Origin of the sequence: Roseateles rivi, assembly GCF_043555845.1 — a bacterium.
In the GTDB taxonomy this organism is placed as follows: domain Bacteria; phylum Pseudomonadota; class Gammaproteobacteria; order Burkholderiales; family Burkholderiaceae_C; genus Roseateles; species Roseateles rivi.
Genome location: NZ_JBIGHZ010000006.1, coordinates 1 through 57,671, shown reverse-complemented (window position 1 = coordinate 57,671; position 57,671 = coordinate 1). Strand labels below are relative to the sequence as shown.

Annotated in this window: 45 protein-coding genes, 2 tRNA genes and 1 pseudogene (1 of these 48 running past the window's edge); 19 read left to right on the top strand and 29 right to left on the bottom strand. The window is 64.4% G+C overall.

Annotated features, from left to right (window positions below; translation table 11 throughout):
• From ACG0Z6_RS15350 to ACG0Z6_RS15340, 3 genes are all read left to right on the top strand, one after another.
• On the top strand, positions 1-2,821 hold the 3' portion of the coding sequence (locus tag ACG0Z6_RS15350) for a hypothetical protein (protein WP_394462977.1). 6,197 nt of this gene lie to the left of the window's left edge; 2,821 of the gene's 9,018 nt are visible here — the last part of the coding sequence; its start codon lies beyond the left edge, outside the window; its stop codon occupies positions 2,819-2,821.
• Between the two features lie 74 nt (positions 2,822-2,895).
• Positions 2,896-7,278, top strand: coding sequence for a hypothetical protein (locus tag ACG0Z6_RS15345; RefSeq protein WP_394462975.1), 4,383 nt, complete (start codon positions 2,896-2,898; stop codon positions 7,276-7,278).
• 90 nt (positions 7,279-7,368) lie between these two features.
• Positions 7,369-8,532, top strand: coding sequence for a glycosyltransferase family 4 protein (locus ACG0Z6_RS15340; RefSeq protein ID WP_394462973.1), 1,164 nt, complete (start codon positions 7,369-7,371; stop codon positions 8,530-8,532).
• On the opposite strand, the gene ACG0Z6_RS15335 is transcribed toward ACG0Z6_RS15340, so the two are convergent.
• A complete protein-coding gene (locus ACG0Z6_RS15335) occupies positions 8,521-9,441 on the bottom strand; it encodes a LysR family transcriptional regulator (RefSeq protein ID WP_394462971.1) in 921 nt (306 codons plus the stop codon). The two genes, ACG0Z6_RS15340 and ACG0Z6_RS15335, sit on opposite strands and share 12 nt — an antisense overlap.
• Positions 9,442-9,563: 122 nt before the next feature.
• Here ACG0Z6_RS15335 and ACG0Z6_RS15330 point away from each other — a divergent pair, with 122 nt between their 5' ends.
• Together ACG0Z6_RS15330 and ACG0Z6_RS15325 are read left to right on the top strand one after the other, a co-directional pair.
• Positions 9,564-10,100, top strand: coding sequence for a cytochrome b (locus ACG0Z6_RS15330; RefSeq protein ID WP_394462969.1), 537 nt, complete (start codon positions 9,564-9,566; stop codon positions 10,098-10,100).
• 46 nt (positions 10,101-10,146) lie between these two features.
• Complete coding sequence (locus ACG0Z6_RS15325; protein ID WP_394462967.1) at positions 10,147-11,085, top strand: NADP-dependent oxidoreductase; 939 nt, start codon at positions 10,147-10,149, stop codon at positions 11,083-11,085.
• Positions 11,086-11,276: 191 nt separating this feature from the next.
• Here ACG0Z6_RS15325 and ACG0Z6_RS15320 read toward each other — a convergent pair.
• From ACG0Z6_RS15320 to ACG0Z6_RS15300, 5 genes are all read right to left on the bottom strand, one after another.
• Positions 11,277-11,353, bottom strand: a tRNA-Arg gene (locus tag ACG0Z6_RS15320).
• Between the two features lie 91 nt (positions 11,354-11,444).
• Positions 11,445-13,427 (bottom strand): OPT family oligopeptide transporter, encoded by a 1,983-nt coding sequence (locus ACG0Z6_RS15315; protein ID WP_394462965.1) that lies wholly within the window; start codon positions 13,425-13,427, stop codon positions 11,445-11,447.
• A gap of 240 nt (positions 13,428-13,667) precedes the next feature.
• Positions 13,668-13,744 (bottom strand) — tRNA-Pro (locus ACG0Z6_RS15310).
• A 26-nt stretch (positions 13,745-13,770) separates the two neighbouring features.
• Positions 13,771-17,163 (bottom strand): UvrD-helicase domain-containing protein, encoded by a 3,393-nt coding sequence (locus tag ACG0Z6_RS15305; protein WP_394462963.1) that lies wholly within the window; start codon positions 17,161-17,163, stop codon positions 13,771-13,773.
• 44 nt (positions 17,164-17,207) lie between these two features.
• Positions 17,208-19,922, bottom strand: a complete 2,715-nt coding sequence (locus tag ACG0Z6_RS15300) for a PD-(D/E)XK nuclease family protein (protein ID WP_394462961.1) — start codon at positions 19,920-19,922, stop codon at positions 17,208-17,210.
• A 205-nt stretch (positions 19,923-20,127) separates the two neighbouring features.
• On the opposite strand from ACG0Z6_RS15300, the gene trxA reads away from it, so the two are divergent.
• The 4 genes from trxA to ACG0Z6_RS15280 all read left to right on the top strand — a co-directional run bounded on the left by trxA (position 20,128) and on the right by ACG0Z6_RS15280 (position 24,163).
• Complete coding sequence (gene trxA, locus ACG0Z6_RS15295) at positions 20,128-20,457, top strand: thioredoxin TrxA (RefSeq protein ID WP_394462959.1); 330 nt, start codon at positions 20,128-20,130, stop codon at positions 20,455-20,457.
• Between the two features lie 225 nt (positions 20,458-20,682).
• Complete coding sequence (gene rho, locus ACG0Z6_RS15290) at positions 20,683-21,945, top strand: transcription termination factor Rho (RefSeq protein WP_394462957.1); 1,263 nt, start codon at positions 20,683-20,685, stop codon at positions 21,943-21,945.
• A 133-nt stretch (positions 21,946-22,078) separates the two neighbouring features.
• Positions 22,079-22,339, top strand: a complete 261-nt coding sequence (locus ACG0Z6_RS15285) for a type B 50S ribosomal protein L31 (protein ID WP_394462955.1) — start codon at positions 22,079-22,081, stop codon at positions 22,337-22,339.
• A 138-nt stretch (positions 22,340-22,477) separates the two neighbouring features.
• The gene (locus tag ACG0Z6_RS15280) at positions 22,478-24,163 is read left to right on the top strand and encodes a hypothetical protein (protein ID WP_394462953.1); all 1,686 of its coding nucleotides are present in this window, start codon (positions 22,478-22,480) and stop codon (positions 24,161-24,163) included.
• A 7-nt stretch (positions 24,164-24,170) separates the two neighbouring features.
• Here ACG0Z6_RS15280 and phoR read toward each other — a convergent pair whose 3' ends face one another.
• The 11 genes from phoR to ACG0Z6_RS15225 all read right to left on the bottom strand — a co-directional run bounded on the left by phoR (position 24,171) and on the right by ACG0Z6_RS15225 (position 36,351).
• Positions 24,171-25,505 carry a phosphate regulon sensor histidine kinase PhoR gene (gene phoR, locus ACG0Z6_RS15275; protein ID WP_394462951.1) on the bottom strand — a complete coding sequence of 445 codons (1,335 nt, stop codon included), beginning with the start codon at positions 25,503-25,505 and terminating at the stop codon, positions 24,171-24,173.
• A gap of 60 nt (positions 25,506-25,565) precedes the next feature.
• Complete coding sequence (gene phoB, locus ACG0Z6_RS15270) at positions 25,566-26,267, bottom strand: phosphate regulon transcriptional regulator PhoB (RefSeq protein ID WP_394462949.1); 702 nt, start codon at positions 26,265-26,267, stop codon at positions 25,566-25,568.
• A 17-nt stretch (positions 26,268-26,284) separates the two neighbouring features.
• Positions 26,285-26,992: a phosphate signaling complex protein PhoU gene (gene phoU / locus ACG0Z6_RS15265; RefSeq protein ID WP_394462947.1), complete on the bottom strand. Its 708-nt coding sequence runs from the start codon at positions 26,990-26,992 to the stop codon at positions 26,285-26,287.
• A gap of 122 nt (positions 26,993-27,114) precedes the next feature.
• Positions 27,115-27,900 carry a phosphate ABC transporter ATP-binding protein PstB gene (gene pstB / locus ACG0Z6_RS15260; protein ID WP_394462945.1) on the bottom strand — a complete coding sequence of 262 codons (786 nt, stop codon included), beginning with the start codon at positions 27,898-27,900 and terminating at the stop codon, positions 27,115-27,117.
• A gap of 15 nt (positions 27,901-27,915) precedes the next feature.
• Positions 27,916-28,785 carry a phosphate ABC transporter permease PstA gene (pstA, locus tag ACG0Z6_RS15255; RefSeq protein ID WP_394462943.1) on the bottom strand — a complete coding sequence of 290 codons (870 nt, stop codon included), beginning with the start codon at positions 28,783-28,785 and terminating at the stop codon, positions 27,916-27,918.
• Positions 28,782-29,795 (bottom strand): phosphate ABC transporter permease PstC, encoded by a 1,014-nt coding sequence (gene pstC, locus ACG0Z6_RS15250; protein ID WP_394462941.1) that lies wholly within the window; start codon positions 29,793-29,795, stop codon positions 28,782-28,784. The genes pstA and pstC overlap by 4 nt, the downstream gene beginning before the upstream one ends.
• Positions 29,796-29,908: 113 nt before the next feature.
• A complete protein-coding gene (gene pstS / locus ACG0Z6_RS15245; protein ID WP_394462939.1) occupies positions 29,909-30,949 on the bottom strand; it encodes a phosphate ABC transporter substrate-binding protein PstS in 1,041 nt (346 codons plus the stop codon).
• Between the two features lie 288 nt (positions 30,950-31,237).
• Positions 31,238-32,569, bottom strand: a complete 1,332-nt coding sequence (gene glmM / locus ACG0Z6_RS15240; RefSeq protein WP_394462937.1) for a phosphoglucosamine mutase — start codon at positions 32,567-32,569, stop codon at positions 31,238-31,240.
• A gap of 71 nt (positions 32,570-32,640) precedes the next feature.
• On the bottom strand, positions 32,641-33,432 hold the full coding sequence (folP, locus tag ACG0Z6_RS15235) for a dihydropteroate synthase (RefSeq protein ID WP_394463388.1): 792 nt from the start codon (positions 33,430-33,432) through the stop codon (positions 32,641-32,643).
• A 150-nt stretch (positions 33,433-33,582) separates the two neighbouring features.
• Complete coding sequence (gene ftsH, locus ACG0Z6_RS15230) at positions 33,583-35,490, bottom strand: ATP-dependent zinc metalloprotease FtsH (protein WP_394462935.1); 1,908 nt, start codon at positions 35,488-35,490, stop codon at positions 33,583-33,585.
• A gap of 186 nt (positions 35,491-35,676) precedes the next feature.
• The gene (locus ACG0Z6_RS15225) at positions 35,677-36,351 is read right to left on the bottom strand and encodes an RlmE family RNA methyltransferase (RefSeq protein WP_394462933.1); all 675 of its coding nucleotides are present in this window, start codon (positions 36,349-36,351) and stop codon (positions 35,677-35,679) included.
• Between the two features lie 18 nt (positions 36,352-36,369).
• Between ACG0Z6_RS15225 and ACG0Z6_RS15220 the strand changes: the two genes are divergently transcribed.
• Positions 36,370-36,849, top strand: coding sequence for a YhbY family RNA-binding protein (locus ACG0Z6_RS15220; RefSeq protein ID WP_394462931.1), 480 nt, complete (start codon positions 36,370-36,372; stop codon positions 36,847-36,849).
• A 12-nt stretch (positions 36,850-36,861) separates the two neighbouring features.
• Here the strand turns inward: ACG0Z6_RS15220 and ACG0Z6_RS15215 are convergent, their stop codons facing one another.
• From ACG0Z6_RS15215 to carA, 4 genes are all read right to left on the bottom strand, one after another.
• On the bottom strand, positions 36,862-37,344 hold the full coding sequence (locus tag ACG0Z6_RS15215) for a DUF4149 domain-containing protein (RefSeq protein WP_394462929.1): 483 nt from the start codon (positions 37,342-37,344) through the stop codon (positions 36,862-36,864).
• A 13-nt stretch (positions 37,345-37,357) separates the two neighbouring features.
• The gene (gene greA, locus ACG0Z6_RS15210) at positions 37,358-37,834 is read right to left on the bottom strand and encodes a transcription elongation factor GreA (protein ID WP_394462927.1); all 477 of its coding nucleotides are present in this window, start codon (positions 37,832-37,834) and stop codon (positions 37,358-37,360) included.
• Between the two features lie 125 nt (positions 37,835-37,959).
• Positions 37,960-41,226 carry a carbamoyl-phosphate synthase large subunit gene (carB, locus tag ACG0Z6_RS15205; protein ID WP_394462924.1) on the bottom strand — a complete coding sequence of 1,089 codons (3,267 nt, stop codon included), beginning with the start codon at positions 41,224-41,226 and terminating at the stop codon, positions 37,960-37,962.
• 54 nt (positions 41,227-41,280) lie between these two features.
• A complete protein-coding gene (gene carA, locus ACG0Z6_RS15200) occupies positions 41,281-42,441 on the bottom strand; it encodes a glutamine-hydrolyzing carbamoyl-phosphate synthase small subunit (RefSeq protein WP_394462922.1) in 1,161 nt (386 codons plus the stop codon).
• A gap of 487 nt (positions 42,442-42,928) precedes the next feature.
• Between carA and ACG0Z6_RS15195 the strand changes: the two genes are divergently transcribed.
• A complete protein-coding gene (locus ACG0Z6_RS15195) occupies positions 42,929-43,624 on the top strand; it encodes a Bax inhibitor-1/YccA family protein (RefSeq protein ID WP_394462920.1) in 696 nt (231 codons plus the stop codon).
• 73 nt (positions 43,625-43,697) lie between these two features.
• Here ACG0Z6_RS15195 and ACG0Z6_RS15190 read toward each other — a convergent pair whose 3' ends face one another.
• Together ACG0Z6_RS15190 and pmbA are read right to left on the bottom strand one after the other, a co-directional pair.
• On the bottom strand, positions 43,698-44,780 hold the full coding sequence (locus ACG0Z6_RS15190; RefSeq protein WP_394462918.1) for a TRAP transporter substrate-binding protein: 1,083 nt from the start codon (positions 44,778-44,780) through the stop codon (positions 43,698-43,700).
• A 241-nt stretch (positions 44,781-45,021) separates the two neighbouring features.
• Entirely contained in the window at positions 45,022-46,389 is a 1,368-nt protein-coding gene (pmbA, locus tag ACG0Z6_RS15185; protein ID WP_394462916.1) for a metalloprotease PmbA, read from the bottom strand.
• Between the two features lie 104 nt (positions 46,390-46,493).
• Between pmbA and yjgA the strand changes: the two genes are divergently transcribed.
• Both yjgA and mog read left to right on the top strand, forming a co-directional pair.
• Positions 46,494-47,072: a ribosome biogenesis factor YjgA gene (yjgA, locus tag ACG0Z6_RS15180; protein ID WP_394462914.1), complete on the top strand. Its 579-nt coding sequence runs from the start codon at positions 46,494-46,496 to the stop codon at positions 47,070-47,072.
• Entirely contained in the window at positions 47,065-47,667 is a 603-nt protein-coding gene (gene mog, locus ACG0Z6_RS15175; protein ID WP_394462912.1) for a molybdopterin adenylyltransferase, read from the top strand. The genes yjgA and mog overlap by 8 nt, the downstream gene beginning before the upstream one ends.
• A 5-nt stretch (positions 47,668-47,672) precedes the next feature.
• Here mog and cysE read toward each other — a convergent pair whose 3' ends face one another.
• Both cysE and ACG0Z6_RS15165 read right to left on the bottom strand, forming a co-directional pair.
• Positions 47,673-48,440, bottom strand: a complete 768-nt coding sequence (gene cysE, locus ACG0Z6_RS15170) for a serine O-acetyltransferase (protein WP_394463387.1) — start codon at positions 48,438-48,440, stop codon at positions 47,673-47,675.
• A 99-nt stretch (positions 48,441-48,539) separates the two neighbouring features.
• A complete protein-coding gene (locus tag ACG0Z6_RS15165) occupies positions 48,540-49,316 on the bottom strand; it encodes an RNA methyltransferase (protein ID WP_394462910.1) in 777 nt (258 codons plus the stop codon).
• A gap of 167 nt (positions 49,317-49,483) precedes the next feature.
• On the opposite strand from ACG0Z6_RS15165, the gene ACG0Z6_RS15160 reads away from it, so the two are divergent.
• On the top strand, positions 49,484-50,440 hold the full coding sequence (locus tag ACG0Z6_RS15160) for an inositol monophosphatase family protein (RefSeq protein ID WP_394462908.1): 957 nt from the start codon (positions 49,484-49,486) through the stop codon (positions 50,438-50,440).
• 33 nt (positions 50,441-50,473) lie between these two features.
• Here the strand turns inward: ACG0Z6_RS15160 and ACG0Z6_RS15155 are convergent, their stop codons facing one another.
• Positions 50,474-51,382: a LysR family transcriptional regulator gene (locus ACG0Z6_RS15155; protein ID WP_394462906.1), complete on the bottom strand. Its 909-nt coding sequence runs from the start codon at positions 51,380-51,382 to the stop codon at positions 50,474-50,476.
• Positions 51,383-51,440: 58 nt separating this feature from the next.
• Positions 51,441-51,704 (bottom strand): hypothetical protein, encoded by a 264-nt coding sequence (locus tag ACG0Z6_RS15150; RefSeq protein WP_394462904.1) that lies wholly within the window; start codon positions 51,702-51,704, stop codon positions 51,441-51,443.
• On the opposite strand from ACG0Z6_RS15150, the gene ACG0Z6_RS15145 reads away from it, so the two are divergent.
• Together ACG0Z6_RS15145 and ACG0Z6_RS15140 are read left to right on the top strand one after the other, a co-directional pair.
• On the top strand, positions 51,685-52,527 hold the full coding sequence (locus tag ACG0Z6_RS15145) for a pirin family protein (protein WP_394462902.1): 843 nt from the start codon (positions 51,685-51,687) through the stop codon (positions 52,525-52,527). The two genes, ACG0Z6_RS15150 and ACG0Z6_RS15145, sit on opposite strands and share 20 nt — an antisense overlap.
• 156 nt (positions 52,528-52,683) lie before the next feature.
• Positions 52,684-53,265 (top strand): rhomboid family intramembrane serine protease, encoded by a 582-nt coding sequence (locus ACG0Z6_RS15140; protein ID WP_394462900.1) that lies wholly within the window; start codon positions 52,684-52,686, stop codon positions 53,263-53,265.
• A 12-nt stretch (positions 53,266-53,277) separates the two neighbouring features.
• On the opposite strand, the gene ACG0Z6_RS15135 is transcribed toward ACG0Z6_RS15140, so the two are convergent.
• Complete coding sequence (locus tag ACG0Z6_RS15135; protein ID WP_394462898.1) at positions 53,278-54,198, bottom strand: NAD-dependent epimerase/dehydratase family protein; 921 nt, start codon at positions 54,196-54,198, stop codon at positions 53,278-53,280.
• 121 nt (positions 54,199-54,319) lie between these two features.
• Here ACG0Z6_RS15135 and ACG0Z6_RS15130 point away from each other — a divergent pair, with 121 nt between their 5' ends.
• The 3 genes from ACG0Z6_RS15130 (at position 54,320) to ACG0Z6_RS15120 (ending at position 57,424) form a co-directional block, all read left to right on the top strand.
• Complete coding sequence (locus ACG0Z6_RS15130; RefSeq protein WP_394462896.1) at positions 54,320-55,357, top strand: CDP-6-deoxy-delta-3,4-glucoseen reductase; 1,038 nt, start codon at positions 54,320-54,322, stop codon at positions 55,355-55,357.
• A 12-nt stretch (positions 55,358-55,369) separates the two neighbouring features.
• Positions 55,370-56,125 (top strand): 2OG-Fe dioxygenase family protein, encoded by a 756-nt coding sequence (locus ACG0Z6_RS15125; protein WP_394462894.1) that lies wholly within the window; start codon positions 55,370-55,372, stop codon positions 56,123-56,125.
• 189 nt (positions 56,126-56,314) lie between these two features.
• Positions 56,315-57,424, top strand: coding sequence for a Leu/Phe/Val dehydrogenase (locus ACG0Z6_RS15120; protein WP_394462892.1), 1,110 nt, complete (start codon positions 56,315-56,317; stop codon positions 57,422-57,424).
• A gap of 123 nt (positions 57,425-57,547) precedes the next feature.
• Here ACG0Z6_RS15120 and ACG0Z6_RS15115 read toward each other — a convergent pair.
• Positions 57,548-57,671: pseudogene (locus tag ACG0Z6_RS15115) on the bottom strand (ABC transporter ATP-binding protein); the annotation flags it as partial.

Here is a 57,671-nt window from a genome sequence, read left to right as displayed (position 1 = left end):
GGCGCAGATTTCTCACCTCAGCTCGGACGACCTCAACGCCCTGACCAGCGCACAAATCCGCGCGCTGACCACCTCGCAGCTCGCTGCCCTGACCTCCGCTCAAGCCGCAGGCATGGCCAGCGACGATGTTGCAGCCCTGAGCACGGTCCAAGTGCGTGCCCTCAGCTCTGTGCAGCTGGGTGAATTCAGCACCGAATCCATCCAGGCGCTGAGCTCGGCGCAAGTGGCCGCACTCAACTCCACCCAGGTGGTGGGCTTGAGCACCGCTCAGATTGCAGCGCTGGATTCGGGTGACGTCACGGCGCTGACCACCGCGTCCCTGCGGGCCTTGGGTACCGCCCAGATCGAGGCCTTGGATACCGCACAAGTGCAAGCCCTGAGCACGGCCCAGATCGCGAACTTGAGCACAGCCCAGGTGCAAGCGCTGGGTAGCGAGGACTTCGCAGTCCTGAGCTCCACCCAACTGCGTGCCCTGTCCACGGCGCAAGTACAGGTGCTGAGTTCTGAACAACTCGACGCGCTGGACTCTGACCAGATCGGTGCATTGACCACCGCGCAAGTCGCCGCGCTGACCACCACGCAGCTGAGAAACCTCAGCAGCGAGGATCTCAATGCTCTGGGCAGCACGCAGCTGCGCGCCATCAGCTCCAGCAACTTTGCGGCACTGACCACAGAGCAAATCAGCACCCTGGCCAGCGACGATGTGCCCTACCTCACCAGCGCACAGGTGCAAGCACTGAGCTCGGCACAAATCGCTGCGCTCAGCACAGAAAACGTGCAAGTGCTGACCACCGCGCAAGTGGCCGCACTGGGCTCGGCACAGGCACGAGGTCTGAGCACGGAGCAAATGGCGGCACTGGAAACCGCTGATCTGCGAGCCCTGTCCACGGCCACGCTGCGCAGCCTCAGCTCGGCCCAGATCGATGCACTGAACTCTGATCAGATCGGTGCCCTCACCACCGCACAGGTGGCGGCCCTAGGCACCGCTCAGATTCGCGACCTGGCCAGCGAGGACCTCAACGCCTTCACCAGTGCGCAAATCCGCGCTCTCAGCTCCACGCAACTGGATGCCCTGAGCACGGAGCAGATGTCCACCTTGACCAGCGACGACCTCTCCGCGCTGAGCACGCTGCAGCTGCAGTCCTTGAGCTCGACCCAACTGGGTGCGCTGGCCACGGACGTGCTGCCAGAGCTGAGTTCGACACAGTTCGCAGCGCTGAGTTCGACACAGCTGCAAGGCTTGACCACCGACCAGATGGCGGCCATGGAGACGACGGACCTGCGTGGGCTGAGCACCGCGGCACTGCGTGGTCTGAATTCCGGGCAGCTCGAATCGCTGAACTCCGACCAGATCGCGGCCTTCACCACGGCACAAGTGGCGTCTTTGTCCACGCTGCAAATCAACCAGCTCACCAGCGAGGACGTGCAGGCGCTCACCAGCAGCCAGGTCATGGCCCTGACTTCTGCGCAGCTCCAAGCGCTTACCACCGAGCATGTGGCGGCGCTGGACACGGTGGACCTGGCCCACATCAGCTCGGCCAACCTGGCTGCGTTCGGGTCGAACGATCTGGCCGCCATGAGTTCCGATCAAATCGGCTCACTCACGGCAGGTCAGTGGTCAGCCCTGAGCGCCACGCAGGTGGTGGGCATTGACAGCGAGGACATCGCCAGCATCAGCACCGCTGGGCTGCGCGCACTGACCACGGCCGCCTTTGCCGCGCTGACCACCTCGCAGCTGGAGGCGCTGGACACCAGCCAGATGACAGCCCTGACCACCGCACAACTGCGCGCGCTGGATACCCAGCATGTGCAGGCCCTGGAGTCGGCCGACGTCGCGGCACTGGCGTCCACGCAAATCGCGGGCTTCAGCTCCACGCAGCTGGGGGCGTTCAGCACAGACCAGATCACGGCGCTGAACACCGACCACATCAAGGCGCTGACCTCCATCCAGATCGACGGTTTGAGCACGGCACAAATTGCCGCCTTCACCACCGATCAAGTGTCTGGCTTTGAGACGCAGGACTTGGCCAGCATGTCCATGGATCAAGTCCTGGCCTTCTCCTCAGAACAGATCGCCGGCATGAGCAACGCCCAGCGCGACGCGCTCTTCCTGGCCACACCGCTGGTGCTGGATTTGGACGGCAACGGCATCCAGACGCTGTCGGCCAGCGAAGGCGTGAACTTCGACATCAACGCCACGGGCAACACCTCGCAGCGTTGGGGTTGGGTGGGCGGCAACGACGGCCTGCTGGCGCTGGACATCAACGGTGACGGCCAGATCAACAGCGGCGCCGAGCTATTCGGGGCGGGCACCACCTTGGCCAATGGTCAAAAGGGTGCTGACGGCTTCACCGCACTGGCCCAGCTCGACAGCAACCACGACGGCGTGATGAACGCCAAGGACGAGCAATTCAGCAAGCTGCAAGTCTGGGTGGATGCTGACCACGACGGCGTGACCGATGCAGGTGAACTCAAAGGCCTGGTGGACCTGGGCATCGTGGAGCTCAACCTCAATGCCACACGTGGCAGCGATGTGAACAACGGCAACGTGCTGGGCCTCAACGCCAGCTACACCAGTGCCGACGGCAGCCAGCATCAGGTGAGCGATGTGTGGTTCGCCAAAGACACCGGCCAGGCCGCAGCGCCCAAGTTGGACGAGGTGTTGACCGCGCCAGACAAACAGCTGCTGCCACCCTTGCCACCGCAGGCTGTGGCGGAAGCGGCGGAAAACGCCACCGCTCAGCCCGCTCATCACGGCCTAGCTGGTTTGCTCAAGCCCCGACAGGAGGATGACCTGCAAGCACCGCCGCCCCTGATTTGATCGGGCCCTAAGGGCGGGGTGACGGCCCACAAGGCCGCCACCCCGCTTGCTTGTTTGTTGAACCACGCCAAGGCATGGCCATCGTCGTCACCCAGCTCACCCCAGCGGAAATTGCGCTGCTCAGCACGGCTCAGTTGGCGGGACTCAAACCCGCCGACTGGGCCCTGTTCACGCCTGAGCAAATGGCAGCGCTCACGCCGCGGCAAATTGCACCGCTCAGTGCCGTCACGCTGGCGAGCATGTCCGCAGGGCCGCTTTGGGCACTGGAGGCGGAAGACGTACGCGCCATCAACACCACGGCGCTACGCTCCATCACACCGCACACGCTGGCGGGCCTGTCGCCCGAGCACATCGCAGCGCTGAGCACCGAGCAGGTCAGCGCCTTCACGCTGGACCGGCTGCGGCGCTTCAGCACCGACCAATTCAGCGCGCTCACCAGCGAGCAAGTCGGCGCCCTGAGCTCGCTGCAGATTCGCGGTCTGTCCAGCGTCAACATGCCGCTGCTGAGCACGGAGGAAGTGGCAGCCATCAACCCTGCTGCGCTGCGCGCCTTGAGCTCCGGGCAGGTGGCCAACCTCAGCTCCGAGCAATTTGCCGCGCTCAGTACCTCGCAGCTGGGCCAGCTGCGCCTGAACCAAACCAGCGGTGTGGGCAGCGCCCAGCTCGCCGCCCTCAGCACAGAGGCCCTGCAGGCCTTGGACACCGCGGCACTGCGGGGCATCTCCACCGCCACCATGCGTGGCCTCACCGATGCCACCGTGCAAGGCTTCTCCACCACCCAGGTGGCGGCCTTGGGCAGCTTCCAATTGGTGGCCATGGGCTCGGCCGGCATGGCGGCCATGACCTCCGAGCAAATCCAGGCACTGGGCAGCTTGCAGATCAAGGCCTTGAGCACACAGCAAATGGCCGTGCTGCTGCCTGAAGATTTGCAGGGCTTGGGCACTGCACAGCTGCGCAACATCAGCTCCCAACAGCTTGGCGCACTGAGCAGCGACGCCCTGCAAGCCCTGAGCACAGCCCAGGTGGCGGTGCTGAATTCGCGCCAGCTCGGGGGCCTCAGCAGCGCGCAAATTCAGGCCATCTCCACCGACGAGCTGATGGTGCTGAACTCGCGCGCCGTGGCGGGGCTGCGGCCCGATGTGCTGGCCAATTTCAGCAGCGAACAGCTCAGCGTCATCAATAGCGCGCAGATGCGCTCGCTCACCAGCGCGCAAATTCGCGCTTTGGACAGCGATGACCTGGCCGCCTTCAGCACCACACAGCTCAGCGCCCTGCGCTCGGAGCATCTGCGCGCCCTCAGCACCGCGCAAATCGGCTCCCTGCAAAGCGAGGACATCGCCGCCCTGGATTCGCTGGCCCTGCGCGGGCTCAGCTCGGCACAGCTGGCCGCGTTTTCCACTGAACAAATCAACGCACTGAGCAGCGTGCAGTTGGCGGGCCTGAGTTCCCAGCAGCTGCGTGGCCTGAGCGTGGACGGGCTGCTGGCGCTGCGGCCCGACGCCGTGGTGTCGCTGTCCACGCGCGCCATCACGGGGCTGAGCACAACCCAGTTGCAGGCTCTCAGCAGCGACCAGGTGGCGGGCTTCAGCACCTCGCAGATACGCGCCCTCACCACCGCGCAGCTGCATGCGCTTGAACAAGAAGACTTGGTGGCGCTCAACACCGCGCAGGTGCGCGCGCTCAGTCCGCTGCAGATTCGGGCACTGAGCACCGACCAAATCAACACGCTGGAGACCGATGACTTTGCGGCCCTGCACACAGCCACCTTTCGTGCTCTGAGCTCTGAACAGCTGCGTGCGCTGGATGCCCAGCACATGGCTGCGCTGTCCACCCAGCAAGCGGCGGTGATGAGCACGGGGCAGATCGTCTTGCTCAGCACTGATCAGCTCGGCGCCTTGCGCCAGGACACGCTGCAGGCCATTCACACAGCGGCCATCAGAGCCCTCACCAGCGACCAGCTCCAAGCCATGGGTGCCCAGCAGCTGGCCACGCTGCGCCCCGAGCAATGGGCCTACCTCAGCACCCAGCAGATTGCCAGTCTCAGCGCTGATGTTTTCAACCAACTCAGCTCGCAGCAACTCAGCGCGCTGAACTCCAACCAGCTCGCCGCCATCTCCTCGGCAGAAGTGGGTGCGCTGCTGCCCGATTTGTTTGCCCACTTCAGCCCCCGCGAGCTCTCGGTGTGGAGCCCGCAAAAGATGAGCCTGCTGCAGCCCGACCAGCTGCGTGCATTGAGCAGCGCGCAGCTGGGCATGCTCACCACTGCACAGCTGCAAGCGCTCTCGGCGGCACAAATTTCGGGCCTCAACCCCGATGCCATGCCCGTGCTCTCGGGGCGCTCGCTGCGCAGCCTGCGCACCGAGCAACTCATGGGCCTGGACACCAGCCAGGTGCAGGCACTCACCACCCAGCAGATGCAGGCCCTCAGCAGCCAGCAACTGGCAGCGCTGAGCGAGGAGCAGCTGCACGCCCTGAACACCAGCCAAGCCCGCGCGCTGCACTCCACGCAAATCGGCTTGCTCAGCCAGGATCAGGTTCGCGCCTTCGATTCGGAAGACCTGCTGGCCATGAGCAGCCAAACGCTGCGCGCCTTCAACGCCCAGCAACTCGCGGCCCTCAGCCAGGGCACGCTGGCGCTGCTGGGTACGGTGCAAATTGCAGCGCTGGACTCCGCGCAAATGCGGGACCTGAGCACCGACCATCTCGCCGCGCTCAGCAGCGAGCAGCTGCGCGTGCTCAGCACCGCGGCGCTGCGTGGCCTCAGCAGCGAGCAGTTCGAGGCCATGGGGGTGGACCAAATTGCGGTGCTTTCGCCGCGCCAAATCGCGGCCTTGCGCTCCGACCAAATCGCCACGCTCAGCACCGATGAAGTGCTGGCCCTGAGCACCGCGCAAATTGCGCAACTCACCCCACTGCAGGTCTCAGCACTGAGCGCCGCACAATTCGCTGCGATTGAGCCGGACGACATCAGCGCACTCTCCACCAAGGCCATGCCGGGGCTCAGCACCGATCACATCCGCGCCCTGACGCTGGACCAGTTGACCGCACTCACCCCAGCACAAATTGCAGCGCTGGGCTTGGCGCAGGCCAGGGCCATGGATGTGGGGCAAATTGCGGCGCTGGAACCGCACCAAGTGGCAGCGTTGAACAATGTGCACATGCTGGCTTGGAGCAGCACACAGTTTGCGGCGCTGGAGGCGGTGGACATCCCTGCGCTGCCGAGCTGGCTGCTGCGCCTGGTCTCGCCCGGTGCGCTCAGCGCGCTCAGCAGCGACCAAGTGCAGATGTTCACCACGGCCCAGCTCGCCCAGCTGGGCAGCGCCCAGTGGCAAGAACTCAGCAGCGAAGACATTGCCGCGCTGAGCTCGCGCAGCATAGGCAGCCTCAGCAGCCAGGCCTTCAGCCTGCTGCGCAGCGATCAAATCGCCTCGCTCAACGCCGAACACATCGACGCCTTGAGCCCCACCACGCTGCGTGCGCTCAGCACTCAGGCTCTGGCCGCACTCAACACCGATGCGGTGCACTCGCTCAACGCCGCGCAGCTGCGCCAGATCAGCAGCGCGCAGCTGCAGGCCCTGAGCACCGACGCCATTGCCGCGCTGTCCAGCGCCGCCCTGCCCGCGCTGGACAGCCAGCAAATCCGAGCGCTGAGCACCGAGCAAATCCACGCCTTCGGCGCCACCCAGGTGGCGGGCCTGGAAACGCAAGACCTGCTGGCGCTCAGCAGCCATCAGGTGCGCGCCTTCAGCTCCGAGGCCATGCAGGCCATGAGCGGCGCGCAGCTCGACGCCCTCTTCCTTGCCACGCCCATCGTGCTCAACCTCGATGGGCAGGGGCTGCGCACCCTGGCCGCTGCACAGGGCGTGGCCTTTGACTTGAACGGCACTGGCCACACCCAGCAGTGGGGCTGGGTGGCCCAGGGCAATGCCCTGCTGGCGCGCGACCTCAACGGCAACGGCCAGATTGACAACGGCAGCGAGCTCTTTGGCAGCGGCACACGCCTGGCCAATGGCCTGCGCGCCACCGACGGCTATGCCGCCATGGCCGCGCTGGACAGCAATGGCGACCACCAGCTCAGTGGCGCCGACAGCGCCTTTGCTGAACTGCGCCTGTGGCAGGACGCCAACGCCAACGGCCACACCGAAGCGGGTGAACTCAAAACCCTGGCCGAGCTGGGCATCGTCAGCATGGATTTGCTGGCCAAGCCCAGCGACGCCGTGGACGCGGGCAATGTGCTGGGCCTGATCTCCAGCTACCAAACCGCCGACGGCGCCACGCACCAGATGGGCGATGTCTGGTTCGCCCAGCACCGCCCCGAGGCGGTTCAGCCGCCGTCGCCATCCGCCCCGCCCCAGCCGCAACAACAGCCACCGCCCGAGCCCGCCGCGCCCGCGCACCTGGCCCTGCTGCGCCCCCACGGGGACGACGAACACCCGCTGCCACCGCTGTTGCTCTAGGCGTGCGCGTGCGCCCAAGCCGCAGATATGCGGCTGCGCAAGGGGCTTTTTCGGGCATCCCCCGCAGGCGCTCTGCCCACAATCGCAGGCATGAAAACGCTTTGCATTGAAGGCTGGCGCGGGGTCAATCACTCCATCGCCATGGTCAACCAGAACCAGATCCTGGAGATGGTGAAGTACCCGCAGTGGCACATCAGCCACCGCGACGCGCCCTACTTCATGCCGCACTGGAGCCGCGACACCCTGGGTGCCGGTTTTGCCCCGCACGAGGCCGCCATCATCGACGGCCTGCCCCCGCCCCCTGAAGCTGAGGCCGTGGACGTGTGCCTGCGCATCGCCTCGCCGCTGCGCGCCAGCAGCCCAGGTACGGCGCGGCGCACCGTGACCTTTGCCGTCACCGAGTTCGGCCTCTCCGACAAAAGCTTTGACCCGCCGGGCATGAATCCGCGCCTGCTCACGCAGGGCGACGACTGGGTGCTCACCCCCACGCAGTGGTCCAAAGCCCGCCTGGTGGACTGCGGTTTTGACGAGCAGCGCGTGCGCGTGGTGCCCCACGGCTACAAGACCGACACCTTTTTCCCCTTGAGCGAGGGCGAACGCCAGGCCGCACGGGCCGCGCTCGGGCTGGCGCCGCACGAGGTGGTGTTCACCAACGTGGGCGTGGCCACCTGGAACAAGGGGCTGGACCTGCTGATCCTGGCCTTTGCCGAGCTGCGCATGCGCGGCGTGCCCGCGCGACTCATCCTCAAAGACCACAAAGGCCTCTACGGCCTGGGCGTGGAGCAAACCTTTGCCGAGCTGGCCCAAGTGGCGCCGCAAGTGGTGTCCGACACCGTGCGCGAGGGCATCAGCGTGCTCTCCAGCAGCCTGAACCTGGGCCAGCTGCGCTCGCTTTATGCGCTGAGCGACGCCTACGTCTCACCCTACCGCGCCGAAGGCTTCAACCTGCCCGTGCTCGAAGCCATGGGCTGCGGCACCTGGTGCATCGTCAGCGGCGGCGGCGCCACCGACGACTTCACCCCGCCCGCACTCAGCTACCGGCTGCGCAGCCGCCCCGGCACGCACGAGGACCAGCCCCAGGTGCAAGGCCAGTTCGTGGTGCCCGATTTCGAAGACCTGGTGCACGCCATGACGCAGGTGGCGCTGCGCAAGCTGCCCACGCCCGAGCAGCGCCAGGCCGCACGCACCTCGCTGGCCGAGCACTACAGCTGGGCCGCCGTCACGCGCCAGCTCATGGAGCATCTAAGCCTTTAGCACAACCCCGCTCGGCGGGGCCAGCCGCGCCACCAAGTAGTCCAGCACCGCGCGCACGCTGGCCGGTTGCAGGCGCGAGGCCATCACCGCGTGCATGGGCAGGCGCGGCGCACTCCAGGTGGGCAGCACCGGCACCAGCCGGCCCTGGGCCAGGGGTTCCTGCACCAGCCCGGGGTCCAACATGGCCACACCCATGCCGCGCTCGGCCAACCCGCGCATGAGGCTGATGTTGTTCACAAAAAAGCGCCCGCGCACCACCACCTCGGTGCTCTGCCCCCGCACATCCGCCTGCAAGCGCCACAGCGACTGGCGCTGCTCACTGGGGAAAAAGATGCCGTCGTGCTCCACCAAACAAGCCGGCTGCACAGGCACGCCACGCCTGGCCAAATAGGCGGGCGAGGCAAACAAGCGCTGCTCCACGCTGCCAATCTGGCGCGCCACCAGCTGCTCGTCGCGCACTTGGCCCAAGCGTATGGCCAGGTCGACGCGCTCGCCCACCAAGTCTGCATTGCGTGAAGAGAGGTCCAGCTCAAAGCTGATGCCGGGGTGCTCCTGCGCAAACTCGCTCAGCAAGGGACCAATCACCACCACCCCCAAATCCACCGGCATGCTCAGCCGCACATGGCCGCTGGGTTTTTCGGCGCTCTCGCGCAGCGCCTCCTGCGCCAGCTTGGCCTGGTCCACCAGGTGGGCACAGCGTTCGTAATAGCGCTGCCCGGCTTCGGTGAGCACCACGCGGCGCGTGGTGCGGTCAAACAAGCGCACGGCGAATTCACGCTCCATCGCCGCGATGCGGCGCGACAAGGTGGCCGGAGGCACCTGGAGGTTGCGGCTGGCGCGGCTGAAGCTGGCGGTGCGCGCCACCTCCACGAACAGCACCATGTCATGCAGGGCAGAAAGGGCAAGCATGCCCGGCAGTTTATTCCGATCATGGAATAGTCAATTTCACATACACCTCTTCCATGGCACAAGCTCAGCGCTGACACTGCTTCCCCCCAGGGCAAGGTTTGCCCTGCACCACAGGAGACTGAATGAAAACATTGCCAAACCGCTACCACGGTGCTCTGGTCCTGCTGCACTGGCTGCTGGCGCTGCTGATCTGCGTGGCCTTGCTCATGGGCACCTTCGCGCTCAAAACCACCCCCAACAGCGCGCCCGAAAAAATCGACGGCCTGCGCGGGCATATGGTGGCCGGCGGGCTGATCTTGATGCTGACGCTGCTGCGCTTGTTCGTGCGCATCAAAACCCGCCACCCGGCCCCGGCCAGCACGGGCAACGCCCTGCTCGACCGGCTCGCCCCCCTCACGCACTGGGGCCTGTACCTGCTGGTCCTGCTGATGCTGGGCAGCGGCATTGCCATGTCCGTCATGGCCGGCCTGCCCGACATCGTGTTCGGCGGCATCGGCAGCTTGCCCAGCAACTTTGACACCCTGCCCCCGCGCGCCGTCCATGGCCTCGTGGCCAAGCTGCTGGCCCTGGCCATAGGCCTGCACATTGCCGCCGCGCTCTTCCACCAATTCGTGCGGCGCGACCGCCTGTTCGCCCGCATGGGCTGGGGTCCGCGCTAAAGCGCTCCCCCGCCCACACCACCACCATCGATAAGGAACACACCCCATGAAAGCCATTCGCATCCACGCCTACGGCGGCCCCGAGCAGCTGCAGCTCGACGACATTCCCGTGCCCGACTGCGGCGCCAACGACGTGCTGGTGCGCGTGGTGGCTGCCGGTGTCAACCCGCTGGACTGGAAAATCCGCTCCGGCGCCATGGCCCAAGCCATGCCCAGAACCTTCCCCTTCACCCTGGGCTGCGACGCCGCAGGCGTGGTGGTGGCCGTGGGCGGCGCCGTCAGCGGCTTCAAGCCTGGCGATGAAGTCTTCTTCTTCGCCGACCTGCAGCGCGGCTGCTACGCCCAGTACGTGGCGGTGGACGCCGCGCAAGTGGCCCACAAACCCAGCACCGTGACCTTTGCCACCGCCGCCGCCCTGCCCGTGGCCGGCCAAGCCGCCTGGACAGCCCTGATGGACGCCGCCCAAATCGAACGCGGCATGCGCGTGCTCATCCACGGCGGCGCAGGGGCGCTGGGCAGCGTGGCTGTGCAACTGGCCAAAGCCCAAGGCCTGCATGTCACCACCACCGCCAGCGGCGCGGGCATGGACTTGGTCAAATCACTGGGGGCCGACACCGTCATCGACTACCGCAGCCAAGCCTTCCAAGACCACGTCAAAGGCATGGACGTGGTGCTGGACACCATCGGCGGCCCCACCCAGGAAGCCTCCTGGTCCACGCTCAAGCCCGGCGGCATCCTCGTCGCCACCGCCCAGCCCCCGGCCCCTGAGCGCGCCGCCGCCGCAGGCGCACGCAGCGCCTTCGTGTTCACACCACCGCGCGGCGCTGTACTGGCCCAACTGGCCGCCCTGGTGGACAAAGGCCAGCTGCGCATCCTCGTCGGCCAAGAATTCGCCCTGGCCGACGCCGCCCACGCCCACCGCCTGGGCGAAAGCGGCCAGTCACGCGGCAAGATGGTCCTGCACGTCGCCGCTCCGCAGGCCTAAAGCCATCGAGCCCGCAGCGGGTAGGGAATGCGGGGGTATTCTCTGAGGAGACCCCATATGACCTGCCCCCTTCTGCCGTGCCACCGAGGCGGAAGCCCAAGCCGAAGATCAGTTCTGAACGGAATTCGAACGGCGGCGTTCGGTGGTGACGCTCAAGCAGACAGACTGCATTGCTAGTGCCAAGCGCTGCTTGGCCTGCCCGGAGGGACTCGAACCCCCGACCTGCTGCTTAGAAGGCAGCTGCTCTATCCAGTTGAGCTACGGGCAGTGTGTGTGGTGTGCTTGCGTTGCGGTGCCTTCCCAGGCGCCGCAGCAAAGCAACGGGTGCGCGGCATTGTAGGCCAGCGCACCCGGTGGGTTTACAACATGACGTTGATGATGGCGTTGCCAATACCCATGAGGGCGGCGCCCGAGATCAGGCCAGCGCAGATGGGTTCAGCGCCCTGCACCCAGCGGCGGTAGCCAGCACCTTCGGGCTTGGCTTCGTTGCGCTTGTGCATGACCCAGAACAGCAAGGCGCCGATGAACATGCAGATCACGGCATCAGGCGGCAGCACGGCACCGAGGCCGATGGAAACGGCCGACAGCGGGAACTTGCCGCGCGTTTTGATGCGCAAGGTCTCGATCACCACAGCCAGCACAGCCGCCACAACCATGGAAATCACGGCCGAGGTGGGCAGCTTGCTGATGCCGTTGGCGATGAGTTCAGCCACACCCTTCCACTGCATGGCAGCGGGGAAGGCGAACTGGTCGCTCACGATGGTGGCAGCGCTGCGCACGCCGTTGGCGTCCGCCGGCAGGAACAGCAAGAAGAACAGCGGCACGGCAGCCAGCGTGCCCGCCACCAAACCGATGACGTGGCCGATGGCCTGGTGACGCGGCTTGCCGCCGAGCATGTAGCCGGGCTTGATGTCCGACAGCAAGTGTGCGGCGTTGGAGGCCACGTCCGAGGTGATGGTGGCCGGCAGCAGGTTGGAGGCCGGGTTGGTGCGGTCCAGCGCGCCCATGGTGAACTGCGTGATCTTGGCCAGCGAGCCCGAAGGCACCCAGGACGTGAGGGCAATGGCGTTGGTGCCAATGACCGTCAGCACAATGATCAGGGGCAGCGCCACCAGGCTCAGCAGCCAAGGCACACCGAAGAACTCGTGCGTCATCCAGGCGCTGAGCAGGCCGAACACGGGCACGCCCACGTAGGAAATCCACAGCGGCACTTCGATACCAGCCAGCAGATCGGGGCCTTGGGGGCCCTTCACTTTGGCTTTGCGCTTGAAGATGGAGGTGAACAGCTCAGGCTTGGCCAGCAAGCCCACGATGGAGCCCGTGACCATCATGGTCACGGCCCACCACAGGGACCACTGGTTGACGATCTCAGCACGCGAGATGGGCACGGTCACGCCTTCGGCGGTGACACGCGGGGCAATGTCGCCCATGGCAATCATCAGCGGTGCGAGCACGGCGAAGTTCACCAGCGCGCCAATCAAGCAGCTGGTGGCCACCACAATGCCCATCAGACCGCCCACGCCCACCATGGCCATGTCCAGCGTCAGGCGCAAGCCCAGCACGCGGAAATCGGTGCCCAGAATCTTGGGAATCCAGGCGTCCACCTGCGTGGCCCAGTTGTAGTAGTAGTAATCGAGCTTGTCGCGCAAATACCAGGGCTGGCTCATGCCTGCCCACTGGTCCATGCGCAAGATCTTGAACTGGATGACCTTCATCCAGCCATCGCTGACGATGGCTTGGTACACCGCCGCAATGCCGGCCACTTTTGCCAGCAGACGGGCTTTGTACATGCCCTCGCCACCGTCGCCGGTGTAGAGCGAATCCAGCACCACGCCCGCAGCGCGGCCTTCAGGGAAAGGCAGTTGCTCCTCGTTGATGAAGCGGCGCTTCATCGGGAAGGCCACCAGCACGCCCAACGTGGCCACCACCAGCAGCCACAGCATGAGCTGCCACCAGGGAATGATGTGGCCGGTGATCATCATGTAGGCTGGCAAGCCTGCAATGAGTGGCATCACCGTATAGCCCGCTGCCGTGGCAATGGACTGGCTGCAGTTGTTCTCCAGCACGCTGAAGTCACGCGCCAAGCCCGAATTGGCAAGCGATTTGAAGATGGCGAAAGCCAGAATCACCGAAGTCAGGCCCACGCCAATGCCCACGCCGGTTTTGGCGCCGATGTACAGCGCCGTGGCCGTGAGCACCAGGCCGAGCAAAAAGCCCGTCAGGCCCGAGCGCAGCGTGAGCTGCGGCATGTCTTTTTGGTAGACGTGGTTGAACCACCACTCGTCTTTTTGCGCGCGGGTCCAGGTACGGACCTGTTCGTCGCTGAGTTGCTGGATCGCCATTGAGCGTGCCTTCCTTGTAGAACTCTGCCAGTGCGCAACAACTGCGAGGCCGCTTGTGACCGCCCGCACCGCTCGCACCCAAAGCCGCGCATTTTCACCACCTTTGGGCGCTGCGGCGCGGCGCGCACCCAGGTAATTGCCCGCAAGGCCCCTTGTGCACTGGGCGGCATGCGCACCCAAACACAGGGCCAGACAAGCAAAAACCCGCTGTGCACGATGGCACAGCGGGTTTGTGTTTGATGGTCGGGGCGGCGGGATTCGAACTCGCGACCCTCTGCTCCCAAAGCAGATGCGCTACCAGGCTGCGCTACGCCCCGACAAGCCTGCTAGTGTAGCGCATATTTCACAGGTATTGAGACAACTTCTCGCTCACATCAATCCACTGCCCCTGGCCGGTGATGAAACCGGCACCCACAGCCTCGCCGGGCTGCAGCGCACGCACAGCCCGCACATAGCGCGCCAGCTGCTGCACATAGCCTTCGTCTTGCTGCGGGCGGGGGTGCAGTTTGTAGTCAATCACCCACCAGTGGGGCCTGCCATCGACGCCGTCCACACACACCAGGCGGTCCAGGCGCAGCTCCACACCGTCCAGCGTCAGCGGCACTTCGTTGCCAGCCCAGCGCAGGCGCTCGTTGGCGAAGAAGGGGGCGCAATCGGGGCTGCCCAAAATGGCCGCCACCGCCTGCTCCAGGCGCTCGCGCCGCCGCGCATCCAGGCCGTACATCTGCGCGGCCGCGCCGGTGTAGCGCGGTGCGTCGGCCGCGCGAGCGCCGGGGCGGCTCACCCACTCCAGCACGCGGTGCAAGGCCTCGCCCAGCGCGGCGAGCTCGTCCAGCTCGCTGCTGCGCACCACCAGCTCTTCGGGCTCGCCCAGGGACGCGGTGGCAGGTGCGGCCTCGGCTGCTGCTTCTGGCGGCAAAGCATCGCCCTGCAAGGTGGGCAGCTCGGCCAACTCGGCCAAAGCCACCTGCCCCTCGCTGCCGCCCGGTGCAGGAGGTGCGAGCGGCGGCAAAGCCAGCACCTGCGCCAAGCCCTGCAGGCGGCGCCACCAGGTGCCCTCGGGGCTTTTGCGCGCGCCCACGGTGCGCGAGAGCACCAGCCGTGATTTGGCCCGCGTCATGGCCACGTAGAGCGCATTGAGCTCCTCGCGCATGCGCTCGGCCTGTTCGGCCTCCATCAGCGCGGCCAGCTCCTGCGGCGGTCTGGACTCGGAGGCAATAAAGGCCACGCGCTGCGGCCAGGACTGCAGCACCGGCCAGTCCACCAGCAGCGTGGCGTAGTCGGCCTTGGCGGGCGGGGCATCGCAATCCATCAGCACCACCACGCGCGCCTCCAGCCCCTTGGCGCCGTGCACGGTGAGCAGCTGCACCGCGTCAGCCTGGCTGTGCGCGGGCAGCGTGAGCGCGCGCTGGCGCAGGGCCCGCACAAAACCGTGCAGCGTGGCGTAGCGCCCGCCGTCGAGGTCCAGCGCCAAGCCCAGCAAAGAACGCAGGGCGTGCAGCCTGGCGCTGCGCTGGGCTGGGGGCACGCAGGCGGCCACGCGAGCGGGCACATCACCCTCGTGCACGATGGCGTCGAGCAGCTCATGCGGCGTGCTGTGCGCACGGCGCTGGCTCCAGCGCTGCAGCAGGCTGCGCGCGCGCTGGGTGGCTTCGTCCAGGCTGGCGGCATGCTCTTCGTCCATCAGGGCCAGCCAGAGGCTGCTGCGCAGGGGCGCGGCGCCCTCCTCGGCCAGGCGCTCCACCAAGCCCGCGCGGCGTGAGAGCTGCAGCAGCACGGCGTCACTGACGCCAAACACGGGGCTGCGCAGCGCCTGCGCCAGCGACAAATCGTGCTGCGGCGAGGCCAGCGCATCCAGCAGCGCCAGCATGTCCAGCACATCGGGCGCGTCCAGCAGGCTGTGTTCTTCAGGCGCCACATGCGCAATGCCCCAGCGCTTGAGGCTTTGCGAGAGCACGCGCAAGCCCTCGCGTTTGCGCGCCAGCACAAACACCTCGCCCGGCGCCACGCCGTGGTGGCGCAGCAAATCGGCCAGCGCCTGCGCAATGCGCTCGGCTTCGGCCCAGCGCCGCTGCACCTCGGCCTCGTGGCGCGGCTGCTCCAGGCTGGCGCGCCAGGCCTCCTGCGCTTGGGCAGGCGCTTCTGCCTCGGGCTGCTCTTCGCCCTCGGCTGTGGCCGTTTCTTCGCTGGGCACATCCAGGCTGACAAAGCCCTGCAGCGGGTCCACAGCGCCGTCGTGCTCGGTGGTGTGGGCGCGAAAACCGCTGTACTGGCCTGCGCTTTGCGCGGCCAGCAGCGCGGCGTTGACGGCATCGAGCACCGGCGGCGCGTTGCGCCGCGTGTGGTCGCAGGCCAGCACGGCGCCGCCCAGCGCTTCTTGCACAAAGTCGCGTGCGGCGGCGAACACGCGCGGCTCGGCGCGGCGGAAGCGGTAAATGCTTTGTTTGGGGTCGCCCACGATGAAGACCGCAGGCGGGCGCTGGCCGCTGCCCCCGCCGCCCGCGCCTGCATAGCCCGACAACCAGGCGTAGAGCGCCTGCCACTGCAGCGGGCTGGTGTCTTGGAATTCGTCGATCAAGACGTGGCGCACTTGCGCGTCCAGCCGCTGCTGCACCCAGCCCGAGAGCTGCGCGTCGCTGAGCACGGCCATGGCGCCGCGCTCCAAATCGTTCATGTCCACCAAGCCCTGGCGGCGCTTGAGCGCATCGAAGGCTTCGAGCAAAGCCAGCGAGAGGCGGCACAGGCGCTGGTGGTTTTGCTGCGCCTGCTCTTGCTCAATGGCCTGCTGCACCAAAGTCAGCTCTTCGGCCAGCGGTTCGGCAGCTTCGAACTTTTTGAGCGCCGCGCGCAGCTTGCCGTCCTTGGTCAGCAAGGCCGCACTGACAGCAGCCAGGCGCAGCGCCAGGTCGGGCTCGTCGCTGCAGGCGCGCTCGATCTCGCTGCCCTTCTCGCGCTGTGTGGCGGTGCTGCCCGCACCCAAGGCCGCAGCCAGGCCGAGCAGCTCAGGCGTGAGCGTCGCAAAGTATTGCAACGGGCTGTGCTGCGCAAACTTGGCCGACACGCTGGCTGCCCCCGACACGCTGCCCATGAGCGTGCCGTGCTCATGCGCCAGACGCAGTTCCACGCGCTTGGCAAAGCCCGCCTCCAGCCACTTGGTGGTGGAGCTGCGGCCGCGCTGGTCGATCAGCGCCTGGTAGTCCTCGCGCAGCTGTGGGTCGGCCAGCACAGCGCTGTGAAACTGCCGCCAGAGCTCGGGCATGAGCTCGGCCTCATCCTCCAGCAACTGCAGCTCGGGCGAGAGACCCAGGCTTTGCAGCAAGGCCAGCGGCGCGGCACGCAGCAGCTGGGAGAACCAGGCATGGAAGGTGCGGATGTCTACCGAACGGCCAGCTTCCAGCAGGCGCTGCTGCAAACCAGCGAGGTCTTGCGCGCGGGCCTGCGCCTGCTCGGCGCTGAGCCCACGCTGCTGCAGCGCCAGCACGCGCTGGGCTGGGTCGGCCTGCGCGAATTCAGCCAGCCACTGCTGCAGGCGCTCGCGCATCTCGCCCGCGGCTTTGCGGGTGAAGGTGATGGCCACGATTTGCTGCGGCTCCACGCCCTCCAGCAAAGCGCGCACGATGCGCGAGACCAGCATCCAGGTCTTCCCCGCGCCAGCACAAGCCTCCACCACCACGCTGCGCGCGGGGTCGCAGGCCACGACGTAAAAGTCGCTGCGCGCCACCAGGGCGCCGTTCATCATGTATGCCGCAGTGTCTGCGCGCTTTGCTTCGGTGCCTGACATCAGCAGCCGCCCTCCCACCAATCGTCCTTGCGGCACAGCCCGCGCGCCACGCAGTAGCCGCAGGCCGCGCCCTGGCCCAAGGCCTTGAGCGCAGCGCCGCCCTGCACCGCTGCCAGGTCCTGCGCCAGCCCGCTGCGCAGCTGCTGCGCCACGTCTTCGATGTCCTCATGCGCCAGCAGCGCCAAAGGCTCGCTGCCGTCGTTGAGCGCCAGGTAGGCGGCCTGCAGCGGTGCGGCCTCGCCCTCCTCCTGCATGGCGCCGCACAGCAGCGCGTAGACGCCCAGCTGGGTGTCTTCCAGCGGCGAGTCTTTGACCTTGCGGCGCAGCACATCGGGGTTGCCCGATTTGTAGTCCAGCAGCAGTGCCTGCGGGCGGCCCTGCTGCATGCGTGCATCGCGCCGGTCCAGCCGCCCCATCAACTCCAAGCCGGCCAGACCGGGCGCGTCGGCCCAGGGCTGGCAGCTGCGCTGTTCTTCACCCGCCGCGAATTCCCAGCCCTGCTGCTCGTGGGCCAAGAGCCAGCTCACATAGCGCGGGAACAGCCGCTGGGCCGTGGCCACATAGGGCAGGAACTCCGCCTCCGCCAGGGCCAGACGCTGGCGCTGTGCGTGCGCGGCGTCCCACAGGGCTTGCAGCAGCACGGCAGGGTCCTGGCTGCGCTCGGCCGCGGGCTGGGCCGCACGCTCGGCGTGGAACTGGTGCAGCAGCGCGTGCAGCCAGTTGCCGTAGTCGCTTTTGTCCAGGGTTTCGAGCAATTCGTCGGCCGTGCGCAGGCCCAGCAAATGCAGGGCGTAGAACTGGTAGGGGCAGTTGCGCAAGGCCTCCAGAGTGCTGGCGCTGAGCCGCCGGGGCAGCTGCTGCGCCGCGGTGGCCTCGGCCCGCTCGGTGGGTTTGAGCGTGATCAAGCGCGGGCTGCGGGGGTCTTGCCACGCCGCAATGGGCGGCAGGCCCGCCGCACGCCGCGCCGCTTGCAAGCGCAGCAACAAGGGGCTGGGGGCCAGAGGCTCGGCACCGGCGTGGTCGCAGCGCAGCAGCGTCAGCGCCGGTGCGCGCAAGAGTTGGGCAAAGGCCTGCGCCAGCTGCAAGCGCCGCGCGGCTTGGTCCGGCATGGCCAGCGCGCGCGCCACGGGGTCAGGCAGCAAATCGCAGCCAGGGGCCACACCGCCCAGCGTCTGCGCATCAGCGCCCGGCAGCACCACGGCGCCAAAGGGGCGCAGCATGGCGCGCGCCATGGGCGTGATCAAAACCTGCAGCTGCGCGGGCAGCTGGGGCACAAACTGCTGGGCTTCCAGCGTGTCGTCCACCCAGGCCATGAATTCCTGGGCATTGAGCTGGCTGTGCTGCAGCGCTTGCTCGTGCGCCGAGCCCGGCCAGGGTGCGCGCTGCAACCACAGCGCCATCAGCAGCTGCTGGCCTGCGGGCTGCTGCTGCAGCACGGCCACGCCATCGAGCTGCTGCAGCATGCGCTGCAATTGCTGAAGCCACTGTTGCAGCGGCCGCTGCGTGGCGCCCTTGCGCAGCGCTGCCAGCGCGTCCTGCGCCGCAGCCCACAGCGCTGCGGCAGCATCCGGCAGGCGCTCAGCATGCACAGCGCTCAGGGCCACCCAGCCCTGACGCCTGCAGCTGGCTTCCAGCAAGGACAGAGCTTGCGCATCGTGCCGTTGGCAAAGCGCCTGACCCAGCGTGCCTTTGAGCGCGCTGAGCAGCTCATCCACCGTGGCGCGCGACTGCGCGGCGCGCATCCAGGCCATGAGCTGTGCGGCCTCGGCCGTGGTGGCCAAGGTCCAGCCGGTTTCGTCCCCCAGGCGCAAGGCCTGCCGCTCCAGCAGTGCCCGCACGCGGCGCACCAGCACGCGGTCTTGCGCCACCAGGGCCACCGGCGCTTGACCGGCTTGCAAATGCGCCAGCACCGCCGCAGCCGTGGCCTGGGCCAGGGCCTCGCGGTCCTCGCACACGGCCTCGGCCAGCGCCACGCTGGGCATGTCTTGCGCCAGCGCTTCGAGGCTGCTGTCAGCCAGCAGGCGCAGGCAAGGCACGCCCGCAGCGGCGGCATGGGCCAGCAGCGCCTCGCAAAGCGGGTCAGCCCCGCCCGCTTGCAACACCACCCAGGCACTGGGGCGCTGGGCAAACAAGGCGTCAGTGGCGGGCTCGCGTGAGTCGCTCGCGGCCCACTCCAGCGCCACCAGGCTCAGGGCCTGCTCCAGCTGCCCCAGGCCATCGTCCACAAAGGCTTGGCGCGCCTGGTCCCAAAAGGCCTCACGCGACGCAGGTGCGAGGGTGTGGGCGTGGCGCAGCAGGTGTTGCGCCAGCTCCGTCAATCGCCCAAGCGCAAGGCGAAAGGCCCGCGCATCGGCCTGCGCCAGCGCCTGTGCCCAACTCTGCTGGGCCAGCAGCTGGCGCGCGTTGAGCGCATCCACCGCCGCATCAAAGCTGATTTCCATGCCCTGCGACAAGGGGCTGGGCCCCAGCGCCGAGGCCAGGCTGTGCGTGGTCTCCATGCGCGGCGGCCACAGGCCCGTGCCGCGCCAGGCGCGCCGCGCGCTGGCCAGCTGCTGAGCAAAAGGCAGCAGCACCACGGCGTCGCGACTGGCCAGGCCGCGCTGGCGCAGCCAATCGGCCGCTCCAGCCATGGCGGTTTCCCAAAACCCGGTGGCACCACCTGGCAGGGCCATGGGCAAAGGCAAGGTGTCGATGGGGGCGGCTGAATCGCTCATAAATCAAAGTGGGAGTGGCCGCGGCCCGCGGCGCCACAAAAATGCAAGGTGATAAGAGCGACATGCGCCGCCACCCTCACACACGGGGTCGGCATGCCATGGCGGCCGATGTGTCAGAATTCATTGTGCCCTGTTGTGCTTCTCCTGCAGAACTGCGACCCATGTCACGGGCCAGGCTGTCTACAGCCCCTCCAAGGACTCTCCCATGAGCAGCGAACTGATCAAACACATCTCCGATGCGTCTTTTGACGCCGACGTCTTGCAATCCAGCACCCCCGTCTTGGTGGACTACTGGGCTGAGTGGTGCGGCCCCTGCAAGATGATTGCACCCGTACTGGACGACCTGGCCAAGGAATACGGCGCCCGCCTGCAGATCGCCAAGATGAACGTGGACGAGAACCGCGAAGTTCCCGCCAAGTTCGGCATCCGTGGCATTCCCACACTGATGCTGTTCAAGGACGGCCAGCTCGCCGCCACCAAGGTCGGGGCACTGAACAAGTCCCAGTTGACCGCCTTCGTAGACGCGCACCTATAATCGCGTTCGATTGACAGGGTCTTTTGTGAAGAGACCCTGTCAGCATCGCCACCACGCCAAGCGGTTTGTCTTCTTCGACTGCACGCGCGTGGACTCGGCTCCCAAGCTCCCGAATATCTATCTAAGCCCGTTCGCAAGCCGCTTGCGGCGGTCTTGCATCTTGGGTCAGCCGCTGTAGGTGTCCCGGACCTTGGCAGGTTCTGGACGACAACCTGGGTATTCCCCATGCATCTTTCTGAACTGAAAGCACTCCACGTATCCGCCCTGATCAAGATGGGCGAGGAATTGGAGATTGATAACGTCACGCGCCTGCGCAAGCAGGAGCTGATGTTCGCCATCATGAAAAAGCGGGCCAAGGCCGGCGAACAAGTCTTTGGTGATGGCGTGCTGGAAGTGCTGCCCGACGGCTTCGGGTTTCTGCGCTCGCCCGAGACGAGCTATATGGCGTCCACCGACGACATCTACCTCTCGCCCAGCCAGATCCGCCGCTTCAACCTGCACACCGGCGACATGATCGAAGGCGAAGTGCGCGTGCCCAAGGACGGCGAACGCTACTTCGCGCTGGTCAAGGTTGATCGCGTCAACAACCTGCCGCCCGAGGACAGCAAGCACAAGATCATGTTCGAGAACCTGACGCCGCTGTTCCCCAAGGAACAGTTCCGTCTGGAACGCGACATCAAGTCCGACGACAACATCACCGGTCGCATCATCGACCTCATCGCCCCCATCGGCAAAGGCCAGCGCGCACTCATCGTGGCGCAGCCCAAGACCGGCAAGACGATGATGATGCAGCAGCTGGCGCACGCCATCACGGCCAACCACCCCGACGCGCACCTGATCGTGCTGCTGGTCGACGAGCGCCCTGAAGAAGTGACCGAAATGCTGCGCACCGTGCGCGGTGAAGTCATCTCCTCCACCTTCGATGAGCCCGCCGCACGCCATGTGCAAGTGGCCGAGATGGTGATCGAGCGCGCCAAGCGCCTGGTGGAGCTGAAAAAAGACGTGGTGATCCTGCTGGACTCCATCACCCGTCTGGCCCGCGCCTACAACAACGTGCTGCCCAGCTCCGGCAAGGTGCTGACCGGCGGCGTGGACGCCAACGCCCTGCAACGCCCCAAGCGCTTCTTTGGCGCGGCGCGCAATGTGGAAGAAGGCGGCTCGCTGACCATCATTGGTACGGCGCTGATCGACACCGGCAGCCGCATGGACGAGGTGATCTACGAAGAGTTCAAGGGCACGGGCAATTGCGAAATCCACCTGGATCGCCGCATGGCCGAAAAGCGTGTCTACCCCTCGATCCAGATCAACAAGTCCGGCACACGCCGTGAAGAGCTGCTGCTCAAGCCCGAGATCCTGCAAAAGAGCTGGATCCTGCGCAAGCTGCTCTACAACATGGACGAGATCGAGGCGATGGAGTTCATCCTCGACAAGATGAAGTCGAGCAAGAACAACCACGACTTCTTCGACATGATGCGTCGCGGCGGTTGACGCGCGCATGGCGTTGGCACCCCTTGGCGGATTGGGTGTCAACTCTGCTACAATCACAGGTTTTCCGCTGTCGACAAGTGCGTCCTTGCATGGTGCAGGGCGTGGCTGGCGGCACCGCAGCGAGAGGTTTCCCATGAAAGAAGGCATCCACCCCAACTACCGCGACGTCGTGTTCCTGGACCTGTCCAATGGTTTCCAGTTCGTGACCCGTTCCACCGTCAACTCCAAAGAGACGGTCAAACTGGAAGACGGCCGCGAGTTGCCCCTGATCAAGCTGGAAACCTCCAGCGAGTCGCACCCCTTCTACACCGGCACGCAAAAAAGCGTGGACAACCTGGGTGGTCGCGTCGAGAAGTTCCGCAACAAGTTTGCGCGCCTCGGCCTCAAGAAGTAATGGCTGCACGGGGTTTACAGACCCCGGCATCACATTCGCAAAGGCAGCCCCGGTGGCTGCCTTTTTCATTCCCCAAGCGCTTTGTGCAAAGGGGCTTGGCCTTGCGGCATCATGCAGGGCTCAAACCCTGTGTTGGACATGACCCTGCCCTCTCCCGCCCTTGTGGCTGAACGCGACGCCCGTGCCATTCCGCGCTGGGCCCTGCTGCTGTTGTGCGCCGCCTATGTGTTGCCCGGCTTGTTCGGGCGCGACCCCTGGCGCAATGCGGACCTTGTGGCCTACGGCTTTATGGCCAGCATTGCACAGGGCCTTGCGCCCTGGCATGCACCGGCCATTGGCGGCATCGTCGCGGAGGGAGGGCTGCTGCCCTATTGGCTGGGGGCCGTCTTCATCAAAGCCCTGCCTTGGCTGGACCCCGCTGTGGCTGCGCGCATTCCCTTCGGGCTGGCCTTGGCCGGGGTGCTGGTGCTGGTGTGGTACGGCTGCTTTCACCTCGCGCGCACCGAGGCTGCACAGCCCGTGCGCTTTGCCTTTGGTGGACAGGCCGACACCGTGGACTACGCCCGCGCCATTGCTGACGGCGCCATCTTGGCCCTGCTGGCCAGCCTGGGCTTGCTACAGCTGGGGCACGAGACCACGCCTGAAATGCTGCAGCTGCTGGGCATGGCCATGTTCGTCTACGGCCTGGCTGCCGCGCCTTACCGGGCCGTGAAAGCGCGCGTGGCCGTGCTGCTGGCCTTGCCAGTGCTGGCCTGCAGTGGTGCGCCAGCGCTGGCTCTGCTGCTGGGTTTGGGCAGTGGTGTGCTGCACCAGCAATCCCAATACGCTCGGGCCCGCAATCTGCTGCCTTGGCTGGTGGCCAGCGTGCTGGCTTCAGCGCTGTGCGCCTGGGCGTTGGGCGGTTGGGCTTGGCGCGTGCAGATGAACGCCCAGTCTCTGCCAGATTGGCTGAGCCTGCTGGCCTGGTTTGCCTGGCCCGCGTGGCTGCTGGCGCTGTGGACGGTGTGGCGCTGGCGCTCGCACTGGCAGCGCCGCCACATCAGCGTGCCCTTGCTGGCAGCGCTGGTGCCCTTGATTGCGGCCCTGTTCATGGACGCCAACGACCGTGCCCTGATGCTGGCCTTGCCAGCCCTGGCCGTGTTGGCCGCGTTTGCCCTGCCCACGCTGCAGCGCAGCGTGAGCGCCGCCATCGACTGGTTCTCGGTCTTCTTCTTCAGCTGCATGGCGCTGTTTGTCTGGCTCTACTACCTGGCTTTGCACACAGGCTGGCCGCCCAAGCTGCTGGCCAATGTGCTGCGTTTGGTGCCGGGCTATGAGCCCCGATTTCAAGCGCTGGCGCTGGCCGCTGCCATCTTGGGCACCCTGGCCTGGATGTGGCTGGTGCGCTGGCGCACGGCGCGCCATCGCCACGCGCTGTGGAAGAGCCTGGTGCTGCCCGCCTCTGGCGTGACGCTGTGCTGGTTGCTGGCCATGTCGCTGGGACTGCACCTGCTCAACCACGTGCGCAGCAATGAATCCCTGGTGGCGCAGCTGCGCCCGCTCGTGCCTGCCCAAGCCTGCGTGGCCATGCCCCAACAGCCCTTGCCCTTGATGGCTGCGGTGCAATTCCGTGGCCATTGGCCGGTGGACGGGCGCACGCCGCTGGACTTCACGCGCTGCGACCATGCCGTTGTGAGCGCCGCTGATGCAGCCACCCCGACGCCTTCGGGCTGGATGCGTGTAGGCATGCTCAAGCGACCGCGTGACCGCGCCGGCGCTGGCTACTGGGTGCTGCAGCGGCGCGTGCCCGCGCTGCCGGCGCTGGCCAGCAATGGGGCACGCTGACTTCGCCTTAATGGCTGATGGTTGAGGCGGGTTCCGCTCTGGCGCCTTGCAGCGGCGCCTCAGTCATTTGACGCACGCGCGAAGCAGGCAAGAGCACCACAAAGCGCGAGCCCTGCCCCACTTCGCTTTCAATGCGCAAAGTGCCGCCGTGGCGCTGGGCCACGTGCTTGACGATGGACAGCCCCAAGCCTGTGCCGCCGGTGTCACGCGAGCGGCTGCCATCCACACGGTAGAAGCGCTCGGCCAGCCGCGGCAGATGCTCACGCGCAATGCCCGGGCCGTTGTCAGACACCGAGATCTCACAGCTGCCATCGGCCAACCGGGCCCATTGCACCTGAATGGAACCGCCTTCGGGGGTGTAGCGCACAGCATTGCTGAGCAAATTGGCCAGCGCGCTGAGCAACTCGCCCTTCACGCCAGCCACCGCCAGCTCACAGGGTTCACCCCGGCTGATGTGATGTCGGCCAGCGCTGAGCGCCTGTGCATCCGAGAGCGCGCGCTGCAGCACCGCTTCCAGATGCAGCCATTGATCGGGCGGCGGCTTGGGCCCGCCTTCGAGCTGGGCCAGTGTGAGCAAATCACCCACCAAGCTCTGCATGCGCGTGGCCTGCTCACCCATGAGCTGGAGCACGCGGCGGCGCTCCACATCGGTAAGCGGCAACTTGTCGAGGGTTTCGATAAAGCCCGACAGCACCGTCAGCGGCGTGCGAATTTCGTGCGAGACGTTGGCGACGAAATCGCGCCGCATGGCGTCGTGACGCTCGCGCTCGGTGATGTCCTGTGTCAGCACCAGACGGAATTGATCGCCGTAGACCCGCACGATCACCTGCAAAGTGGCCTTGCCACGCACATGGTGCAGCACCAACGCCTGATGGAACTGCTCGGCATGCAGATAGGCCACAAAAGCGGGGTCGCGCACCAGGTTGGTCACACGTTGCATCAAGTCATGCGAGGCGTTGAGCGAGAAGTGCTCGGCCGCCGTGTGGTTGCACCAAAGGATGTGATCGTGTGCATCGAGCATCAACACGCCATTGGGTGAGGCCTCGATGGCGCTCAAAAACTGCTGCAACTGCTCGCGTTCATACCGCGCTTGCTGCTCGCGCTCGCGCAGAGCGCGTTCCATGCGATAGCCCAACTCGCCCCACAGCCCTTGCGCATGCGGGGCGGCTTGGTGCAACTCGCCGCGCACCCAGTCAGCCAAGCGTTTGGCCCGCAGCCCATCCAGGGCCAAGCCCCACAAAGCGGCGAGCGCCGCCCCACCGCAGGCCCCCAAGGCCATGCCATGAGGCCCCATCAGCCAGTGCCCCAACAGGGCTCCGGCCGCAGTGGCAAGCACAACCATCAACAAGCGCGACAAGTACCACACAGGCCGTCCACCTTTTCCTGCCGAAGTTGCGCTGCCTCAGGCTTGCAGCGAGTCCGCACTTTGCGTCAAGCGGTAGCCTGCGCCACGCACAGTCTCGATCATGCGCTGGCAGGCCACTTTGCCCAGAGCCTCACGCAGGCGCTTCACGTGCACATCCACCGTGCGTTCTTCGATGAACACATGGTCGCCCCACACGCGGTCCAGTAGCTGAGCACGGCTGTGCACACGCTCGGGGTGGGTCATGAAGAAGTGCAGCAGGCGGAACTCGGTGGGCCCGAGCTTGAGCTCCACGCCCTCGCGGCTGACACGGCGGGTGCCGGGGTCGAGCACCAGGCCGCCGACTTCCACCGCAGTGTCCAGCGCCTCCGGGGCCTTGCGCCGCAGCACGGCACGGATGCGCGCCAGCAGCTCGTTGGCGGAAAAGGGCTTGGTGAGGTAGTCGTCGGCACCGGCGTCTAGACCGGCGATCTTGTCGGCCTCTTCGGCTCGGGCCGTCAGCATGATCAGCGGCAGCTCGCGTGTGCGGGTCTGGTTGCGCCACTGGCGCGCCAGGGCCACGCCGCTTTGTCCGGGCAGCATCCAGTCCAGCAGCACCAGATCCGGCAGCATTTGATCGACGGCGGCCTGAGCCTGCTCGGCGTTGACCGCGCGCACCACTTCGTAGCCCGCATGGCGCAGGTTCAGAGCAATCAACTCCGCGATTGCTGCCTCGTCTTCAACCACCAACACTCGACTCATGCCTGAATCCTCCCGCCTCAGCGAACCATACTTTCGACTGCATCGGGCGTGTTGTGACGCACGTCCGTACCCTTGACCACATAGATGGTGACTTCGGCCAGGTTCTTGGCGTGGTCGCCCACGCGCTCAATGGCCTTGGCGACGAACACCAAATCGATGCTGGAGGAGATGGTGCGCGGATCTTCCATCATGTAGGTAATGAGCTTGCGCAGCAGACCGTCGAACTCCTTGTCGATCTCGTCGTCGCGGCGCAGCACTTCCAGCGCTTTTTCCACATCCAGCCGGGCAAACGCGTCCAGTGCCTTGCGCAGCTGGGCGATGGCGAGCTCGGCCTCGTAGGCCAAATCACCCATGGGCAGGCGCAGGCGGCTCGAAACACCGGCGTTGACCAGGCGCTGCACCGTGCGCGCGATGCGTGCGGCCTCGTCGCCCACACGCTCCAGATTGGCGATGGTCTTGGAGACCGCGATCAGCAAGCGCAAATCGCGCGCCGTGGGCTGGCGCCGGGCAATGATGGTAGAGAGGTCGCGGTCGATCTCGACTTCCATCTGGTTGACGCGCTCTTCCACCTCCAGCACGCCGCTGGCTTGCTCAGCGCTGAAAGCGCCCAGCGCCTCCAGTGCTTGGGAGACCTGGGATTCCACCACGCCACCCATCTCCAGCACACGTGCGGAAATGCCGCTGAGTTCCGCATCGAACTGCGTCGAGAGATGTTTATCGCTCATGCCATGCTCCTGTAGGCGCCAGCCTGGTTCACAGACTTGGTCGCCGTCTTATTGAATATTTCGACATCCACCCTAGCCTGGCCGCTGCCGCATCATCGCTGTGCGGCGCGGCATGGCCACCATCAGCCAAAGCGGCCAGTGATGTAGTCCTCAGTGTCCTTGCACTTGGGCTTCATGAAGAGCTCGGCGGTGGCGCCGAACTCGATGAGGTCACCCAAATACATGTAAGCCGTGTAGTCGGAACAACGCGCAGCTTGTTGCATGTTGTGCGTGACGATGGCCACGGTGTACTCGCTCTTGAGCTCGTGGATCAGCTCTTCGATCTTGCCCGTAGAGATAGGGTCCAGCGCCGAACAGGGCTCGTCCAGCAACAACACCTCCGGCTTGATGGCAATGCCACGCGCAATGCACAAGCGCTGCTGCTGGCCACCCGAGAGGCCCGAGCCGCTTTGGTTGAGCTTGTCCTTGACCTCGGTCCACAGCGCGGCCTTTTTCAGCGCCCACTCCACGCGCTCGTCCATATCGATGCGCGAGAGGTTTTCAAACAAGCGCACACCGAAGGCGATGTTGTCGTAGATGGACATCGGGAAGGGCGTGGGCTTTTGAAACACCATGCCGACCTTGGCGCGCACCAGCGAGACGTCTTCGCCGCTGGAGAGGATGTCCTGCCCGTCGAGCAGGATCTGGCCCTCGGCACGCTGCTCGGGGTAGAGCTCAAACATGCGGTTGAGCGTGCGCAGCAAGGTGCTCTTGCCGCAGCCCGACGGTCCGATGAAGGCCGTGACCTTGCCCTCGGGAATGTCCAGATTGATGTTCTTCAGGGCATGGAAGTTGCCGTAGTAGAAGTTCAGATTGCGTACCGAGAGCTTGGCCTTTTCGGTAACCGTCGTGTTGACTTGGGCGTCCATAGAGTCTCTCAAGGGTCAGTGCTTGTTCTTGAACATGACGCGCGCCAGGATGTTGAGCATCAGCACGCCGATAGTGATGATGAACACCCCCGCCCACGCCAGCTTCTGCCAGTTCTCGTAGGGGCTCATCGCAAACTTGAAGATGGTGACGGGCAAGCTGGCCATAGGTTGGCTCAGGTCCGCCGTCCAGAATTGGTTGGACAGTGCCGTGAACAGCAGAGGTGCCGTCTCGCCCGACACCCGCGCCAGCGCCAGCAGCACACCGGTGATCACACCAGCACGCGCCGACTTGAGGGTGATGGCGCTGATGACCTTCCACTTGGGCGTACCCAGTGCATAGGCCGCCTCACGCAAGGCATTGGGGATCAGGCTGAGCATGTTCTCGGTGGTGCGAATCACCACGGGAATGACGATCAGCGCCAGGGCCAGAATGCCGGCAATGCCTGAGAAGGTCTTGAAGCGCGACACCACCACGGTGTAGATGAACAGGCCCACCACGATGGATGGCGCGGACAGCAAGATGTCGTTGATGAAACGCACCGCCGCACCCAGCCAAGTCTTCTGGCCGTATTCCGCCAGGTAGATGCCTGCGAGCACCCCCACCGGCGTGCCAATCAGCGTGGCCAAACCGACCATGGCCAGAGAGCCAAAAATGGCGTTGGCCAGACCACCCGTTTCGGCCATGGGAGGCGGCGTCATTTCCGTGAAGGTGGCGATGGACAAGCCATCAAGCCCCAGACGCACGGTCTCAAACAAGATCCAAATCAGCCAAAACACACCAAAGGCCATGGCGGCCAGCGACAGCGTCAGCGCAATGGCGTTGACGCGCTTGCGGCCCTTGTGTTTGCGCAGCTTGGCGGCTGCGGTGCTCGGTGCGGCGCTCATGCGCGGGCTCCTTCATTTTTCTTCAGTCGGTTCAACAGCAGCTTGGAGAAAGCCAGCACCACGAAGGTGATGAAGAACAAGACCAGACCCAGATAAATCAGCGAGGCCTGATGCAGCCCTTCGTTGGCCTCCGCGAACTCGTTGGCCAGGGCCGAGGTGATGCTGTTGGCCGCATCGAACAGCGACAACGAGCTGAGCTGGTTCATATTGCCGATCACAAAGGTCACTGCCATGGTCTCGCCCAAGGCGCGGCCCAGGCCCAGCATCACGCCGCCCACCACACCGGTCTTGGTGTAGGGCAGCACCACACGCCACACCACCTCCCAGGTGGTGGCACCCAGCCCGTAGGCCGACTCTTTGAGCAGCGGCGGGGTGACTTCAAACACATCGCGCATCACCGAGGCGATGAAGGGAATGATCATGATGGCCAGGATGATGCCGGCCGACAAAATGCCGATGCCCACGGGCGGCCCGGAAAACAAAGCCCCCAGCACCGGGATGTCATGGGTCCAGTTCTGCAGCGGCTGCTGCACGTACTCAGCCAGCAAGGGGCCAAACACCAGCAAGCCCCACATGCCGTAAACAATGGACGGCACCGCAGCGAGCAGCTCAACCGCAGTACCCAGCGGCCGCTTGAGCCACTTGGGCGAGAGTTCGGTCAGGAACAGCGCAATGCCAAAGCTCACTGGCACAGCAATCAGCAGCGCGATGAAAGACGACATCAACGTGCCGTAAATCATCACCAGACCGCCAAAGCGTTCCTGCACGGGGTCCCACTCGCTGGTCCACAAAAACGCCAGACCGAACTGCTTGATGGCGGGGGCCGCACCCACGATCAAGGAAAGAATAATGCCCACCAACAGCGCCAAAGTGAGCCACGCCGCACCGTGCGCCAGCAAGGCAAACAGGCGATCGGCCCAGGGGCTGACGGGCTTGCGCGCGGGCGGATCGCCCCGGCGTTGGGTGGTGGGTTGAGCCTTCAATGGCTCAGCAGGAAGAATGGCGGCCACGGTTTACTCCGCAAAGAAATACGATTCAAAAGATGCACGGTTGTCCGTGACACGCGCACACGCCCGGATGCTTGTAAAGCCTCCGGGCGCACATGCTCAGAACCTCAGCAAACTCACTTCAGGCTGATGGACTTGCCCGCAGCGTCTTTGATTTGCGCAGCCCACTGCTTGCGAATCAGGTCTTTGAGCGAGGCAGGCAGTGCCACATAGTCCAGCTCGTCAGCCATCTTGTCGCCGCTGTTGTAGGCCCAGTCGAAGAACTTGAGCGCAGTGGCGGCACTGGCAGGCTTCTCTTGCACTTTGTGCATCAGGATGAAGGTGGCACCAGTGATGGGCCAAGAGTCCTTGCCGGGCTGCTCGGTCAACACTTGGTAGAAGCTCTCGTTCCACTTGGCGTTGGCAGCGGCGGCCTTGAAGGCGTCGTCGCTGGGTGCCAGGAACTGACCTGCTTGGTTGCGCAGCAGCACGTGGGACATGCGGTTTTGCTTGGCGTAGGCGTACTCGACATAGCCAATCGAGTTGGGCAGGCGGGCCACGAAGGCGGACACACCCTCATTGCCCTTACCACCGGCGCCCGTGGGCCAATTCACGGCCGTACCTTCGCCCACAGAGCTCTTCCACTCGGCATTCACCTTGGAGAGGTAGTTGGTGAACAGGAAGCTGGTGCCAGAACCATCAGCGCGGCGCACCACGGCGATGGCTGCATCAGGCAGCGGCACACCGGGGTTGAGTGCGGTCAGCGCGGGTTCGTTCCACTTCTTGATCTTGCCCAGGTAGATGTCGCCCAGAACCTGGCCACTGATTTTGATCTGGCCCGGGGCAATGCCCTTGATGTTGACCACCGGCACCACGCCACCGATCACGGTGGGGAACTGCACCAGGCCGTCGCGAGCCAGGTCTTCGTCGGTCAGCGGCGCGTCGGTGGCACCAAAGTCAACCGTTTTGGCCTTGATCTGGCGAATGCCAGCGCCCGAACCCACCGATTGGTAATTGATCCGCGCACCGCTGGCCTTGTTGTAGGCATCCGCCCACTTGGCATAGACCGGTGCGGGGAAGGAGGCACCTGCGCCGGTCACGTCCTGAGCGTGTGCGGCAGAGGTAGCGAGGGCAACAACGGCCCACAGCAGGCCGGCGCGCAGAGGGTGCTTGGTCATGGGTAATTTCCTGTGGGAGGGGTTGAGGGTTACAAACAGCCCTCATGGTATGAAGGCAATGTGACAAGCTCGTGACGACCCAAGTCACGCCCTCCCCTGCCGCGCACCGCTAGCGAACCCCCAGCTTTTCGCGCCCCCTTCCGGATTGGCTGCGATGATGACAGTCAGTGCCGCATTCACCAAATTTCCCAGTGAAAACCCCAGTAAATTGGGGTGTCATCGAGCTGTCACGCCGTCGTCACGAAGCACCGCGGGCGTCAAATTCGCGCCCCAAACGAGCCCAAACGCTCAAGCTTGCAACGCGTCCACCAAGCGCTGGGCGCTGCGCTGCGCCAAGTGGCCGTCCTGCGCTTCAACCATGATGCGCAGCACCGGCTCCGTACCGCTCTTGCGGATGAGCACTCGCCCGCGCCCACCCAGTTCGGCCGTGACTTCATCCTGCACGCGCAAAAAGCCGGCGTGGGTTTGCCAGTCCACTCCGGCCTTGAGCCGCACATTGAGCATGGTTTGCGGGAACAGCACCACATCCTGCAGCAAAGCGGAGAGCGACTTGCCGCTGCGCAGCACGGCCTGCAACACCAGCAGGCTGCTGACGATGCCATCGCCCGTGGAGTGCTTGTCCAGCGCCAACAAATGGCCCGAACTCTCACCCCCCAGCAGCCAGCCGCGGGCAGCCAGCTCCTCGAGCACATAGCGGTCACCAACCTTGGCGCGCACGAACTCCACATCACGCTGACGCAGCGCTTGCTCAACCGCCAGATTGGTCATCAGCGTGCCCACGGCACCGGCCACGCGCTGGCCCTGCTCGATACGGTCAGCCACCATCACGTAGAGCAATTCATCGCCGTTGTAGAGACGGCCTTGACCGTCGACCAGCAGCAGGCGGTCGGCGTCACCATCCAGGGCAATGCCGAAGTCGGCACCATGCTCCAGCACCGCATCAACCAGCGCTTGCGGCGAGGTCGCCCCCACGCCCTTGTTGATGTTGTAGCCATCAGGCTTGCAGCCGACAGGGATCACCTCAGCACCGAGCTCGTGGAAGACCTCTGGCGCGACTTGGTAGGCCGCACCGTGCGCGGCGTCCACCACCAGCTTGAGCCCGCGCAGGCTCAGCTCAGAGCTGAAACTGGCTTTACAAAACTCGATATAGCGCCCCTGCGCGTCCGTCACGCGCCGCGCCCGCCCCAGGCCCGAAGACTCCACCCAGGCCGGCGGCTGCTCCAGCTCGGCCTCGACGTCCAACTCCCAGGCATCAGGCAATTTCTCGCCCTTGGCGGAGAAGAACTTGATGCCGTTGTCCGGATAGGCGTTGTGCGAGGCCGAAATCACCACCCCCAGCTGCTGGCGCAGCGCCCGCGTGAGGTAAGCCACGCCAGGCGTGGGCAGTGGACCGGTCAACAGCACATTGACACCCGCCGAAGCAAAGCCGGCCTCCAGGGCTGACTCCAACATATAGCCCGAAATGCGCGTGTCTTTGCCAATGAGCACGCTGGGTTTGTCATGCGTGCGTCGCAGCACCTTGCCCACGGCATGCCCCAAGCGCAGCACAAAGTCAGGCGTGATCGGGCCCTGCCCCACCGTGCCACGAATCCCATCGGTGCCAAAGTACTTACGGCTCACAGTGCGCTCCTCCAAGCATTGCAATGGCTGGCATTGTCCCAAATGCGCAGCACCCCCAACTTGACTTCAGATCACGCCGTGACGGCGCCAACCTCGTGCGAAGCCAGCCACACCTTCACCACATCCACTGTGGGCGCCACATCGTGGACGCGCAAGATGCGCGCGCCCCCCTCCAGCGCCAACACCGCAGCAGCAAGGCTGGCCGCCAGACGCTCCTCCACAGGCCGTCCCGTCACCACACCCAGCGAGGACTTCCTCGACCATCCGGCCAGCACGGGCCGGCCCAGAGCCAGCAGCTCGGCCTGGCGCCGAAGCAGCTCGAAGTTTTGCTGCGTCGTTTTGGCAAACCCATAACCAGGGTCCAGCACCACACGCTCCGCAGCCAGGCCGCAGCGCTGCGCCTCATTGCAGCGCTGCTGCAGGTAGAGGGTCACTTCGCGCACCACATCGGTGTAATCGGTCAGGCCCTGCATCGTGGCGGAGTCCCCGCGCATATGCATCAGACACACGCCCGCAGTGCCATGGGCGGCGAGCAACTCCATCGCACCGGGGGCAGACAAGGCCCGGATGTCGTTGACGATATCGACACCCACATCCAAGGCGCGACGCATCACCTCCACCTTGCAGGTGTCCACGGACACAGGCACACCCAAGCCCAGCGCCGCGCGCAGCACGGGCTCGATGCGTTGCCATTCGTCTTGCGCGCTGAGCTGGATCGCCCCGGGGCGGCTGGATTCACCACCGATATCCAGAATGTCCGCCCCTTGGCGAACCAGCGCCTCGCAATGCTGCGCAGCGGCATGGGCCTCGCCATAGACACCGCCGTCGGAGAAGGAATCGGGCGTGACGTTGACGATGCCCATCACCAAAGGCCGTTGCAGCGTCAGAGAAAAACGCGTGGTGCGCCAAATAGGCGCAGGCGCTTGCGAAGTCGGCAACACAGAGCAGCTCCCAGTAAAAAGGCCTGTCCCAGGGGACAGGCCTTGTGATCTAGCGGTGGGGCGCGCCAACAATCAGGCCGCGGCCGGTGCGCTGTCGGACTTCACCGCAGGCCCGCTGCCATCGGTGGGCGTGCCGCTGGGCGGCGTCCAGTCCTTGGGCGGACGCGGATCACGCCCAGCCATGATGTCGTCCAGCTGCTCGCTGTCGATGGTTTCCCACTCCAGCAAGGCCTTGGCCATGGCGTGCATCTTGTCCTGGTTGTCCTCGATCAGCTTGCGCGCCATGGCGTATTGCTGGTCGATGATGCGGCGGATTTGCTGGTCGACCTTGCGCATGGTCTCTTCGGACATATTGGTGGTCTTGGTCACCGTGCGGCCCAGGAACACCTCGCCCTCGTTCTCAGCGTAGACCATAGGCCCCAACTCGTCGGTCATGCCATAGCGCATCACCATATCGCGGGCGATTTGCGTGGCGCGCTCGAAGTCGTTGGAGGCACCCGTGGTCATCTGGTGCATGAACACTTCTTCGGCGATGCGGCCACCAAACAGCATGCTGATTTGGTTCAGCATGTACTCGCGGTCGTAGCTGTAGCGGTCTTTCTCAGGCAGGCTCATGGTCACACCCAGCGCACGCCCGCGCGGGATGATGGTGACCTTGTGCACCGGGTCGCACTTGGGCAGCAGCTTGCCGATCAAGGCATGGCCAGCCTCGTGGTAGGCGGTGTTCTTGCGCTCATCCTCGGGCATGACCATGGACTTGCGCTCAGGCCCCATCAGGATCTTGTCCTTGGCCTTTTCAAAGTCCACCATTTCCACCACGCGGCCGTTGCGCCGAGCGGCAAACAGGGCGGCTTCGTTGACCAGGTTGGCCAGATCAGCCCCCGAAAAACCAGGGGTGCCGCGCGCCAGGATGTCAGCACGGATATCTTGACCCACTGGCACTTTGCGCATGTGCACGTTGAGGATTTGCTCGCGGCCGCGAACATCGGGCAGCGTCACGTAGACCTGACGGTCAAAGCGGCCAGGACGCAGCAGCGCCGGATCAAGAATGTCAGGCCGGTTCGTGGCCGCCATGACAATCACGCCCAGATTGGTCTCGAAGCCGTCCATCTCCACCAGCATCTGGTTGAGGGTCTGCTCGCGCTCGTCATTGCCGCCGCCCAGGCCTGCGCCACGGTGGCGACCCACGGCATCGATTTCGTCGACAAAGATGATGCAAGGCGCGCTCTTCTTGGCCTGCTCGAACATGTCACGCACGCGTGCTGCGCCCACGCCGACAAACATCTCGACGAAGTCAGAACCGGAAATCGAGAAGAACGGCACCTTGGCCTCGCCCGCGATGGCCTTGGCCAGCAGGGTCTTACCCGTTCCAGGAGGGCCCACCAGCAGCACACCGCGCGGAATGCGGCCGCCAAGCTTTTGGAACTTCTGCGGGTCTTTGAGGAAGTCCACCAGCTCCTTGACTTCCTCTTTGGCCTCATCGCAACCCGCCACATCGGCGAAGGTGGTGGCGTTATTGGCCTCGTCCAGCATGCGAGCCTTGCTCTTGCCAAAGCTGAAGGCACCGCCCTTGCCGCCGCCTTGCATCTGGCGCATGAAATAGATCCACACACCGATGAGCAAGAGCATGGGACCCCAGCTCAACAACAAGCTCATCAGCACGGAGGTTTCCTCGCGCGGCTTGTTGTCGAACTTAACGCCATTGCTGATCAGGTCGTTGATCAGGCCACGGTCGAGGTAAGTACCCGTGGTGCGAACCTTGTTGCCTTCGCTGTTGATGGCCACGATGTCCACGCCGCCACCCGGGCCGTCCTGAATGGTGACCTGTTTGATGCGCTTGGCACGAACGTCATCCAAGAAGTCGGAATAGGCAACCTGATCCCGCTGGGTGGCCCCACGATCGAACTGCTTGAACACGGTGAACAGCACCAGGGCGATCACCATCCAAACAGCCACCTTTGAGAACCATTGATTGTTCACCGCGACTCCTTATCGATTCCTAGCGAAAGACACGCACAGATGCTGTGCATGGGTCTCTCACGCATATGGGGTTGATTCTATTGCAGTCAAGTGTCAGCCCCTGGCTGGCTTTTACATGCCCTGCCCAAGAGTTTGCCGAAGTGGCGCGGCTCCCATGCCGCAATATCGGCCCTTATCGAGGGTTGCTCAAGCTTTTTTGAGACCAATACCCACCAAAAAGGTCTCTGAAGATTTATCCCTAGAGGCCTTGGGCTTATGGACTTTGACGCGCACAAACTGTGCTTTGAACGCTGCCACGAGCTGGTCGTAGCCCGCGCTGTGGAACACCTTGGCCACCAAGGCCCCCTGGGGCTTGAGGTGCTGGCGCGAAAAATCCAGCGCCAACTCGATGAGGTGCTCGATGCGTGCCGCATCGGTGGCCGAAATCCCGGATAGGTTGGGCGCCATGTCCGACACCACCACGTCCACCGGGCGGGCCTGCAGCGCGGCTTCGAGCTGGGCCAGCACTTCAGCCTCCCGGAAGTCACCCTGGATGAACTCCACGCCCTCGACGGGCTCGAACTCCAGCATGTCCAGCGCGATGATGGTGCCATTGAGCTCGCCTACCGCGGCGCCACCCACCCCAGCTTCCTTGGGTGCAAAACGCCGGCGCAGGTACTGACTCCAAGCGCCGGGTGACGCCCCCAAGTCCACCACCACCTGCCCGGGGCGAAAGAGTTGGAAGACTTCGTCCAGCTCTTTGAGCTTGTAAGCGGCACGCGAGCGATAGCCCTCCTTTTGTGCCAACTTCACAAAAGGATCGGTGACGTGGTCATTCAGCCAAGCTTTGTTGACCTTTTTGCTTTTGGTTTGAACTTTCATTGCACGGATAATAGGCACATGCCTGCAATTCAACTGACTCCAGCCCAGCGCAAAGAAAAACGCGCCGACGCCCATCATCTCGACCCTGTGGTCATGATAGGCGCTGAGGGCCTCACTGCCGCGGTTAGCAAAGAGTGCGATGTTGCACTCAAAGCCCACGGCCTGATCAAAGTACGCGTCCTCTCGGACGATCGTGAAGGGCGAGAGGCGATTCTGCACACGCTGGCCGACCAGCTCGACGCCGCTCCCATTCAGCACATCGGCAAGCTGCTGGTGCTGTGGCGCCCCATTCCTGAGCGCGAAAAAACCTCGCGCGACGACACACTGCCCGGCCCCAAAACGGTCAAGATCGTCAAGTTCTCCAAGAGCGGCAACAACCGACCCCAGATCAAGAAAGTCCAGGTTCTGGGCAATCAGCGCGTGACGCAGGGCGGTGAAATCAAGCGCGCCAAAAAACCGCGCATCACCAGCATCAAAAAAGGCGCCAGCAATCGCTGACGCAGCCTTGGGCTATGGGCGGGCGCTGCCGGGCAGCGCCTGCGGCCCACTCAAACGCAGCGCCAGCACGGCCACGGCCAGCAGCTTGAACGCATAAAACACCGACGACACCGCGTGCAGCTGCCCAAAAGTCCAGGCGCCCTGCCCGGCTCGGGCCTGTTCCATCAGCGGCTGTAGGGCATAAAAGCCTGCCACTGTGCACAGCAAAGCCAGCAGGGGGCAGACCAATTCCCAGCTGATCACGGCCGCGCGCCGCGACTCATCCGATGACTCATCCTGAGCCACCTGGCGTTTGCGCTGCAGCAAGAGCAGCAGCACGCCTGCAGCAAGACTCAAACGGGCGTCGTATTCAAACAAGCGGCGCATCAAGTCGCCCGCCTGCGCTCGGGGCAAGAGGGCAAACGCAGCCGGCGCCACCAAGGCCGCCAAGCTGAGCATGGACCCCAGCCAAGCAGCGCTGAGCAAGCGCTGCAGCCGAATCACCCACAGGCCCACCTCAGCACCTCGCTCAGATGTAGCGAACGTCGACGATCTCGTAGCGCTTGACACCACCAGGGGCCTGCACCACAGCCACATCACCTGCCTCTTTGCCGATGAGCGCACGCGCAATCGGCGAGGAAATGGAGATCAGTCCGAGCTTGATGTCCGCCTCATCGTCGCCCACGATTTGGTAGGTCACCGCGCTGCCAGACTCTTCCTCTTCCAAGTCCACCGTGGTGCCAAACACCACGCGGCCGCCTGCATCCAGGCTTGAAGGGTCAATGACCTGAGCCACGGAGAGCTTGCCCTCGAGCTCCAGAATCCGCCCCTCAATAAAGCCTTGCTTGTCTTTGGCCGCGTCGTATTCCGCGTTTTCCGACAAGTCGCCCTGCGCCCGTGCTTCGGCGATGGCGGTGATCACAGCATGGCGCTCAACCGTCTTGAGTCGGTGCAGTTCTTCCTTGAGCAGTTCAGCACCGCGCTTGGTCAATGGAATCGTGGCCATATCAAAAACCTTGAGAGACAAAACAAGACCGCCGCAGCCCGTACCCAAAACAGATACGGCGGCGGCGGGTCAATGGGGTGCGCGAGGGCTACTGCCGGGCAGCGGACCTCGCGCGGTGGCGCAGTTTAGTGCAGTTCGGCGTGCAATTCCTGCAGGGAGTGCACGGTCAAACCGTCCTTGTGCTTCATGCCTTCTACAGCGGCTTCAGCACCGGCCATGGTGGTGTAGTAGGTGATGCGATTGGCCAGCGCGGCTTGGCGGATGTAGCGGCTGTCGGCGATGGCCGCACGCGTCTCGTCCACCGTGGTCAGCACCAGCTGAATATCGTTGCCCTTGATCAGGTCCACGATATTGGGGCGCCCGTCTTTGACCTTGTTGACCAAATGCACCGGCACGCCAGCCTCAGCAATGGCGGCTGCCGTGCCCTTGGTGGCCACGACACCAAAGCCCAGCTGATGCAGGTCTTGCGCCAGCTTGACGGCCCGTGCCTTGTCGCCGTTCTTGACGGTGATGAGCACATTGCCTTGACGCGGCAAGCGCGAGCCCGCGCCGATCTGGCTCTTGAGCATGGCTTCGCCAAAGCTGCGGCCCGCGCCCATGACCTCGCCGGTAGAGCGCATCTCGGGGCTGAGGATGGGGTCCACGCCGGGGAACTTGTTGAAGGGGAAGACGGCTTCTTTGACGCTGAAGTACGGCGGCACGACCTCGTGCGGACGCTCGCCGTTGCGGTCCTTCTGCGCTGACAGCGGCACACCGGCCATGCAGCGTGCCGCAATCTTGGCCAGCTGCTGACCCGTGGCTTTGGACACAAAGGGCACGGTGCGCGAAGCGCGCGGGTTCACTTCCAGTACGTAGATGGTGTTGTCAGCCAAGCCCTTGGTGGTGTCGCCCTGAATGGCAAACTGCACGTTCATGAGGCCCACCACCTTCAGCGCCTTGGCCATGGCCGCCGTCTGCTTGCGCAGCTCGTCTTGCAGCTCGGCAGACAGGGTGTAGGGTGGCAGCGAGCAGGCCGAGTCACCGGAGTGAATGCCCGCAGCTTCCACGTGCTCCATGATGCCGCCGATCATCACGTCCTGGCCGTCGCTGATGCAGTCCACATCGACTTCCACAGCGTCTTGCAGGAAGTGGTCCAGCAGCACGGGAGACTTGTCGGAGACACGCACCGCTTCGCGCATATAGCGCTCGAGGTCCTTGTCGCCGTGCACGATTTCCATGGCGCGGCCGCCCAGCACATAGCTGGGACGCACCACCAGCGGATAGCCGATTTCGTGCGCCAGAGCCACGGCCTCGTCTTCGCTGCGCGCAGTGCGGTTGGGCGGCTGCCTGAGGCCCAGCTCGTGCAACAGCTTCTGGAAGCGCTCACGGTCTTCAGCGATGTCGATGGAGTCCGGCGACGTGCCGATGATGGGCACGCCAGCGCGCTCCAAATCCAGCGCCAGCTTGAGCGGCGTCTGACCACCGTACTGCACGATCACGCCAACAGGTTTTTCCTTGGCCACGATCTCCAGCACGTCCTCCAGCGTCACCGGCTCGAAATAGAGTCGGTCGCTGGTGTCGTAGTCGGTAGAGACGGTTTCGGGGTTGCAGTTGACCATGATGGTTTCGTAACCATCCTCGCGCATGGCCAAAGCGGCGTGCACACAGCAGTAGTCGAACTCAATGCCCTGCCCGATGCGGTTGGGGCCACCACCGAGCACCATGATTTTTTTCTTGTCCGTCGGCTCGGCCTCGCACTCTTCCTCGTAGGTGGAGTACATGTAGGCGGTCTGCGTCTCGAACTCAGCCGCGCAGGTGTCCACGCGCTTGTAGACCGGGCGCACGCCCTGGGCCCAGCGCGCCTGACGCACCTCGTGCTGATTCGTCCCCAACAGCTTGGCCAGGCGTTTGTCGGAGAAACCTTTTTGCTTGAGCAAGCGCAGCTCGGCCGTGCTCAGCGAGGCCAGCGTGCGGCCCATGAGCGATTGCTCAATGCGCACCAGCTGCTCAATCTGCGCCAGGAACCAGGGGTCCACAGCCGTCTCGTCAAACACCTCTTGCAGCGTCATGCCCACGCGGAAGGCGTCGGCCAGGAACAAGATGCGCTCAGGCCCGGCCTCGCCGATTTCCTGCTCGATTTCCTCGCGGTCGGTGGAGCGCTCGGTCAGGCCGTCAATGCCCGTCTCCAAGCCGCGCAGCGCCTTTTGGAAGGATTCCTGGAAGGTGCGGCCCATGGCCATCACCTCGCCCACCGACTTCATCTGCGTGGTCAGACGCGAATCGGCCATGGGGAATTTTTCGAAGGCAAAACGCGGGATCTTGGTCACCACGTAGTCGATGGACGGCTCAAACGAGGCTGGCGTAGCACCGCCGGTGATGTCGTTCTTGAGCTCATCGAGCGTGTAGCCCACCGCCAGCTTGGCGGCCACCTTGGCGATGGGGAAGCCCGTGGCCTTGGAGGCCAACGCCGAGCTGCGGCTCACACGCGGGTTCATCTCGATCACCGTCATGCGGCCGTTGGCCGGGTTGATGGAGAACTGCACGTTGGAGCCGCCGGTGTCCACGCCAATTTCGCGCAAGATGGCGATGGAGGCATTGCGCAGCAGCTGGTATTCCTTGTCGGTGAGCGTCTGCGCGGGCGCCACGGTGATGGAGTCACCGGTGTGAATGCCCATGGGGTCGAGGTTCTCAATGGAGCACACGATGATGCAGTTGTCAGCGCGGTCGCGCACGACTTCCATCTCGTACTCTTTCCAACCCACCAGCGACTCTTCGATCAGCAGCTCGTTGGTCGGCGACAAGTCCAGACCCCGCTTGCAGATCTCTTCAAACTCTTCGGGGTTGTAGGCAATGCCGCCGCCTGTGCCGCCCAGCGTGAAGCTCGGGCGAATGACCATGGGGAAGCCGCTGCCCCCGATTTCGGCGTGGATACGCTTTTGCACCGCCCAGGCCTCTTCCAGGCTGTGGGCAATGCCGGACTTGGCCGATTCCAGGCCAATCTTGGTCATCGCGTCCTTGAACTTCTGGCGATCTTCGGCCTTTTCGATGGCCTTTTCGTTGGCGCCAATCATCTCCACGCCGTACTTGGCCAGCACGCCGTGCTTGTGCAAGTCCAGCGCGCAATTGAGCGCCGTCTGCCCACCCATGGTGGGCAAGATGGCGTTGGGGCGCTCCTTGGCAATGATCTTCTCCACCACCTGCCAGGTGATGGGCTCGATATAGGTCACGTCCGCCGTGTCCGGGTCGGTCATGATGGTCGCAGGGTTGCTGTTGACCAAGATGACGCGGTAGCCCTCCTCGCGCAAAGCCTTGCAGGCCTGGGCGCCGGAGTAGTCGAATTCGCAGGCCTGACCAATGATGATGGGGCCTGCGCCGATGATGAGAATGCTCTGAATATCTGTACGTTTGGGCATGTTGTGACTCCGCCAGCAGGTGTCCGGGCGCAGCGGTGCTGCGCCGCTCAGCACTCAGGCCTTGGCCATCAGGCCGATAAAACGATCGAACAAGTAACCGATGTCGTGCGGGCCGGGGCTGGCTTCGGGGTGTCCTTGGAAACAAAACGCGGGCTTGTCGGTCCGCGCCAAGCCCTGAAGCGTGCCGTCGAACAGGCTCACGTGCGTGGCACGCAAGTTCGCCGGCAAGGTCTCAGCATTCACCGCAAAACCGTGGTTCTGGCTGGTGATGGACACGCGACCACTGTCCAAATCTTTCACCGGGTGGTTGGCCCCGTGGTGGCCAAACTTCATCTTGAAGGTCTTGGCACCACTGGCCAGGGCCATGATTTGATGCCCCAGGCAAATACCAAAAGTCGGGATGCCTGCTTCGATGATCTGGGCCGTGGCAGCAATGGCGTAGTCGCAAGGCGCTGGGTCGCCAGGGCCGTTGGAGAGGAACACGCCGTCCGGCTCAAGGCCGAAGACCTCGCTGGCAGGCGTTTTGGCGGGCACCACCGTGACCTTGCAGCCGCGCGAGGCCAGCATGCGCAGGATGTTGGCTTTGACGCCAAAGTCGTAGGCCACCACGTGGAATTTGGGCTGGCTTTGCACGCTGTAGCCGCGACCCAACTGCCACTCGGTTTGCGTCCAAACCTCTGTCTGTTGGCGGCTGACCACCTGCGCCAAGTCCTGGCCTGCCATATTCGGCGCGGCCTGGGCCAAGGCAATGGCGCGCTGGACGTGAGCCTCGGTGATGATCTCACCAGCCTCCAGCGCCAAGATGCAGCCGTTTTGTGCGCCGGTCTGGCGCAGCACACGCGTCAGGCGACGCGTGTCGATGCCCGCAATGGCCACCGTGCCTTCGTCTCGAAGGTATTGCGTGAGCGTGCGGGATTTGCGGAAGTTGGAATCAAGAACCGGGGGTTCCTTGATGATCAAACCAGCGGCATGGACTCGTGAGGCCTCGACGTCCTCCTCGTTGACACCGTAGTTGCCGATGTGCGGATACGTGAGCGTCACGATCTGCCGGCAGTAGCTGGGGTCAGTGAGGATTTCTTGATAGCCGGTCAGCGAGGTGTTGAACACCACCTCACCAACCGTGTGACCGGCTGCGCCGATCGAGGCACCCTTGAAGACCGTGCCGTCTGCCAATGCGAGTACCGCAGGAAGGGGGGAGAGCAGATCGGGCAGCACGGGGGAACTCCGGTGAATTGCGCGCCCAGACGTCACTCCTTCGCCTCCTCATCACCCCAGCTTCACGCGGGTGACGGGTCAACAGAAGTCGCCAACTTGGAAAGTAGGAAACGGCTTGGAGTTTCGCTGTAGCGGCAGGTTGCAGATAAACCTGTCGAGTATACCTCGGACGCACTAGGCCAAACCCTCGGTCGCACACAATCCTGTAACAGCGTGGGCCACCAGAGCATCCCCAGCCCCACCACCCGGAAAGAAACACCACGCAGATCGACATGTGTGATAAAAACCGTAGGCGAAGAATATTTATACGATGGTATTTTCGAACAATTACTAAGATCAGCGCGCCTTGCTGAACGTCAAGATAGCAGCCAAGATCGCACCGGACAAAAGCCCATTCTTCGCTCTGGATCCCCGCCGATGGGCGCAGAGTCCACTGCGCGCAAATGGCCTCACAATCCCACCTCACTAGCAACCTACTGGAGGACGTATGAACCAAGGTTTTCCAACCCCCTACGGCGACGCCTATGGCAGCGCGGTTGCCGTCGACCGCAACCGCGTGTTGCGCAACACCTACTGGCTGCTGGCCGTGTCTCTGGTGCCCACGGTTCTTGGCGCATGGGTGGGCGTGAGCACAGGCATCATGGCCAAAATGGGCATGCTGGCCAGCACGCTGATCTTCTTTGCTGGCGCCTTTGGCCTGATGTACGTCATTGAGCGCAACAAGAACTCCTCGATCGGTGTTTACGCCCTGCTGGGCTTCACCTTCTTCATGGGGCTGATGCTGTCGCGCATGCTGGCGCAAATCCTCGGCTTCAAGAACGGCGCGTCCTTGATCATGACCGCCTTTGGAGGCACGGCAGCCATCTTCTTCGCCATGGCCAGCTTGGCCACAGTGATCAAGCGCGACCTCTCCAGCATGGGCAAGTTCTTGTTCGTGGGCGTCATCATCCTGCTGGTGGCCGGCCTGGTGAACATCTTCCTGCAGTCCTCCGCGCTGATGCTGACGCTGCTGGTGCTGTCGCTGGGCATCTTCTCTGCCTTCATGCTGTATGACGTCAAGCGCGTCATCGACGGCGGTGAAACGAACTATGTCAGCGCCGCCTTGGCCATCTACCTGGACATCTACAACGTGTTCCAGAGCCTGCTGGCCATTCTGGGCATCTTCGGCGGCGAACGCGAATAACACAGCGAACCCCATAAACAAACACCCCGGCGACCGAGAGGTTGCCGGGGTGTTTTGCTTCTAAGCCGCCTCTTTAGAGCTTTTGCGACTGCATGAAGTCATCGAAGCTCTTCTCTGCAAAGCGAGACCACAGGTTCTGGTCTCGACGGAAGGTAGCGTAGTCCTCGTAGACCTTCTTCCAGTTCGGGTTCTTGCTGGACAACTCGCTGTAAAGCGCCATGGCCTCCTTGAAGGCCGTCGCCATGACGTCTTTGGGCATGCGCACAAGCTTGGTCCCGCTGCCCACCAACTGGCGCAGTGCAGCAGGATTTTTGGCGTCGTACTTGGCCTGCATGTCGGTGTGCGCAATAGCGGCAGCGGCCTCAACAATAGCCTTGTACTCCGGCGTCAGCGCCTCAAAGGCCTTGGTGTTGATGAAAAAGTCCAGTTGCGGGCCGCCTTCCCACCAGGCAGGGTAGACGTAAAAGGGGGCCACCTTGTTGAAGCCTAGCTTTTGATCGTCGTAAGGGCCCACCCATTCCGCCGCGTCGATCGTGCCTTTTTCCAGGGCTTGGTAAATCTCGCCGCCAGGAATATTTTGCGGCACGCCACCCATGCGCTCAAGAACCCGGCCAGCAAACCCGCCAATGCGCATTTTCATGCCTTTGATATCCGCAAGGCTCTTGATCTCCTTGCGATACCAACCACCCATCTGCGCGCCGGTATTACCACCCGGGAAAGAAATGATGCCGAAGTTTCTGTAGAAATCCCGCATCAACTTCAGACCATTCCCCTCATACATCCAGGCCGTCATTTGTCGGCTATTCAAACCAAAGGGGATTGCACAACCCAAAGCAAAGGTCTCATCTTTGCCGAAAAAGTAATATGGAGCTGTGTGAGCCATTTCGACGGTGCCATTTTGAACACCGTCAACAACCCCAAAAGGAGGCATCAGTTCGCCGCCCGCATGGACGGAAATCTGGAATTTTCCGCCTGACATTTCCGCGACTTTTTTGGTGAACACATCGGCCGCACCAAAAATCGTGTCCAGCGACTTGGGAAAGCTCGATGCCAAACGCCAGCGCAAGTTAGCCTGGGCGTGAACCACAGCGGGCGCCACGCCACTGGCAAGGACGCCAGCCAAGCCTGCCTGCGTAACGAAGGAACGACGTTTCATGCCTGTCTCCTGTGAAATCGGGGTATATGACTCCCCGAGTGTAGGCGGCATGAAAACTGCGCCATTACGTATCTACCCTAGCGACCATCATCAACTGCAACAGCGTAGCAGGAGCCACCGCCCAAAAGCCACCAGGATGACGCCAATGAAATCGCCCTGCCATCATTTCCTGACACAAAATTGACAGACAGAGCGTCGCAAGGCCGCTTCAGAGCCAAAATCCATGAAGACAGGCGATAAATCAGGCACCAGCCAGCTTCATTTCAGAAACCAGAACGGAGCCCACATTTTTCCCACCCAGGTTGTACATATCCGCACCAATACCAACGATGTTCTTGAACATATCCATCAAATTACCCGCAATGGTAATTTCATGCACCGGATGGACAATTTGCCCGTTCTCAACCCAATAGCCACTGGCACCACGTGAATAGTCGCCCGTCACGTAGTTCACGCCCTGCCCCATCAGCTCCGTCACGAACAGACCAGTACCCAGACGGCGCAGCATGGTGGACAAATCATCGCCGGGGGCTGTCGCGCGGCTGCGCATGAACAAGTTGTGTGAGCCGCCGCTATGGCCGGTGGTTTTCATGCCCAGCTTGCGCGCTGAATAGCTGGTCAGGAAGTAGCCCTGCAACACCCCGGCATCTACCAAGGTTCTAGGCTGGGTCAGCACGCCCTCATCGTCAAAAGGCGTCGAGCCTTTGGCTTTGGGAATGTGCGGATCTTCCAAAACATCCACATGCGTGGGCAACACGGGCTTGCCCAGGCTGTCGAGCAAGAAGGTGGCGCGCCGGTAGAGCGCACCGCCAGAGGTCGCTTGCACCAGCGCCCCCAACAGGCCGGCCGCAACCGGCGCTTCAAACAGCACCGGCACGGTGGCGGTTTTGACTTTGCGCGCTTTCAGGCGGGCCAAGGCGCGCTCTGCGGCGTAGCGACCAACCGATTCGGGGCTGGCCACGTCAGCGGGGTCGCGCATGGAGCTGTACCAGGAGTCGCGCTCCATCGCCGCACCGCGCCCGGCAATGGGTGCGACGGAAATGCTGTGGCGCGAGCTGGCGTAGCCGCCACGAAAACCGCGCGAGTTGCCCGCAAAAAAGTGTGACTGTTGGGCAGACACGCCCGCGCCTTCAGAGTTGGTGATGCGGGCATCGGTGTCAAAAGCCGCCTGCTCGCAACGCAGCGCCAGAGCGGCAGCCTGTTCGGGGTCGACCGCCCAGTGGTGATAGAGATCCAACTGCGGCAGCGGCGTGTCGTCGCGCGCCAGCAAGTCGGCATCGGGCAGGCCCGCGAACTCATCCTCTGCTGTGAAGCGAGCGATGTCGTAGGCCGCGCGCACCGTGTCCACCAAGGCCTGTTTGGAAAAATCTGAGGTGCTGGCGTTGCCGCGGCGCTGTCCCAGGTAGACGGAGATGCCCAGGGACTTGTCGCGGTTGCGCTCCACGTTTTCCAAACGCCCGCGGCGCACCGAAACCGACAGGCCACTGCCCTCAGAGACCTCTGCTCCCGCATCGCTGGCACCGAGCCGTTTGGCCTCGGCCAAGACCTCCTCAATCAGCTCGCGAAACTGCTGCGGGGAGTAGGCGAATCCTTGGGGTTCTTGGCTCATGATGTTTTTGCAATGCGCAGCGCGGAGCTGCCACAGATACAGACGGGGGACTATCATACGGGCCCCTCTGGGCTGGCGTAGTACTCAGCCCCAACCCGACGCCCATGCAAGCAGACCACGACACCTTCGACTTCGACGACGACCGCCCCAGCAAGAGCCAGCTCAAGCGCGACATGAACGCGCTGCAAGAGCTGGGGGTGGAACTGCTCGACTTGCCCGACAGCCGGCTCAACGCGCTGCAACTGCCCGATTCGCTGCTGGACGCCATCAAGATGGCGCGCAAGCTGAGGAATACGCGCGGCGCGCAACGCCGCCAGATGCAGCTCATTGGCAAGCTCATGCGCAATATCGACGCCGAGCCCGTTCGCCAAGCCGTGGCGGAATTCAAACTCGGGCGCGCGCTCGACAGCGTGCTGCTGCACGAAGCCGAGATCTGGCGCGAGCGCCTGGTGGCCGCCGACGATGCGCTGCAGCAGTTCTTGAGCGCCCACCCCGGCGTGGACATGCAACACCTGCGCAGCTTGATTCGCGCCGCGCGCAAAGACCGCGCCGCCGAGGTCAGCCAGCGCAACGGCCGCTCTTGGCGCGAACTGTTCCAGTTCATCAAAGCCACGCTCAATGCGACTCGTGGCGGTGACGCAGCGCTGCAGGACGAAGTCAGCACCGATGACGACGATGAGTGAGCCCTCCGCCGCCCTGCCCCCACCCGAGGCCCTGCGCATCGGTGTGGTCTCGATCAGCGACCGCGCCAGCAGCGGCGTGTACGAAGACCAGGGCCTGCCCGCCCTGCGCGACTGGCTGTGCAAAGCTCTGCACAACCCCATCGAATTCGAGTGCCGCCTGATTCCCGACGAGCGCGAGCTGATTGCCAGCACCTTGCGCGACTTGGTGGACCAAGCGCGCTGCGATGTGGTCCTGACCACCGGCGGCACCGGCCCGGCACCGCGCGACGTCACGCCCGAGGCCACCCTCGACGTGGCCGACCGTGAGCTGCCCGGCTTTGGCGAACAGATGCGCCAAATTTCGCTGCACTTCGTGCCCACGGCCATCTTGTCGCGGCAAACAGCGGTGATTCGCGGGCGCGCTTTGATCATCAATCTGCCCGGCCAGCCCAAAGCCATTGCAGAAACCCTGGGCGGCCACCCACAAGCCAGCGGTATTTTTGCCGCCGTGCCTTATTGCGTGGATTTGATCGGCGGCCCGTACATGGAAACGCGCGCCAGCGTGATCAAGGCCTTCCGGCCCAAAACCGCGCAGCGCCCGATCCGGCCTGAGTAACGCGCTTACTTAACCAGGCGCGACAGCCCTGCGGCATCAAAGCACTCGGCCTGTTGCGCGCCTTCTGGCACACAGTCTTGGCGCTGCCCCTGCGACAGCGTGCTGACCGCCTGCCACAGCAGGGCGATTTGGTGCTCATGGCCCGCAGCGCTGTCGATCAAGCCCTTCATGGCCTGCGCCACGGGGTCGTCACCCTGCGTCACGCCATAGGCTGAAAAGCCCATGCGTGCAGCCGCGGCCTCGCGTTCAGCGTCGGCCTGCACTTCGATGATGCGTGCCGGGTTGCCAACGGCCGTGGCCCCTGCGGGCACCGCCTTGGTCACCACGGCGTTAGAGCCCACACGAGCCCCTGCCCCCACCGTGAAGCCGCCCAGCACACAGGCATTGGCACCGACGATGACACCGGCCTCCAGCGTGGGATGGCGCTTGGCGCCCTTGACCAAGGACGTGCCGCCCAGCGTCACGCCTTGATAGATGGTGCAGTCGTCGCCGATCTCGGCCATCTCCCCAATCACCACGCCCATGCCGTGGTCGATGAACACGCGGCGGCCGATGGTGGCGCCGGGGTGGATTTCAATACCGGTGAGAAACCTAGCGATGTGCGAGATGAAACGCCCCAGCCAGCGCCAGCCTCGGCGCCAACATGCGTGGGCCGCGCGATGCAAGACCAGGGCATGCAGCCCTGGGTAGCAGGTGAGCACCTCCCAGCGCGAACGTGCCGCTGGGTCTCGCTCCAGGATGCAGGCTATGTCTTCTCGCAGGCGCTGGAACATGGCGGGCAGGATGAGGCACGACAGGGTGCCGTGGCTGGCAAACAGGGCCGCACAGTGTAGCGGCACTGCCTGCGGTCTCTAAGGGCGCACCACAGGGCTTCAGCGCTGTGGTGGTGGATTTTTGGGCTCAGATGCCGCGGGCTCCTGCCGCTGGCAGCGCTGCATGGCGCCGGCCATGCCTCGCAGGATGTGAACTTCTTCGGCCGTGAGTGCGGCGCGATTGAAGAGCTGGTTCAAGCGAGGCAGCAGCTTCTTGGGCGCTTGTGGGTCCAGATAGCCGATATGCACCAGCGCCTGCTCCAGGTGCGAGAGCAGGCCTTGCACGGCTTTGGCGTCGGCCAGCTCTGCCGGTTTGGTGCGGCCCTGCACGGCGTAGCCACCCAGCGCCTGGCGCCATTCATAGGCCAGCAGCTGCACGGCCTGGGCCAGGTTCAGCGAGCCGTAGCCAGGGTCCGTGGGAATAGAAAGTACGGCATGGCATTTGTAGACGTCTTCGTTGCTCATGCCATAGCGCTCAGACCCAAACACCAGCGCGACGCGACGCTCTTGAGCCGCCAGCTCCGTGAACAAGGCTCGCGGCGCATGCACCGGCGGGCCGAAGTCGCGCGGCGTCATGGCCGTGGCACAGACGAAGTCGACGCCATCAAGCGCCTCTTCAAGGCTCTGCACCACACGCGCACGCACCAAAACGTCCGCCGCGCCGCTGGCCATGGCCACGGTTTCTTCTTGCGACAGCACATCGGCAAAGCGCGGGCGCACCAACACCAAATCTGCAAAGCCCATGACCTTCATGGCCCGCGCCGCTGCACCCACATTGCCGGGGTGGCTGGTGTCGATCAGCACGAAGCGGGTGTGCTGCGCCGAACCTGGCTTCACAGTGGCTGGCGGATTCTGGTCAGGCATAGGGGAAAACTCGGTGTTGTGTCACAATCGTGGATTATCCCGCCTGCACCCGGTGCGCCTTGCGCATCTTTGGGGTCCACGGCGCGGAGAATCTGCTCTTTTCCCCTGCCAGTCCCCTCTCACACGAAAGCGCCCTCAGCATGTCGCAACAAGCTGCTCTTCACCCTATGCTCAATGTCGCCATCAAGGCGGCGCGCACTGCTGGCTCCATCATCAACCGGGCCTCGCTGGATCTGGATGTACTCAAGATCAACAGCAAATCGCCCAATGACTTTGTGACCGAGGTGGACCACGCAGCGGAAGAGGCCATCATCAGCACCCTGCTGGCCGCCTATCCCGACCACAGCATCCTGGCTGAAGAGTCTGGCCGCACCCACGGCAACCAAACGTCTGAATTCCAGTGGATCATCGACCCGCTGGACGGCACCACCAACTTCATCCACGGCTTCCCGGTTTATGCCGTGTCCATCGCGCTGGCGCACCGCGGCGTGGTGCAGCAAGCCGTGGTCTACGACCCTTGCCGCAACGACCTGTTCTATGCCACGCGTGGCCGCGGCGCTTACCTCAATGACCGCCGCCTGCGCGTCTCGCGCCGCACGCGCATGAGTGACGCACTCATCGGCACAGGCTTCCCCTTCCGCCGTGGCGACAACTTCAAGCGCTACATGAAGATGTTCGAGGAAGTCATGCAGCAGTGCGCTGGTCTGCGCCGCCCTGGCGCTGCAGCCCTCGACCTTTGCTATGTGGCGGCCGGGTATTACGACGCCTTCTTCGAAACCGGTCTCAACCCCTGGGATGTGGCCGCAGGTTCGCTCATCATCACCGAGGCCGGTGGCCTGGTGGGCAACTTCACCGGCGAGGCCGACTTCCTGCACCAGCGCGAGCTGGTGGCCGGCAGCCCCAAGATTTACGGGCAGCTGGTGCAAGTGCTCAAGCCCTACACCCGCGTCATCAGCGCAGAGCCTGCCGAGACCGAAGCCACCAGCGCCAAAACCGCTGAAGCTGCCGATGCCGTCGCCCAAGACGCTCCAGCCGCCACGCCACGCGCGCCAGTGCGCATCAAAAAGCGCGACCTCGACTCCTCCAACCGCACCTGACAAACACAGGTGCCACCCCACCCGATGCCACCCTCAGGCATCGGGTCGCTCGTTGAGCTCTTGCTTGAGCAAATCAATGAACTGCCGCACCCGTGCAGGCATCAAACGTGAGAGCGTGATGGCATGCACAGGCACGGCGGCGGCTCGCCACCCAGCCAGCAACGGCACCAGCTGCCCGCCTGCCACCAAGGGCTGTGCCAGGCGCTGATCCAGCAGCCCGACCCCCATTCCTTGTGCGGTGAGCTGCGTGGCCAGTTGCGGCCCTCCCGCAACCAGGCGGCCACTGACCCGCACTGTCTGCTCACGCCCTGGTGAGCCGCCAGCCTGAGCGAACTTCCAAGTCGAGGCAGCTTCGCTTTCGCTGAGCCGAATGCATGGCCATTGCGCCAGATCCCTCGGCTCATGCAATGGCGCGCGCTCCTGCAGAAGCTGCGGGCTGGCATAGAGCCCCGGTTGAAACACCCCCAGCGGGTGGGCAATCAACGCCGAGTCACTCAAGGGCCCCAGCCTGATGGCCAGGTCCAGCTGATGGGCCAACAAATCCTCAACCCTTGAGCTCAGCGACAGCGCCACGCTCACCCGCGGGTAGGCCTGCAAGTAGCGCCCCAAACAAGCCGCCAGGTAAAGATTGGCAAAGTCCCCCGTGCTGGCCACGCGCAAAGTGCCCGTGACCGTGCTGCGGTGGCTGGCAATCTCCTCATGCGCCAGATGGGCCTCTTCCACCAAGCTTTGGCAGCGCTGGAAGTAGGTCAAGCCCTCCGCCGTGGGCTCCACCCGCCGCGTGGTGCGGTTGAGCAGCTTGAAGCCGATGTGCGACTCCAGCGCAGCAATGCGGCGCGACAGCGTTGAAGCGGGCATCTTCAGCCGCTCAGCAGCCTGGGTGAAATTGCCCGCCGTCACCACTTCGACGAACAGCGCGATGTCGTTGAGCAATGGGCGCATATCGATTGATGCACAAATGAAATAGTGAATCCAATTTTGTCGATTTATCTAATTTTCCTTAAGAAATATGCTGACCCCATCGATGGCTCAGAAGGACTCCCGGATGCCGATAGAACGACGCCAGTTCCTGACTCGTGGTCTTGCTCGACATCTCCGCTGCCCGCACCAAGACTGCAACGTAGAACAGCCGCGACCTCCTGGAAATTGCCGGCATCGAGCTCATGACGGTCACGCCCATGATCACCGTCATGCTGAGTGATTGCAAAAAGCCAGCGTCCACATCCAACCCTTGATCGAACACCATGCCACAAGAAAAACCCATCACCGGCCGCCATGACGGAAGCCAGCACGGCCCCATCACGCGGCTCATCGACCCCTCTGCCTTGGGTGACGCCCTCAAGCCCTTTGTCTTCCTGGACTTCTTCAACGCGCCGGTGCAGCGGGGCTTCGGCTTTGGCATGCACCCGCATTCGGGCATTGCCACCCTGACCTGGCAGCCCGGCTGCGATGTGCGTTATCAAGACACCACGGGGCAAAACGGCGTGCTCAAAGCAGGAGGGCTGGAGTGGATGAACGCCGGTGGTGGTGCCTGGCATCAAGGCAGCTTCGACACCGAGGGGCAGGCCACGGGCTTTCAGCTCTGGGTGGCCATGCCTCCCGGCGTGGAAGATGGTGAGTCTTTCGGCCAATATGTGCCGCCGCAAGAGGTGCAAGCCGCAAAGTTTCCGGGGGGCGAGCTGCGTGTGCTGCTGGGCCAGCGGGACGTTCAAGGGCAGACCGTGGGCAGTGCCATTGAGCCCCACCATGACATGCACTACCTGGTGCTCACACTGGAAGCCCACGCCACATGGCATTGGGCCGTGCCCGCGCAACACGAGGTGTGCTGGGCCTTCCCTTTTGAGGGGTGTTTGCTCGTGAATGAGCAGGCCGAAGCCCTGCAGCTGCTGACCTTTGGCGCAGGTGCAGGGCTCACATGCCGGGCTGGTCCTCAAGGGGCTCGCGTGCTGTTGGGTTCTGCGCGAAAACACATGCACCCGCTGGTGTTGGGCCCCAGCTCTGTGCACACCAACGAGGCCTCTTTGCTGGCAGGCCGCCGCCGCATTCAAGACATCGGTCGCAGCTTGAAAAGCCAGGGAGCGCTGTGATTCAGGCCTGAATCGTTCACCCCGGCCTGTGGCGCAAGCCGGCAAACAGGCGGCGTGCCAGCACTTGCGCGCGGCAGACGTGAGGGGCTCGATGAGCCCCTACACTTGCCAGCTTAGGCGCCGCATGTGGTGGCGCCACCTTTCCACGCCGCACCCATGCCACCGATTCCAACCGTTACCCGGGCCTATATGCTGGCCTGCGTCGGCCTGTTCTGCGCCTTCTACCTGCTGCCACCGGGCTTTGAGTCTCTGTTTGCACTGTGGCCCATAGCCAGCGGCCAGTTCATGCCTTGGCAGCCTGTGACCTACGCCTTCTTGCACGGCGACGTCATGCACCTCTTCTTCAACATGCTCGGGCTGTGGATGTTTGGCTCGGAGCTGGAGCGGCTGTGGGGGCCGCGTCGCTACCTGCAGCTGCTGGCCGCTGGAGCGCTGGCCGCTGCGGGTGCGCAGCTGGTGTTCACGGTGCTGGTGGGCTCGCTGGCGCCGACGGTGGGGGCCTCGGGCGCATTGTTTGGTCTGCTGCTGGCCTTTGCCATGGTGTTCCCAGACCGCATCATCATGCCGCTCTTCCCGCCCATCCCCATGAAGGCCAAGTACTTCGTGGCCTTGTTCGGTGGCTTGGAGCTGCTCATGGGCATCACCGGGCGCAGCGGTATTGCGCACTTTGCCCATTTGGGCGGCATGCTGGGCGCTTGGCTGCTGATTCAGCACTGGCGCCACAGCCGCCGCCGCTGAAGTAGCGCGACCTCAGCCCTGCGGAGGCAGCAAGCCTTGCGCCACCGTGGGGTAGCGCAAGCGCAGGCGCAGCTCCTCTTTCAGCCGCGTGTTGCTGAGGCAGCGCGACTCACTCATAAAGCTCAGCTGCATGGCTCCGAGCGTCTCTTGCGCTTGGCTGCGGCTGATGCGCGGTGGCCGGGGCAGTTGGCAGAGGTCTGCGGCCAGATCGAAGTAGTCCCCCATCTTCAAGCGCGTGTCGTCGCAGACGTTGTAGGCGCGCTGTGGAGCGCCATGCCAGAGTGCGCGCGCGCAGGCGCGGGCGGCGTCGTCGGCATGGATGTGGTTGGTGTAGACGTCATCGGCCTCGCACAGCACCGGCGTGCCGCGCAGCAGGCGCTCGCGCGGGTGGCCGCCCTCGCGGTCCCAGGCGTAGATGCCGGGCAGGCGCAGCACGCTCACGCACACACCGTGGCGGCGCCCCCACTCCCGCACTTGCTGCTCGGCGTCCACACGCCGCAGCGCCCGCGCCGTGGTGGGCGCTGGCGCTGCCGTCTCATCCAGCAGCGCACCATGGGCATGGCCATACACACCCGTGGTGCTGACATACACCAGCTGCACAGGCCGCTGTGCACGCGACAACGTCTGCAGCAGCGCGCGGGTGCGGGTGTCGTGCTGCCCTTGCGAGGGCGGTGGCGCCAGATGCAGCACGCGCCGCGCCAAGCCAGCCAGGCGCTTGAGGCTCTCGGGTTGGTCCAGATCGCCACGGCACACCACAAGACCTTCGCGTTGCAAATCAGTCCTGGCTGAGCGGCTGAGCACCCGCACACGCCAACGTGCGGGCAGCAAGTCCAGCACACGCTGGCCCACATCGCCGCAGCCCACGATCAGCAGCTCGGCCTGGGCCCCAGACGGTTCACAACGGCGATGGGAGTTTGGGGGTTTGGGGCGCATACAGCTCGGCAGCCAAGGGGCTTGGGGCACAATTCGGGCTCAGTGTACGGCGCGTCAGCGGCCATCGTTTCTCACGGTGGTGTCGGACGCGCCGCGTGTTTCACCCCCTTCCCGCCCCACCATGAGTTTTCAGGTCACAGTCCAGCCCAGCGCACGCCAGTACAGCGTGCAGCCCGACGAAACACTTTTGCTTGCGGCCATACGCGAAGGCGTCGGTCTGCCCTACGGCTGCAAAGACGGCGCCTGCGGCTCTTGCAAATGCAAGCTGGTGGAGGGCGAGGTGGAGCTGGGCGAGCACCAGAGCAAAGCGCTCAGCGAAGACGAGCGCGCGCAGGGCCTGATCCTGACCTGCCGCGCCACACCCAAGACAGACGTGGTGCTGGAAGCACGCGGCGTCACGGGCGCGGGCGAATTCCCGGTGCTCAAGCTGCCCAGCCGCGTACTGAGCCTCGATCGCCCCAGCAGCGATGTGGCCATCGTCAAGCTGCAACTTCCGGCCACGCAAAACTTCCAGTACTACGCGGGCCAGTACGTGGAATTCATCCTGCGCGACGGTGCACGGCGCTGCTACTCCATGGCCAATGCCCCGCACCTGCTGGGCACGCCTGCGGCCATTGAGCTGCACATCCGCCACATGCCCGGGGGCAAGTTCACCGACCACGTGTTTGGTGCCCTCAAGGAAAAAGACATCCTGCGCATGGAAGGGCCGTTTGGCAGCTTCCGACTGAACCAAGACAGCGACAAGCCCATCGTGCTGCTGGCCTCGGGCACGGGCTTTGCGCCCATCAAGGCGCTGATTGAGCAGCTCGAGCAGCTCGAGTCCCACCGCCCCGCCGTGTTGTACTGGGGCTGCCGCAGCCGCGCAGACCTCTACCTGCACGAATGGGCCGAAGCCGCCGCGCAGCGCCTGCCTTGGCTTCGCTATGTGCCGGTCTTGTCCGAGCCCAAGCCCGAAGAGGCCTGGACCGGCCGCATGGGCTTTGTGCACGAGGCGGTGATGGCAGACCTCGCGGACCTCAGCGCTCATGAGGTCTACGCCTGCGGCGCGCCCATTGTGGTGAGCTCGGCGCGGCGCGATTTCAGCGCACGCTGCGGCCTGCCTGCCGAGGCCTTCTACGCCGACGCCTTCACCTCCGAGGCCGACAAAGCCTCCAGCTGATCGACCCCACCCATGCCCACGCTGCGCTTTGCTCCACCCTACGCTGCTGTTGATGCGTTCGCTTCTCAGCTGCGTGAGCTGGGCCACACCGTGCTGGCCCCGGCCAGCGTGGCGGAACACTTCGGCCTGCCTCTGGCTCAGCTGCAAGCCCTGCAGCCGTTTTGGAGCGATCTGCCCGCCGACGCCTACTTGCGCGACGGCGGCCGCTACCGTTTTCGGCGCCATGCCAGCCTGGTCGCGCAGCTGGGCGACTCACCCAGCCTGACCCTGGCTCCGCACCGCGCGCACTGGCAGCCGCTGGACTACAACGCGCTGCACGGCGGCATCGAGCGCTGGTTTGAGCCCGTCCACCCGGCGCTCTTGAACTCGGCGACTTGGCAGCGCTTGCTGCTGGGCTTGACGCAAGTGGCCAACGATTTGCACCCACACCGGGGACCGTGGTTTTTGGAAGCCCACCAGTTCCGCATTGACACCACGGACGGCATCGGGCGCCCGACGCCGGAGGGTGCACACCGCGACGGCGTGGACTTGGTGGCCGTGTTCATGCTGGCGCGCCACAACATCAAGGGCGGTGAGTCCCGCGTGTTCGAGGCCGAGGGCCCGCATGGACAGCGCTTCACGCTGTCTGAGCCCTGGTCGCTGCTGCTGCTGGACGATGTGCGGGTGATCCACGAATCCACCCCCATTCAACCGCTGGACAGCACGCAGCCCGGCCACCGCGACACGCTGGTCGTGACGCTGCGGCGCGAGGGCTTTTTGGGCCCCTGAACTTCGCTGTAACAAGCAGGCCTTCGATGCAAGGCTTGCATGGGCTGATGTCAACAGAAACGCCTTCTGTTGCCGCCACAAATTACACTCACACCCCCGGCGGCTCCAAAAGTGCCGTCGCCTTGGCGGCGGGACTGCATTCCCGCCAACTTACCTCGCACCACAAGTGCATTTGCCTCGCCTGACGCCATGAACGCTTTGACCGACCTCGTCCGTGCCCTCTCTGCAGGTTCCACAGAGTCCATCCCCACCTCTTTGTTTGGCCTGCCCGACCAAGCACCGCACGAGCGCGTGCTGCTGGCCGCCGACCCTCAGACGGGCCTCAAGGCCATTTTGGCTGTGCACAGCACGGCGCGCGGTCCAGCCTTTGGTGGCTGCCGCTTCTGGACCTATGACAACGAGCTGGCCGCACTGAACGATGCGCTGCGTCTGTCGCAAGGCATGAGCTTGAAGAACGCACTGGCCCAGCTGCCCTTTGGCGGCGGCAAGGCCGTGATCATCAAGCCCGCTGGCCACTTCGACCGCCCCGCGCTGTTCGCCGCTTTTGGCCGCGCTGTGCAGTCGCTCGACGGCGCTTACATCACCGCTGAAGACGTGGGCACCACCACCGCCGACATGCTGGGCATGCAAGCACACACGCAATACGTGTCGGGCATTCCGCGCGCTGGTGCCTTCGGTGGCGACCCCAGCCCCAAGACAGCCTACGGCGTGTTCGTCTCCATCGACGAAGGTGTCAAGCGCGTGCTGGGCCGCAGCTCGCTGGACGGCGTGCGCGTGGCCCTGCAAGGCCTGGGCGCTGTGGGCTGGCACCTGGCCGAATACCTGCACAAGGCTGGCGCCAAGCTGGTGGTGACGGACGTGGACGCCGCCAAAGTGCAGCGTGCGCAAGAACAATTCGGTGCCGTGGCCGTGGCCACCAGCGACATCCTGGCCGCCGACGTGGACGTGCTGGCACCGTGCGCACTCGGTGCGGTGCTGAACCAGCAATCCATTGCTTCGCTCAAAGCACGCCTGATTGCTGGCGCTGCCAACAACCAGCTTGCCACCGCTGCTGATGGCGACGCGCTGCACGCACGCGGCATCACCTACCTGCCGGACTACCTGGTCAACGCTGGCGGCATCATCAGCGTGGCCCGCGAATTCCGCAACGAAGGCGAAGAGCAGGCCGTCATGACCGAAGTGGGTCTGATCCGTGGCCGCGTGGCCGAGCTGCTCGAGCGCGTGCGCGCCAGCGGCGCCACGCCTGCGCGCGAGGCCGATGCCTGGGCGCGCTCGCTGCTGGTCAAGCCCGCAGCCTGAGGGCGGTGAAGGGGCCCGGCCACACCGGCCTCTTGCACATCCTTCCCTGCCAAACAAAAGCGGCCCTCGGGCCGCTTTTTTCTTGAGCTGTGTCTGACGCGTTCGCGCCGGTACAGCAGCGCCTCACTCCCCCAGATAAGCCGAGCGCACCTTGGGGTCGGCCAGCAGTTGGCGGCCGGGGCCTTGCAGCGTGATGAGCCCGGACTCCATCACGTAGCCGCGGTCGGCCAGTTGCAGTGCACGGCTG

Bases quoted from the DNA above. Each gene is read 5' to 3' on its own strand.
- ACG0Z6_RS15120 (WP_394462892.1), top strand. From the start codon at position 56,315: ATGAACGCTTTGACCGACCTCGTCCGTGCCCTCTCTGCAGGTTCCACA.
- ACG0Z6_RS15315 (WP_394462965.1), bottom strand. From the start codon at position 13,427: ATGGCGATCCAGCAACTCAGCGACGAACAGGTCCGTACCTGGACCCGC.
- ACG0Z6_RS15135 (WP_394462898.1), bottom strand. From the start codon at position 54,198: ATGCGCCCCAAACCCCCAAACTCCCATCGCCGTTGTGAACCGTCTGGG.
- yjgA (WP_394462914.1), top strand. From the start codon at position 46,494: ATGCAAGCAGACCACGACACCTTCGACTTCGACGACGACCGCCCCAGC.
- pmbA (WP_394462916.1), bottom strand. From the start codon at position 46,389: ATGAGCCAAGAACCCCAAGGATTCGCCTACTCCCCGCAGCAGTTTCGC.
- ACG0Z6_RS15140 (WP_394462900.1), top strand. From the start codon at position 52,684: ATGCCACCGATTCCAACCGTTACCCGGGCCTATATGCTGGCCTGCGTC.
- ACG0Z6_RS15220 (WP_394462931.1), top strand. From the start codon at position 36,370: ATGCCTGCAATTCAACTGACTCCAGCCCAGCGCAAAGAAAAACGCGCC.
- ACG0Z6_RS15305 (WP_394462963.1), bottom strand. From the start codon at position 17,163: ATGAACGGCGCCCTGGTGGCGCGCAGCGACTTTTACGTCGTGGCCTGC.
- ACG0Z6_RS15195 (WP_394462920.1), top strand. From the start codon at position 42,929: ATGAACCAAGGTTTTCCAACCCCCTACGGCGACGCCTATGGCAGCGCG.
- phoU (WP_394462947.1), bottom strand. From the start codon at position 26,992: ATGAGCGATAAACATCTCTCGACGCAGTTCGATGCGGAACTCAGCGGC.
- ACG0Z6_RS15160 (WP_394462908.1), top strand. From the start codon at position 49,484: ATGTCGCAACAAGCTGCTCTTCACCCTATGCTCAATGTCGCCATCAAG.
- trxA (WP_394462959.1), top strand. From the start codon at position 20,128: ATGAGCAGCGAACTGATCAAACACATCTCCGATGCGTCTTTTGACGCC.
- pstS (WP_394462939.1), bottom strand. From the start codon at position 30,949: ATGACCAAGCACCCTCTGCGCGCCGGCCTGCTGTGGGCCGTTGTTGCC.
- ACG0Z6_RS15325 (WP_394462967.1), top strand. From the start codon at position 10,147: ATGAAAGCCATTCGCATCCACGCCTACGGCGGCCCCGAGCAGCTGCAG.
- phoR (WP_394462951.1), bottom strand. From the start codon at position 25,505: ATGGTTGTGCTTGCCACTGCGGCCGGAGCCCTGTTGGGGCACTGGCTG.
- rho (WP_394462957.1), top strand. From the start codon at position 20,683: ATGCATCTTTCTGAACTGAAAGCACTCCACGTATCCGCCCTGATCAAG.
- carB (WP_394462924.1), bottom strand. From the start codon at position 41,226: ATGCCCAAACGTACAGATATTCAGAGCATTCTCATCATCGGCGCAGGC.
- phoB (WP_394462949.1), bottom strand. From the start codon at position 26,267: ATGAGTCGAGTGTTGGTGGTTGAAGACGAGGCAGCAATCGCGGAGTTG.
- pstA (WP_394462943.1), bottom strand. From the start codon at position 28,785: ATGAGCGCCGCACCGAGCACCGCAGCCGCCAAGCTGCGCAAACACAAG.
- ACG0Z6_RS15300 (WP_394462961.1), bottom strand. From the start codon at position 19,922: ATGAGCGATTCAGCCGCCCCCATCGACACCTTGCCTTTGCCCATGGCC.
- pstB (WP_394462945.1), bottom strand. From the start codon at position 27,900: ATGGACGCCCAAGTCAACACGACGGTTACCGAAAAGGCCAAGCTCTCG.
- ACG0Z6_RS15340 (WP_394462973.1), top strand. From the start codon at position 7,369: ATGAAAACGCTTTGCATTGAAGGCTGGCGCGGGGTCAATCACTCCATC.
- cysE (WP_394463387.1), bottom strand. From the start codon at position 48,440: ATGTTCCAGCGCCTGCGAGAAGACATAGCCTGCATCCTGGAGCGAGAC.
- ACG0Z6_RS15130 (WP_394462896.1), top strand. From the start codon at position 54,320: ATGAGTTTTCAGGTCACAGTCCAGCCCAGCGCACGCCAGTACAGCGTG.
- mog (WP_394462912.1), top strand. From the start codon at position 47,065: ATGAGTGAGCCCTCCGCCGCCCTGCCCCCACCCGAGGCCCTGCGCATC.
- ACG0Z6_RS15150 (WP_394462904.1), bottom strand. From the start codon at position 51,704: ATGGGTTTTTCTTGTGGCATGGTGTTCGATCAAGGGTTGGATGTGGAC.
- ACG0Z6_RS15330 (WP_394462969.1), top strand. From the start codon at position 9,564: ATGAAAACATTGCCAAACCGCTACCACGGTGCTCTGGTCCTGCTGCAC.
- ACG0Z6_RS15145 (WP_394462902.1), top strand. From the start codon at position 51,685: ATGCCACAAGAAAAACCCATCACCGGCCGCCATGACGGAAGCCAGCAC.
- greA (WP_394462927.1), bottom strand. From the start codon at position 37,834: ATGGCCACGATTCCATTGACCAAGCGCGGTGCTGAACTGCTCAAGGAA.
- ACG0Z6_RS15225 (WP_394462933.1), bottom strand. From the start codon at position 36,351: ATGAAAGTTCAAACCAAAAGCAAAAAGGTCAACAAAGCTTGGCTGAAT.
- ACG0Z6_RS15155 (WP_394462906.1), bottom strand. From the start codon at position 51,382: ATGCGCCCATTGCTCAACGACATCGCGCTGTTCGTCGAAGTGGTGACG.
- ACG0Z6_RS15335 (WP_394462971.1), bottom strand. From the start codon at position 9,441: ATGCTTGCCCTTTCTGCCCTGCATGACATGGTGCTGTTCGTGGAGGTG.
- ACG0Z6_RS15345 (WP_394462975.1), top strand. From the start codon at position 2,896: ATGGCCATCGTCGTCACCCAGCTCACCCCAGCGGAAATTGCGCTGCTC.
- ACG0Z6_RS15125 (WP_394462894.1), top strand. From the start codon at position 55,370: ATGCCCACGCTGCGCTTTGCTCCACCCTACGCTGCTGTTGATGCGTTC.
- ACG0Z6_RS15285 (WP_394462955.1), top strand. From the start codon at position 22,079: ATGAAAGAAGGCATCCACCCCAACTACCGCGACGTCGTGTTCCTGGAC.
- ACG0Z6_RS15280 (WP_394462953.1), top strand. From the start codon at position 22,478: ATGACCCTGCCCTCTCCCGCCCTTGTGGCTGAACGCGACGCCCGTGCC.
- folP (WP_394463388.1), bottom strand. From the start codon at position 33,432: ATGGGCATCGTCAACGTCACGCCCGATTCCTTCTCCGACGGCGGTGTC.
- ACG0Z6_RS15190 (WP_394462918.1), bottom strand. From the start codon at position 44,780: ATGAAACGTCGTTCCTTCGTTACGCAGGCAGGCTTGGCTGGCGTCCTT.